Below are 57671 nucleotides of genomic sequence, written 5' to 3'. Positions count from 1 at the left end.
CGACCAGGTGCGCCGCCTGTCCCGCGACCGATGCCGATCGTTCGGCACTTTGAGCCACTTCGACAATCGATTGGTTCATCTCATTGACTGCAATCGACACCGTTTGAACGTTCCCCGAAACCTCTTCGGTGGACCGCGCCATGTTGCTCATGTTGACCGACAGTTCTTCCGCAGCGGCGGCTACGGTGCTCGATTGCGATGTGGCTTTGCTGGCCCCTTCGGACAACCGAGTCGACGTGTTCGCTAGTTCAGCGGAAGCTTGATTTAGGGTCGTGGCGTTCTGTGTCACGCTGCGAATGATCGACTGCAATTTGGCGGCGAAGACGTTAAACCATTTCGCCATCTCCCCTAATTCGTCATTGCGGCTGGCGTCCAAACGTTTCGTCAGATCGCCTTCCCCTTCGGCGATGTCTCGCAGCATCGCGACCGAGCGATTGATCGGTGCCACCAAGCGTTGGGAAAGGACAACTGCGATCACGGTGACGCACAGCGCGGCAAGTCCCGCCAACGCGAGGCTCCACGAAAACATCTGTAGTTTCGAGGCTGCGGAAAGGGCGGCCATCCCGTCGGCTGCGGCGAACGCTTCATCGCGACTGACCTCCGCCACGATCGCCCAACGCATGCCCAGTACGTCGACGGGGCTGTACGCCGACAGCACGTGATCGCTTAAATAGCCAACGATCTCATCGGCTCCTGTTTCTCCCGCCAGGGCCGCGGCAATCGCCTTGGTCCTGACCGAACCTTTGTCCGGGTACCGGAAGCTCGACACGATGTTGTGATGTTCCGGATCGCGGCGGGTATCGCTGCGGAGGATATTGCCGGGGCCCACGATGTAGGTTTCGCATGTGTTTTCCATGCCGGTCCCCATCGTCATGACCTGGTTGATGCGGTCGATCGGCATTTGGAAAATCGCAACTCCCAACCGTTGCTGGCCATCGAAAATGGGCGACGCGATAAAACTGGCGGGGGCTTCGTACGAAGGCGTGTACTGTTCAAAGTCGACAATCACAAACTCATTTGCCGATGGCAAGGCATTGGCCGCTTGAAACGCTTTGCCAATGTTAGCCTTGGCGTACGGTCCATCGATCAGCGATGTGGAGAAATCGAGTTCCTTGTAGGCTGAGTAGACGATGTCGCCGGTTTCGGAATCGCACAGGAAAACATCGTAGTAACCAAATTTCTCCAAGTACCCGCGGACGATCGGGTGAATCTTGGCGTGTTGTTCGGAATAGACCGTGCCGTCGTTCGCTGCGTTCAACAAATGTTTGGTGCCCAGCGGATTTTCGTTCTCCTGGATGTACGCATATTGCAACGCGATCGAAGCAGGATCCAATTGCCCTAAAATTCGGGCCGCGTTGGGATCTTGGCCATCGTTTTGTTTGCGATACTCCTTGCCGAATTCACGAGTATAATAGGTCGTCAATTCGTCTCGCAGTTCATCGATTTTCTCGAGATCGTATCCACAGTCCGCGGCGTAACGGCGAAACGGCTCGCGGAAGTTTCGCATCGCGTCGACGATCATGCCGTCTTCGGAAAACTTGATGACTTGATCGCGGATCGAATGGAAGTATTCGACGATCTGTTGTTTCTTGATCTCTCGAAGCGAGATCACTTTCTCCGATGACTTTTGTTTCAGATCGGCGATTGCGATCTGCTCCATCTGAGCGAGGTTCTTGCTCGAGAGGTTGTAGATGACGCCGCAGGCGGCCAGCATGGGGACCATGCCGCAGCACAAGATGATAGTGGTCAGACGAGTTCGAATACGCATTGGAGTGCCCCAGGTGGTGTTGCTTGATCCAACCGTGATGCAGTTTCTCGTGCAGCGATACCGGTTGGGAAGCCAAGTTAAGGAAAGTATGGGTTGCCAATCTGCCATGGCAACGCTAGGTGTCTACAGATTATTGAGAATTTGCCAGAGCTTGATCGATATCCAGTAAAATCACGACATCGTCGGGAAGCGTGTGGATGCCCTGGATCATGCGTCCATCGACCGCGTTGACGTTCGCCGGCGGCGATGACATCGACTCGTGTGAAACCGCTAGGATGTCGGAGACGCGATCCACGACCAGCCCCAATAATTGGCCATCGGCTTGAACAATCATGTTCTTCGAGTCGCTGCCAACTTGGGTGCTTGGCAAGCCCAGCAGAATTCCCAAGTCCAACAGCGGAACGACTTCACCACGCAGATTCACAACCCCTAGGACATGCCGCGGGGCATGCGGAACGCACGTGATCTCCGAAAGTCGATTGATTTCTCGAACACGGTCGATGGCGATCCCCAACAACACATCGCCAACATAAAACGTGGCGAACTGTTGATCCTCAACCACACTCTTGGGTTCTAACGTCTTGCTCATACCAACACCTCTTTCAATGGTTCTGCTGCTTTTTGGGACATTGCTTTTTCACTGAGTTCACGAATCGCGCGGATCAGGTTCTCGCGATCAAGCTTGACCTGGTAATCGTCGATCCCCGCGCGGCGGCCGTTGCTGACATCCGATTCGGATGCCAAGGACGTCAACGCGATCACTGGCAGTCGGCACAGTTGGGGATCGGCTTTGATCCGGCGACAGAATTCGAGTCCGTTCATGCGTGGCATCTCGATGTCGGTGACCACGAGATCGAAAGCTGTTTTGTCTTGAATCAACGTTTCCCAGGCTTCTTGGCCGTCTTCAAAATCGGAGACGTTGAAGCCCGCATCGCGGAGGAAATTGGAGACCTGTTTACGGAAGAATGCCGAATCTTCGGCCAAACACAGATGCAGGTCCGGCTTGACATGTTTTTTCGGTTCGCCCTTCAGGTCGGGCAATGCGGTGTGCGTGATGTCGTGTAAATTCAACACGCGAACCGTGCGGTTTTCCATCGCGAGCGATCCTGCGATTCCACGTTCGTTGTGAACGTCGGTATCGACGTCCAGCGGAATCGCACGGATGTCTTCGATATGGGAGGCCAGCAATCCGACCTCTCGGCCCGACACGCTGTAGACGATGACAAACAGTTGCCCCGATCGGTCGGCCGGGGCCGCCGTGACGCACATGTCCAATTGGATCAATGGCATCGCGACGCCACGCGAGTGCAGCATCTCGCGGTGCCCGACGCTTTCGATTTCGCTGGCGGCAATCGATTCGATTCGCGAGATCATTCCCATCGGAATCGCGAAGCTTTCCTGTTCGCGGTTGTTGAACAACAGTACCGATTGCACCTCGCTGGACGATCGCGACGCGTTCTGTTTTTCGCCAGCCTCCGCGTTGGCGCGTTCGGTTATGGCGCGGAGGTTGGTGTAGTTGGCGATCCCGGAGACATCGACGATCAAGGCCACGCGGCCGTCGCCTAAAATGGTCGCTCCCGATAAACAAGGGCAATCATTCAATTGGGCGCCGACCGGTTTAACCACGATTTCTTCAGAATCGCATAAGCCATCGACCAAGATTCCGTAACGCTGTTGTCCGGTTTCGACAACGATCACGTTTTGTGCCGCAGCACCCTCTTGAGCTAGGTCCTGGACGATGGTCCGTCCGCTGGTCTGGCCACCGAAGACTTCGTTCAACCGGACCACTGGCAGCAAGGAATTGCGAAGCCGCAAGACGTCGGCTCCTTTGACCCGTGCAAAACGGTTTTTCGCATCCTCGGGACGCACCCGTACCAATTCATTGATGTTCACCTGCGGGATCGCCAATCGGTCGGCTCCCGAACGAACAATCAACGAAGGAATGATCGCCAGAGTTAGTGGCAGCGTGATTTGAATGCACGTTCCCGTTCCCAGCGTCGTGAAAATTTCAACGCTGCCTCCCAGTTTTTCGATGTTCGTGCGGACGACGTCCATACCGACTCCGCGGCCGCTGACATCGCTAATCTGTTCGGCGGTCGAAAATCCTGGCAGGAAGATCAACCGGGCCGCTTCGCGATCGCTCATCTGTTGGGCTTGGTCGGCGGTGATCAAGCCTTTATCCAAAGCTTTGTTTCGCACCACGTCGGCGTTGATCCCGCGGCCGTCATCTTGGATCTCGATCACGACCTTCCCTGATTGTGGCTGTGCTCGAAGGTAGACGTTGCCATATTCGGCCTTACCGGCGGTCAAGCGTTGGGCTGGCGTTTCCATTCCGTGGTCGACCGCGTTGCGAATCAGATGGGTCAACGGATCGCTGATCGCTTCAATAATCGTTTTGTCGACTTCGACTTCGCTGCCTTCAATCGATAGATTGATCCGTTTGTCCAGCTTGGCCGTTAGATCGCGAACGACCCGTGAAAACTTATTGAAGACGTTACCGATCGGCTGCATCCGCGTCTTCATGATCGCGTCTTGCATTTCCGTGGTCACTTGGTTGATCCGTGCCGCTACCGATTCGAAGCCATTGTTTTCGCGAGCCGCAAGCGCCTGCAGCAATTGATTCCGGCTGAGCACCAATTCGCCCGCCAGGTTCATCAAATGATCGACGGTTTCGACCGAAACGCGAATGCTCGATTCTCCACCCGCGGCAGACTTGGGGCCCGCTGCCTTTCGCCCTTCTCCGGGTTCCAAGCTGGCCGACGAAGAGTCGATGACGGGAGCGGGGACGCTCGTGGGTTGCTTCAGCTTTGCAGCCTCTGCCGCTTCGGCTGCTGCCTGTTCGCGGGCCCGCTTGGCATCGGCGACCGCCTGATCCAGGGCTTCGGCCAACGGCAGGTCCTCGCGGATCTGCACTTCGATGGCATCGGCCTCCGGCGGCGAGGGTGGCGAGGGTGGGGCCGGCGGCGGCGTTTCCGCAATTGCTGTGGGCTGCGTTGTCACCCCTCCGGCAACACCGGAGGCGATGCAGTTTTCCAAGGCGACGAGGTGGTCGGAGATGTCGACTTCATTGGAGGATCCGACATCCGCGACCATCGCCTGAAGGGTGTCCGAAGCGGATAACAAGCCATCGACGATCGACGAGGTGGGGACAAGCTTTTCCTCACGCATCAGATTCAATACGTTTTCCAGGCAGTGTGCCAGTTCGTTGATTCGCGGTAATCCCAGGAACCCCGCAGCGCCTTTGATGGAATGGACGCCGCGAAAGACGGTGTTCACCAGATCGACGTCGACATCCGCACCGGCAGCTTCGATCGTTAGCAATTGGCTTTCGATATCGGCCAGGTGTTCGAGTGATTCAACAACAAATTCATCGAGTATTTCTTGGTCTTCGTTAGACACGACGTTGCCTCCGAGGAGATTAAATAAGTTCCCCGCGAGCGCAGCGGGCTAACCTGATTCATGGCTCTCGAAACATAAGCCGTGAATTTGACGTCGGAGGCGCGCGATGCCGAAGAACCGGCAAAGATTCCATGCGCGAAAGAGTCCGGCAAGTGAGAATTGCCGGAAATAACGATTGTGGTGGGTAACGACCAACCATCGACACGCCAACGCTTCCTTTAATAGAAACGCGGGTGGAGGATGTCGTGGTGAATCAGATCCATGCTGATCTTTGGGGGGCGTAAATTTCTACTCTTTTCCCGCAGTTCTCACTTTTGCATGCTAAGGTAATCTAGGGTGAAGCGTGGTTAGGGCCACGCGAACTCGAAATTGAATTGAGTTGCTACCTAAAATATAGGTCACGCTATCGGTTCGCGCCGAATCAATATCGAAACACATCAGTGAAAAGGAACGAGACGATGGACCAAAAGGTTCTCTTGGCGGATGACTCGGGCGTCATGCGCAAGATCATACTGCGGGCACTCAATGCAGCCGGCGTTACCGACGTCGTCGAAGCTGCCGACGGAGCCCAAGCGTGGACCGCCTTTCAAACAACCCAGTTCGACATGGTGTTGACCGATTGGAACATGCCGATGATGACCGGTTTGGATCTCTTGAAAAACATTCGCCAGGCGGGTTCGACCATCCCGGTGATTATGATCACCACCGAATCCGAACGCGGTCGGGTGATCGAAGCGATCCAGGCGGGCGTTTCCGATTTTCTTCCCAAGCCGTTTGAAAACGAGCTGCTGCAAGAGAAACTTGTTAAGCATCTCAGCGCGCTGGCTTCCTGACCACGCAGCGGCTTGCCAGTGACTGTCGCGAGCTCCATCCGGACCCATGACCACGTTCCAACCAAAACAAATTAAAGGGGCATGTAAGATGCTGACTACCGAAAACGAAGCTTTCCAGCGAGCTGTCGAAGAAATTTTTAACAGTTGCCTTGGCTGTGATGCCAAGTTGAAAGAGGTCGGGGAATCGACGACCGCCGATCGCATCAATGAGATCAAAGGTATTATCGGCATCTCCGGAGCGCTCTGCGGAACGGCCGCGCTCAGCGTATCCCGCGACTTTGCCTACAAGGCGACCGGAGCCTTGTTGGGCGATACCCCCCACGAACTGAACTCGGATGTCGTCGACGCGGTGGGCGAAATTGTCAACATGATTGCCGGTCGGGCTCGCGTATTGTTAGGCAATGAAGCGACGAACATGTCCTTGCCGTCGGTGATTTTAGGTCAATGCGAGATCGCTTTTGGGTCGGAGAACCACGGCACCTGCCTTCGGTTTGACACCGCATGGGGATCCGTATCGATGGAGTTGGTGCTGAAACAGCATTCGAAATCGCCAATCCCAAGCGTCACGCCGGTCGCCATACTTGCCTAGGATGCCGTTATTTCGTAGGTTGAGTCGTTGGGGATTGACAGTCCCGGCCGCACGTTCCCTGCAATTCCGGCGCACTGCGATCGCAAACTTCGCACTTGTACGAACCCTGGTGACGGCAGCTGTGAGACCTTGCCACAGAACTCTCGACCCATTCGTCGGGAGGGGCGATAAGCATCGACGGTCGCCGTGGCTGGTGGGGACACGTCAGTTGCTCCAACGCTCGCCGACTCGGTTTTTCCATGGTATCCCAACGATCCATCCAACGGAGTGTATGAACAGCATCATGGACGTCTCGAAATTGAAACGCGGCGATTGGGTGATCTATCGCAAACAGAAGAGCAGTACGTCACCCGGTGCACGCGCGACGGATGTCCATCCGACCCCTGGAGGGGATACCTACCATTACCTGGTCGACAAGTTTTGGATCGTCGAAGAAGTGCTCGACAACCAACAGGTGCGTCTGCGGACGCGACGCGGAAAACAGAATACCATCTCCGCGGACGACCCACGATTGCGATGCCCCCGTTGGTGGGAGCGATGGATGTACCGCAGTCGCTTCAAGACCATTGAGATCTAATCGAATCGCCGATCGTTGAATACTTCGTTCGACAATCGCGAGCGACAAGCGTTGGGTCGGTTTAATCCAACCAGTCCCCTTCGGCCAAACGCTCTGGGACGTACGTCTCGGTGACGTAGCTGATGCCAAGGTTGATTAACGATTCCACTTCCAACTTGAAATCGTTCTGCAGCATCTTTTCGATTTCTTTTTGCCAACGCTTTTTACCCTCGAACCAAGGGTACTTCATGATCTGCTTGGCCCGCTTGCGGTCGGTGTCGTTCATCTTGATCGTTACGTTCATGTCCAATCCGCAGCGTTCGAGGTCGATGCTGCGAAGTCCCACGAACTTGGCGTCGGGGATCGTCATCCGTTGCGATTCAAACGCCAGGTTGATCGATCCTTGCTTGATCACGCTGTAGATGTAATAACCCCAGGGGTCGTTATCGAGCACGCAGTAGACCGGCAGTTCCAATTCGTTGTGCATCCGATGCAGTAACCGACGCACGCCGCGTGGCGGCTGCCCGGCACCATGGGTTAGTAAGCAGTTGTGCTTTTTCCAGAACTTGTCTTCGTTGAACCGTTGCCAAACCGTACCTTTTTCTACATGCAGGATGAAGTCGGCGGTGCAGCGTTTGAATTTGATCCGATCGGGTTCCACGATCGATGGGATCCCGTATCCACCGCTGCCCATCCGCGCGCAATCGATCTCGTCTCCCATGTCTTCCAAGACGATCGGGCCGACCATCTCGCCTCGTTTGTCGGCATAGAGATGCAATTCCTCACGCAGCGAATTGGCAAGCACTTCCAAATCTTCGATCACCGCGTCGGATTCACCCTGATTGTTGAAGGTCTCCTCTTTGGCACCTTCGATCGTATGCTTCATGCGGTAATAAAGACCACGAATGCTTGTCGTTTTACCTTCGTCGATCAAACCCTTGCATCCGCTGCCGGCCAACAACGTCTGCATGTAGGACCGCGCTTGGTTCAAATTGAACAGTTCGCGACGGTTCGTGTTCTTCCCCATCTCGATATAGCGTTTCGTCTTATTGAAACGCACGTTCGAAAGCGCTCGCGTGGGGATATCCAAAAACGGGTCGCGGCCCCGCATCGCGGCGTTGACGACTTTGTCCGCCAGTCCCTCGAGTTTGGTGAGTGTCGATTTGTCGATCGGCGTCAGCTTGACTGGCTTCGGTTTTTCGGCAACGAACTTCTTGGGAGCGTGTTTTTTCTTAGCCATGATTCTTGAAATCCATCGTTTTCGCTACCTCCGCACCGACCGGTGACGAAGGCCAAACTTGATACCGGTCGTTCCCCACCGCGACCTTCTCGCGGTCCTTGTTGGGGACAACCCTCGAACGTTGTCCAGTGTTAACCCGCTGCTTAGGCGTCGAACAGGTCACCCTGTTCCACCGCTTCGTCTTCCTCGGCGGTCTCCTCTTCCGCGGCAGCCGGTTTGACCGCGGCATCGACGGCTGGCACCGTCTTGGCCGCGTTGTCGACAATCAACACGCCCTCTCCGAGGTCGAGTTCCGATTCGTCCTGAATCACTTTTCCGCGCTCGTCGAGAACCACATCGGCCTCGGCTGTCTTCTTCTTGGCAACCTCCAGCAAATTGTCGTAGACCTCTTGGGTGTTGCAGCCGTTCATGCCGTGAACCGCTTGAGCGACCTCGCCCAGATACCGCAGGAAAACGCTCCGCCGCTCCCCCTCTTGCTTCACGCGTTGCCGACGCCGCAAAAACATTCCCAGCTTCCGTCCAACAAACTGCAACGACAGCCGCAGTTCCTTTTCGATCTCCGGATAATTCGCAACCGCTTCTTTCGATTCGCTGGTAAACGGCACCCACACGCTGGCCACATGAACCATCACTGAAACCGGACCGTTGGGCAGATTGCCGCGAGATTGCGTCAAGCCATAGCTGCGCCAGTTCATGCTCATCACCGCTTGGGTGATCGCACACGCACCCGCTTGAAATTGCAGCGGAACACGATTGGCGAACCGCATCACCTGCATCGATTGCCCTTCGCTGATGCTGACGTTTTGCAGCGCGTCGTGCAGCGCCAACCGCTCCTTGGTCGTGAGGTTCGCGGGGCTCTTCCGGGTCTTCAGCCCGGCTTGCTTCATGATCTTGTCCGCACCGTCGGAGCCGACGCCGTTGAACGTATCCATCAGGAACCTGCGCAGCGTCCGCGCGTCGGTCTGCCCGATCAATTCGTTCATTTCGTCACGCGTGATCGCATGCGTTTGGGGGCCGCCACCGTACGCCAACGCGACTTCGATGATGAACGGGTTGCCGCGATAAACCGCCGGCGGTCGGCTCGATGCCGCGTAGAACTCGCCCGGCACGACGGTGCTGATTCCCTTCAGCAACAGACCCTGGCCGATCGGCACAACACAATCGGTTGCCGGGGGGCGAATATTCGCCTCCTGCATCGCGTGGAAGACTTTGTCCGCTTCATCGCGGCCGATCTTCTTGGTCGTTACCCGGCTGCTGATTCCCGCGGCTTCGCAGATCCGCCGCGCGACTGCGGGGGTTACACAAGAGAACGAACTCTGCAAGAACTGGCCGACCGTGTTGACACTATCGGCCGACATCATCGCCATCAGATGTCCCAGTTCAACGCCGTAGGGATGCGGTTTAATCTCTTTGGCTTCGGCGGGCAATTCGGTCGTGCTCCGCCAGTACGATCGCTTGGCTCCATCGGGGTCGATGTAGTGCACGGTGATATGCGGGTTGGCAATTGCGGTCTGTTCGATGTATTCATCGACGCTCCCCCGGCCCTTTTTGTAAATGGCCGCCAGTTCGATCGTGACCCGTGTGCCGTGAGTCACGTCTTCGCTGGTTCCATCTTCCTGCGGGATCACTGTCTCCCAAGCGATCCCCGCCTTCTCGATGTACTGGCGTCCCTTTTCCCCCGCAGGAATGTCGATTCCATCCCCTTTGCCGTTAATGATCTCCGGCTGATTTTTTTTGGTGTCGATCTGCAGTTCAAAGTAGTGCGCAGGTTTGCGGACCGAGACCTTGCTAACGATCTTGACCGGTTGCCCGCTGGTCAACATCCCGTTCATTCCGGCGGCGCTGATCCCGATCCCCTGCTGGCCACGGCTCATCCGCAGTCGGTGGAACTTGCTGCCGTAGAGCAGTTTACCGAAGATCAACGGGATCTGTTTCTTGACGATCCCCGGCCCGTTGTCTTGGATCGAGACTCGGTAACGCCCCGATTGGGTCGGTTCCAATTGGACCCAGATCACCGGCAGAATGCCCGCTTCCTCGCAAGCGTCGAGCGAGTTGTCGACAGCCTCTTTGACGGTTGTTAACAGCGATTTTCGCGGATTGTCGAAGCCCAGCAGATGCTTGTTTTTTGCAAAGAACTCGCTGACCGAAATATCGCGTTGGCCCTTGGCCATCGCTTCGGCAGTGCTTCGACGTGTCTTGGGGGTGCTTGTTCCGGCCGCCATCTTTTCCTTCTCGGTCGACTGTCAGAATCCGTGTCATCGTTACTTCGGTTATCGGCAACGGCGCGCTCGACTTCAGCTTATTTGCCGTCGGGCGGGCCCGACAATTCGCAACATTCGCTCTTGTGGGGAGCCGTGTTGCGGTAATCGGTGCCTGTTGCGGGGTCGCTATCGTGGCCGATTGTAGCGATTCCGTAAACTTGGTCCTAGCCGCAGGCTGGGAGGTCTGTGTCGGTTGCGGGTGACACGCAGCCCCGGAGAGAAAACGTTGGCTTGAGAACCTAGATAGAACCGAAAAGATCCCAACAGCCGGACGAACAGACTTCTTCCGGACAAGAGACACAATGCTGTCAAAAGTTCAGACACGAACCACGATCCTACGTCCGGGGCGATCGCCTGCATCGTTCGGGCCCCACTTCTGAGATCCGTCTTCCAGGGAGGAAGAATCATGCGTTTTACAGCGCGATTCATCGCAGCGGTCACCATTGCAGCGTCGGCAACCACCGCGGCAAATGCCCAGCAAGTTGCGGGCGAATATATTGTGGAATCTCGAATTGTCTCGGATGTCGCGGTCGGCGAAGGCGTGGTCGAAGGCTACCAAGCGTCTCCATCGGATGAATACGTCGATGGCGAAGCCGAATACGTCGAAGGGGGCGTCCCCCATCACGGCACCGGCCGGCTTGCGGCGTTGGCCCATGGCGGACAGCAAGGTCCCTACATTCCCAAACAATACGCCCAGCCCGACCTGTTCTACAATTACTACTCCAACGGCCAAAATCAGGTCAACGCGGAGATGTACATTGCCCCGGGCCCCGTTCCCGCGTTCGTCGGCCACACCTGGGTTCCCTATCAACCGTTCATGCCACACAACTATTTGTATCAACACAAAGATCGTTATCACAATCATTATGATTACGGTCGTGGCACCAATCGAACCAAGGCGACTTATCGGGTGGCTCCCAAGCAGTACGCCCAAACGATGTACAACTTTTTCCGAATCGCACGCTAGATGAAGGTATCGTGGTACAGCAGGTCGTTTTGTCTTTGATCTGAATCTCGCCACCCCCGCGGCGTCGCTCACGGCGTTGCACCCTGGAGCATCCATTGCCATGAACAAACACATCACCATCGCCTTGACGATGCTTGCCGGCATCACGCTGGGCACATCCGCCGCGGAAGCTGTCGATATTTACGGTCGCACCAACGTGCAGGCCATGAACTTTGCCGCTACCCGACCTTGGCACAGCCATTACCAGTACTCGAACTGGGGCGCTCCAGTCGCCATGGTCGTACCACCGACGGCGCACATGCAGACCAATTATTCATGGGGCGTTAGCCAGAATCTGATGTATCCGATCCATCATCAATTCAATCGCAACATGCCTCAACCGATGGGCGTTCCGTATGGTCAGTTCCGGCCGACACCACATTGGCCCAGCCACACCGATCAATTTGGCGTCCACTATATTCGTGGCCCTTGGTAACCTGTCTTGAAAAACGGCAACCGTGTTTCACGATTGCTTTCGCTTGCGATACGGCTCGAGGAATGGCAACATCCTTGAGCCGTTTTGCGTTGGCTCTCGCCGTTGCGAAGGGAACGCTTTTGGGTGCGTGAACTTGAGTGCTGTTCGACCGCACGCGGACACCGCCGGCTATTCGTCTTCGGAAGATGTAGGTTTCGGATCGGTGTCGGACTCGGAATTCGCCGGAGCCCCGTCCTCTTTGGCGTCCTTTTTGGACGCGTCGCCATCGGCCAACTTGGGGTCGAACGGTTTATGGTCTTGGTACAGCGCGAGCACCTTCTCGGCGTACGGCTTGCGATCTTCGGCCGCCATCTCGAGCACTTTTTCTTGCCAGCCGATCGCTTCTTCGAATTGCTCGTCGGCTGCAAGCGCTGCCGCCATGGCTGCCAAGTCGCTGATGATGGCGAAATTGTTCAGCTCTCCTGCCTTCGTGGCGGCTTCGATCGCGACACTTGCATTCCCCAGTTGCGGGTCGTTGGCGGTGACCAATAACCAGGCTTTGTTTTGGTAGGCCAATGCGTAATCGGGAGCCAGCTCAATGGCTTTGTTGTAGTCGGCCAAGGCTTCGACGGTTTTACCTAGCTTCTGAAGATTGAAGCCACGATTGTTGTAAGCCGCTGCGGCGCGGGGTTCGATCGCAATCACGGCCGCAAAATCTTCGACTGCCCGTGCGTGATCGGATTGTTGGAAGTGGACGAATCCACGGCTCATGAGCGCCGACACGTTTTTGGGGCTCAGTTCGATTGCTTGATCAAAATCGGAGACGGCTTTCTCGAGGTCACCATTTAATTTGTGCGCTACGGCGCGCTGTTGGTACGCGCTCGCCAGATCGGGTTTGCGAAGGATCACTTCGTCGTAATCGGTGATCGCAGCGGGGAAGTTTTGCAAGGTCATGTAGACCGCCGCGCGGTTCAGCAGCGGTGAGAAGTCTTCCTTCTCGGTATCTCGCTCCAACGCGGTCGTATAGTCTTTGATCGCTTCATCAAAATCTCCCATCGCCGCGTGGAACATCCCGCGGCTCGAGTACGCGTGGGGGGCGTCGTAGCCCAGGTTGATCGCGCGATCGAAGTCATCCAACGCTTTTTGATGCTGTTTGAGCGCCCACCAAGCGGACGCACGCAACGTGTACAGTCGTCCGTCGGTAGGGTTCTTTTGAATCAATTCGGTATAAATGTCGGCCGATTCGATGATCTTGACCGCATTGACTTTCGCGACCACGCCACGGTGACCGTTGTACGTGACGATCAGATAGTTCTCGCCACGGTCCTCCAGCACCGTCAAGAGATCTCCCTTCTCGATGGTGTCGACCAGTTTGTCGCCCACTTGCAATTGCATCTGTGCCCGAGCCACGACCGGTTCGGAAGCTTCTTGCGCGAACACGAGGCTGGCAAAAAGACTTCCCAAGACAAAGCTGGTCACGAGCAGGGCGAGAGTGCGGACCATGCGGTACTTCGGGTTCGACATCGGGATGGGTAGCTCCAGGAATCACTGCGATTTTGCGTTTTCTTTCGACGCGCGCCGGTGGCGCGAGCGCCTCCGCAGAAAGATTAGGTCACGAAATCGATTCCTTTTGGTGCAAAGCAGGCTGCCGGCAGTCCGCTGCCCCCAAAAAGGAAGTGCCGGTGCCGAACGCCTCGCAAAGCAATACGTCACCAAGCGTTCAGTGGCGTTTTTCAGTCGCAGGGGGGAAAGCGGGAAACTTCGCCACTTATTCCTATCTTTCCTGTTTTAACGGTCTTTTGGGTTAAATATACTGACTGCCGGTATTACACGAACATTCAATGCACGAGCTATGATCGTGCCCGCCAGAGCCCTTAAATCGCATTGAACGCACTGGCGTTCGCAAGTCTTTTGGAGACAAGAAGAATGAACTCTCGAATCTCGTTCGCAGCCGCGACGTGGATGCTCTTAAGCCTCGTCACGACAGTCACCGCGGGGCAGCCTTGCATCCCTTGTGGCGGGTGCACCGATCCCTGCGCCGGCGGCGGTTGTGCTGTTTCACCCGGTTGTGGATCCAGCGTCAGCTACGCCACCCAGCCCAGCATCGGGTATTCGGCGCCGCAGCCGAGTGCCGGGTGCGCTGTCACCAGCTACGCTTCGGCTCCCGTCCGGCAACCGTTGTGCGGTCCAATGACGATTGCCAAAGTCGTGATGGTACCCACGTACGTGACCGAAACACGCACGCAACCGACAACGGAATATCGCGACGAGGTTCGGTACCGCACCAAGACGACCTACCGCACGGTGCCGGTTACCGAAACCAAGTACCGCACGCGGACCGTGATGCAATCCAAGACCGAAAGCAAAACGCTCAACTACACCGAACTTGTCGCTCAAACCGACATGAAAACGATCGAGCAGAAGCATACGGTTCCGGTTTGGAATGAAGTTCCCGAAACCTATACCGTTCGCGTACCGCAAATCGTCGAGCGTGAAGAGAGTTACACCGTCAGCGTTCCTCAGCTGACCGACGAAGAATTCACTTACACCGTGAACGTTCCCGTCCCGCAAACCGAAACCAAGATCCAAACCGTCACCAACGCCGTGCCTGTCGTCAAGCGACGGTTGATCAACATCGACGTTCCCGTCACCCGCACTACGACCGTTACGAAGGATTACGGTCACTGGGAAACTCAGGTCGACGAAGTGATCGCCGCGCCGGCTCCCGTTGCTGTCCACTCGGCCGCGCCGGGATGCTACAACGGCTCCGGCACCGTGTCGAACATGGGCGGTTGCGGTTCGTATGGCGGTTGCGGATCCAACGGCTACGCCAGTTCATGCGGCTCGCGCCAATGCGGCAGCTGCAGTGCTTGCCAAGCCCGCAGCTGCGGTTGCCAATCGGCGACCAGCGCACCCTGCACTTCGTCCGTCGCCAGCACCGGCTGCAGTGGATGTGGTCAGCAAGCGGTTGTTGGGCACAGTGTTGCCGTCGCGCCCACAACGCAAACGGTCACCCGCCGCGTCTGGGTTCCCAACGTTCAAACCGAAGAAGTCCCGGTTGTCGAAATGCAATCGCAGCAACATGAGGTCAGCTACACGGTTTACGAAGAACAACAACAACAGGTTCCTTACGAATACACCTATCTGGTCTACCAACCCGAACTACGCACCGGAGTGCGTAAGGTTGTCCAGTACGTCGACGAAACTCGCACGCGTCCTCGCAAGGTCGTTGAATACACCGAAGAGACACGTCAACGCACGCGTCGTGAATTGTCGTTCAAAGAAGAGACACGTACCGAAAGCTATCCTGTCGTTTCGTATCACCCCGTGCAAAAGACCAAAGAGGTCTCTTACACCGTGAACGTTCCCGAGGTGGTTAGCGAAGCGTATGAAACAACCCGCTACGATCGTGTTGCCGAAGAATCGGTGGAAGAATACACGGTCAAGGTTCCTTTCACCGGCGTCCGTGAAGTGACCGTTCAGGTCTGCAAAATGGTGCCCAAGGTTGTCGAAGAAACGATCTACCCATGCGGTCAAGTTTCGCAAGCCGGTGCGGCCAGCTATGGCTGCCAAGGCAATGGCGTCGGCGGCGGATGTGCACCTGCGGGTGGTTGCATTGGTGGTTGTGGAACCGCGGGCTGCAGTGGCGGATGCGGCGCGGCCGGCTGCAACTAATTCAGCGGGTTCTTAAATCGAAACTTCACGACGGGAATGCATCCAACGCGACGCATTCCCGTCTTCGTTGAATCGCCTCCACTTGGGCGCCCCGGTGAGAGTGGATCACGCGGCTTGCGTCTTACGCCGCTGCGCGGTTCGATTCGCCGTCGGACGATTCGTCTGCCGCATCGATCCGGATCGAAACCGCGTGGTCTTCGATTCGGTCCGTTTGCGAAGCCAGTAGATCCTGCGCTTGGCCGACCCAGTTTTCGCGTTCGATCCGCCCTTTGAACGTTAACAAGGCGTTGAACGCCCAGACGTTGTATTCGTTCCAGTCGGCGATCTGTCGCAGACGATAGACGCCCGCCTTTCGCAGCAGACGTTGGTTGACCTGCCCAATTCCGCGTACCGCCGTCAAGTCGTCGACATAGCTAGGCCGCCGAGTGAACACGACACCCAACGTTTCGTCGACGGTGACCGAGACATTCCCGTATGCGCGGAGCGCACGTAGATAAGACGTCGCCTTGGGCTTCTCCGGTTCGATCGTTGGTTCCGCCGAATCGTCCATCGCGGCCAGCAGTTCTTTCGCCTGGTCGCACCATTTTTCGTCACGGACACGGCCGGGCAGCCCCAGTTGCCGTTCGATCTGACATTTCTGCCGGTTCGTCCACTGGGCCATCTGTTCAAAACGGAAGACACCCGCAGCGTTCAATTGTTCTTCCAAGCGGCGACTGACACCGAAGATTTCTGTCAGCTCATTGGCGTCTTCGGGGCGTTGGACAACCGTCTCCAGCCGCGCCTCGGCTTCGGCCAACTGATCGCGAAGGGCTGCGATCTGCGATTGATCGTCGGCGCGAGCGGCCTCGGCTTCCGCGGCGGCGAGATTCCTTTGTTGGCCAATCTGCGCCCGCTTCTGTTCCGCGGCGCGTTCGCGTTGCCGCGACGCTTCGAGTTCCGACTCCGCCGACCGCAGGCTCTCCTGCAACCGCTGATGTTCGGTTTGCAGTTCGGTCAAGGCTTCATCGGTCTTCCGGGCGTCGTTCAATTTGGTGACCGTGGCGGTCTGCAACTCGCGGAGATCTTTCAGCAGCATCCCTCGCAGTTCCAAATCCTCTTGTGCCAACTGCAGCTCTTCGGTCAAGCGTTCGCATTGAAGGTCACGATCGGCCAAGCTCGTCTGTGTCGCTTCAAGCTGCTGTCGAAGCGTCCCCAGATGCTCCCGCAAACGGTTGTACTCTTGGTCCACCTGGTCCATCGAGACCTGTTCGTTTTCCGCGTCGGCCAATTGCTGGGTGAGGACGGCAAATTTCGTTCGCAGCGCGCTCAGTTCACGCGCACTCTGCGCGTGGCGCGTTTGAGCCTCTTTCGCATCGCTGGCGGTCAACTGAAGCGCCGCGTCCAATTTGGCGAGCTGTTGGCTCCACGAGGCGGCCATGCATTGATGCCCCGCATCCTGTTTGTCGGCGGCCAGCTGTTGTTCGGCTATCGTCGCTTCGGCCGCCCGCAGTTGTTCTTGCATCTGCTGCAACTGGAGTGCCTTTTCCGCGGCTGCGGCGCGATCCACTTCCCTCGCCGCCTCCCATTCGGCGGACGCCGATCGGGCCCGCGCCAGTTGGTTCTCCTGCGCGTCGACTTGGTTCTTGCGGGCGACCAATTGTGCTCGCACGTCGGCCAGTTGAGCGTCACGCTGCAGCAGGCTGGTTTCATGGATCTCGCAAGCTTCCAACAGCTCCGTCTGGTTTTCGAGTGCCCGTTGGTGCAGGTCGCGATATTCGGAAAAGATCTCGCTGCGATCCTGCCAGACGGCCGCCTTGCTTCGCCGCCACAACAATTGCGCCAGCCACAGCCCGATCCCCGCGAAATAGATCGCCGTTAGGAAGCCCAGCCACCCCAGGTGAGTCATCGCGTAATCAAGGCGGGCAATAAACATGGGAACTCAATCGTTGGGGGCTATCGGAAACAAACTTTTCTTTTATCTCAACGGGTGGCCAACGGAACCGAAGAGAGAGCCTGGAACGCGTGGTGCACGTTCAGCTCAGCAGCGACGATTCGCGTTCCAGCTGGGTTTGCCGGAAGCAATCGGCTTCCAGCTGCTTCGCGATCGCATCGTTTTCATCATCCAGATTGCGCACCTGGCGTCGGTTTCCCGACCAGATCACCCAGCCGATCGCCAACCCCAACACAAAGAAAAATGCGGCAATGTGCAACGCTGCCAAGTCGGGGTTCTTGCTGAAGTAATAAATGGGATCCATCGCGCAAACTTCTCCGAATCTTGGACTGCACGGTCGCTTGGCTTAAACCGAAAACAAACGACCGTCTCAATCCACTTAATCGGAATCTGAACGCCGGTGATAACAGTCTTGATCCGGTGAATTGGACGATAAATTGAAAAAAACGCTCAATATTTGGCGAGCTCCCCCCAGCTGATCGGCTTTGCGTCCACCAGGGCCTCGCTAGCAATTCAGCCGGCGCTGCTGCGAGTCTTTCGCGACTGAGCCGTACATCGCTTCCATGGGCCGGTCCGGTCGATCGCTCTCCCCCGCGAATTGTCCGACGTGCAGAGATCCTTGGTGTGCGTTACCGCTTGGTACCGCTTCGGGGATTCCGCTAAATCGACTACAATTCCCGCATCCCCTTCCCTCCTTTGAGCAAGGGGCATCGCCCGCAACCCTTCCCTCAGTTCAAGAGCTCGATTTCGACCCATGCAAGCGATCATCCTCGGTGCCGGAACGGTGGGAACTTGGATTGCCGATCTATTATGTCGCGCCCGGCATAGCGTCACGGTGATCGACACCAATCCTGAAGAAGTTCGCCGCATCAATGCGGAACTGGATGTCAGAGCGATCCACGGCAGCGGATCGCAAAGTACCGTCTTATTCCAAGCCGACATCTGCGGGGCCGATATCTGCCTGGCGGTGACCGGCGACGATGAAGTCAACATTGTGGCCGCCAGCATGGCCAAGGCGCTTGGCGCGCGGCGGGCGATCGCGCGAGTCTACGCTCCCGCATTTCGCGACATGAGCACTTTCGATTACCAACAGCACTTCAACATCGATCGGCTGTTGAGTCTCGAACAACTCTCGGCGACCGAACTGGCTCGCAGTATCCGCAACCCCGGATCGATCCCGTTGGAGCACTTTGCTCGCGGGCAATTGGAGGTCTACGAATTGACGGTGGCGATCAAAGCGCCCGCCGTGGGCAAGCCGCTGCGAGAATTGACGCTCAGCCACGGCGTGCGGATCGGTTCGATCTCGCGTCAAGGGCGACGTTGGATCGCCGGTGGTGAAGATGAGATTCACGCGGGCGATTCGATCAGCCTGATTGGATTTCCCAAAGATGTCGCCGAAGCCCGAGCGCAGTTTGCTCCCGAATCGACTCGCGTTCCCCGTCGCAACGTGATCATCGCTGGCGGTGGCGAGACCGGATACCACTTGGCTCAATCGCTCAACAAGGCAGAGTACCGGATCTTGATTCTGGATGAAGATCCCAAACGCTGCGAACACCTTGCCACGCTGCTCCCATCGGCGACCATCGTGACCGCCAACGCGAATCGCCGTTCGGTTTTGGAAGACGAAGGAGTCGGCAAGGCGGACTATTTTGTCGCCTGCACCGGCAACGATGAGAACAACATCATGGCCGGCGTCGAAGCGCGCGAACTCGGGGCGCACAAGGTGATGGCGGTCGTTGGCCGTCCCGACTATGCCAACGTCGTCGCCAAACTGGGCATCGATGTGGCGGTCAGCGAACGCGACGCGGTCGCTCGTCAAGTGATGGGCTTCATGAACGATGGCCCGATCATTTCGCAGAGTCAGTTGCCCGAGGGATCGATCGGCGTCTACGAGATCGAAATCGACGAAGACGTTCCGGTCACCAAAGCGCCGCTGATGCAATTGCCGCTGTCGGGGCGCTGTCTGATCGCCGCGATCATGCGGGATGGCTTTGTTCGCGTGCCAACGGCGAAGGACCATTTGCGGATCGGCGATGTCATCGTTGCCCTGATCGACCAGAATACGCTCGATTCCACGATCTCGCTGTTTAAAGTGGGATGATTCGTTTTTGTGTCCTCACGACGGACGCATGCCTCGCCCCCAACCGCTTGCTTGCGCCGCAAACCTCAATAAGGCACCAACATCCAATGAACATCGCCCGCCCTCTATCGACCACCATCACGCTGCTGTTGCTTGCCAGCATCGCCGCCGCGCAACCGAAGACTCGCCAAACGGAAAGCTATCCGCAGCATCCCGACGCTCTGGTCAAGGAAGGGGTTCCCGCCGGTACGATCACCCAAGGCGTGTTCGATGCTTCGCAGGTCTATCCCGGCACCGTCCGCGATTATTGGGTCTACGTCCCCAAGCAATACGACGGATCCAAACCGGCAGCATTGATGGTCTTCCAAGATGGTGGCGGATACGCGCGTCGCGAGGGTGGTTATCGCGTCCCCAATATCTTCGACAATCTGATCGCTGCGGGCGAGATGCCGGTCACGATCGCCGTCTTCATCAATCCCGGTGTCGTTCCCGCCCCCAACGACAACGCGCAATCGCGATTCAATCGGTCGTATGAATACGACAGCGTCGACGATCGCTACGCCAACTTTCTGATCGACGAGATGCTGCCGTTTGTCGAAAAGGAACACAATGTTCAACTGACCGACGATCCCAATCTTCGCGCGATCTGCGGCAGCAGCTCCGGCGGCATCTGCGCCTACAACGTCGCTTGGCAGCGCCCCGATCATTTCCGCCGCGTCTTCACGACCGTCGGAACCTATGTCGGACTCCGCGGCGGTCACGAATTGGCGACCTTGGTCCGCAAGACCGAACCGAAGCCGTTGCGAATCTATCTGCAGGATGGATCGAACGATCTGAATATCTACGGCGGCGATTGGTGGATGGCCAACCAGACGTTGCTGCGAGCGTTGCAGTGGGCCGGATATGAAGTCGAGCACACCTGGGGCGAAGGTTTCCACAGCAGCAAGCATGGCACAGCGATCATGCCCGACGTGATGCGTTGGTTGTGGAAAGACTTTGATACCCAACCGGTTAGCACGCATCTGGACCGATCCAACAGCGAAGCCAACAAATTCCTGGTCGATGGCGAAGGCTGGGAACTGGTTAGCGAAGGGCACAAGTGGGCCGAGGGCTTGGCGGTGACCGACGACGGCACGCTCTACTTCACCGACGTCCCGGCGAGCGAACTTTATAAGGTCACGCCCGATGGCGAGGTCAGCCTGATCGTCTCCGATACCGGAAAGACGAACGGGATCTCCTTGGGCCCCGACGGTCGACTGTATGGTGCCGCCAGCGGTGCCCGCCAGATCCGCGCCTGGGATTTGAAGACTCTTGAGATGGAGGTCATCGCCGAGGGGACGACCAGCAACGACATCGTCGTCCGCCACGACGGCACGATCTATTACACCGATCCGCCAGCCGGCAAGGTCTGGTCGCTCGACGCGAAGACGCACGAGCGGAAGGCTGTCGACAATTTTAAAGACTGCAATGGGATTGGACTCAGCGCCGATCAGACTCAGTTGTTCGTCGCCCACTTCCCCGGCCGGTTCATCAATGCTTTCCAGATCGCCGATGATGGATCGCTGAAATACAAGCAGCCCTATTTTCACCTGGAGATCCCGGCCGCCGATCCGCGCGGATTGTTGGATGGGATGTGCGTCTCCCAAGATGGTTGGCTGATTTCCACAACGGCGATGGGCGTTCAGATCTGCGACCAACCGGGGCGCTCGCATCTGATTTTGCCAATGCCTCCCGGTTCGCGACGCCCCAGCTATGTCACGTTTGGCGGCCCCGATCGCAAGACGTTGTACGTGGCCAATGTGGACAAGATCTATCGTCGCAAAACGCAATTGGTCGGTGCCGACAACTGGAAACAACCCGTCAAACCACCCAAGCCACGACTGTAGGCGGAGAGCAACGATTCGGTGACCCATTCGCCTCACATGGACGAACATGGCAGTGTGCCGGCGGCACGCGTGTTAGTGGCTGTCTGCACGTATAACGAACTCGACAGCTTGCCCGAATTGGTCGCTGGCATCCGCGCCGCCCTGCCGTCGGCCGACGTGCTGGTCGTCGATGATGGATCGCCCGATGGGACCGGCGACTGGGCTGCCGACAAGGCCGTTCGCGATCCTTGGTTTACATTGATCCAACGCGGCCGCAAGCTCGGCCTCGGCAGCGCGATCGTCGCTGCGATGCGTCACGCCAGCGACTCAGGGTACGACTTCCTGGTCAATCTCGATGGCGACATGAGTCACGACCCGGTCGAAATTCCCAAGCTTGTCGACGTCGCCTGTCGCGAACAGGCCGACGTCGTGATCGGTTCACGCTACGTTCCCGGTGGAGCGATCGAAGGCTGGCCCATGTCGCGATTGGTGATCAGCGGTCTGCTGAATCGTGTCGCTCGGATCGCCTTGGGGCTGCAAGCCCACGACTGCAGCGGAGCGTATCGATGTTATCGCGTCGACACGCTCGATAAAGTCGATCTCAACCGGATCCGTGCTAGCGGGTACGCGATGCTCGAAGAGATCTTGTGGCTGCTGACCCATCGCGATGCAAAGATCGTCGAAATTCCGATTCGCTTCGTCAACCGCGTTCAGGGCTCGTCGAAGCTGAGTCTCGGCGAGGCGGTGAAATCGATCGCCATGCTGGCTCGCATCGCCTGTTCGCCGCGACGCTAAGCAGCAAGCAGGGAGTTTTCTCGTTTAACCACAATGCCGTTCAACGAACGGAGCCTCCGACCGTCGAAAGAGTTAGCGGCGGGATGTAGTGGACGAGGTTACGAGTCTCTGCGATTTGGTCTGATGCAAAAGGACTCGTAACCTCGCCGACTACGCTTCGTTAAACGAAAAAAACAATACGACCTGCTTAGCTGGCCGATAGCTGCAGGCCGGCCTCATCGATCTCGAACAACCGCACGTTGTCATCACACTGGCTGCCGCGATGCTTGGCGATGTAGAGACCTCGCCGCATCTGCAGTCCATCGCGAATCTTGCCCATGTAGATCAATGTGTTTGCCAACGCGCCCAGGTCGCCATTGGCCAGCGGGCGATCGATCAATTGATCGAGCATCGATTCGGGCGTTGTACACAACAGCAGACAGGCGGCTTCGGAGTTGCTGTAAGCGTGAGCGGCCACTTGATCGGCGTAGTGGCGGAAGTCCTGTCGCAGCAGATCGCGAGCGACCCAGTCGTGTTCCTGTCGCATCACGCGATGGTAAGCGTATTCGAACAACTCCATCTGCAGCGAATCCTCCGGACGATCCGACGGTTCGATCCCATCGATCACAAACCGCCGCGTGCCGCGAACCAGGTGACCGTACAGAAATCCAATCATCTTGTTCAGGCTGCGGTTCAATTGCCGCTGCCACTCGTTCCATTGATCGGGATCCATTTGATCGCGGACCACGCGGCGTCCGGAATACCCCAGCATGTTCAGCGCGTTGGGCATCCGCACTTCCGAATCAAACACCCACTCGTTGCCCGATCCCGACGGCATCGAGTCGGGGGCGACGCTACGCCAATCGGCATCGAACAGACTTTGGGCATAACCGGCGTGGTTTTGCGAATCGCCTCGCGCACTCAGATCGAGCATCGCGCCTTGCGGTTCGTTTTGCGAGCGGCCTGCAAACAGATAGCTGATTCCGAGCTGCGTCTTGCCGATCCCGGTCGCCCCCGCGACAACCGTCAGTGTTCCTGGCAGCAAGCCGCCGCCGAGCATTTGATCGAGTGTTGGATTTCCGGTTGAGAGGCGTTCGGGCATAGGTGGGCTCTGGCTATTTTTTCTTCTTCGCCATGCTTTTCAGCGACGAAAAATCGGGCATCGGGGGAGCGGAAGAGGCTGATTCGGGAGTCGATTTTACAGCATCCTGCGTCGCGATCGCAGCTTCTTGGGGTGGGGCCGCCTTGGGCTTCTTGCCAGCATGCTTGGCATCGGTTCGCACGGCAAACCCCGTTGCTTGATCGTCCCTCGAATCATCTGGACTGTCCAGGCCCCTCGAAGGTTCACTCTTTTGCGACGGCGCGAGGGAATCGACCAAACTGTCGGGCATCCCGTCGGCGATTCGCTGCCGCCAATAATCGAAGGTGTCGGGCGTCAGGCCCGCATCGCGATTCAGAGTCAAGCGAACCTGGCGATCGATATCGGGCATCGTCGCCGTCACCCGCAAGCGTCCATCGCCGCTGTAGCGAAACTGAACATCGACCGAAGTTCCCTGCGGCAGCGAATCGGGCAGTTCGTCGATCACGCAACTGCCGATCTGCGTGGCGTCGTTGCCGCTATCGTCTCCCCCTTCGACGACCTGGATCTTGACGCTGCTTTGGTCGGGCTGGTGCGTGCGAAAGCGAACCGTTCGTTTGGCGGGCAGCCCGTTGTTGCGAGGGATCATGATCTGCCGCCGTGGCCGTCCGGTCGCATTTTCGATCGCCAAAACGCCCAGGTCGTGCGAGTTGACGTTGCTGACCGACATCCCCGCGATCTTGCTCCCTCCGCTGCGCAGCAACAACCCCGCGTACAATGCCGCTCCTTGGCCGATCGCTTCGTCGGGGGACAACGTGCGATCGACCTGCTGTCCGGTCGCCGCTTCGACCGCCGCTTGGATCATCGGCATCCGAGTCGATCCGCCGACAAGGATGATCCGCGACAATTCCCCCATCGACAGCCGGGCATCGCGGACCGCCATCTGCATCGTCAGAATCGTGCGGTCGACAAGGTCCGATGTCAAAAACTCAAACTTCTCCCGCGACAGCGGCAGCTTGAACCGATGCCCTTCGTGAGTGAACACGATCGGGAACTCATCGCGCTGACACAACGCGTGTTTTGCCAACGTTGCCTTCTTGGTCAACTCTTGAGCCAACGCGGGATCGTCGCGCGGATCGCAATCGTGATGAAGCATGAACTGTTCACAGGCGTAGTCGACGATCCGTGCATCCCAATCGATCCCGCCCAGATAGACATCCCCCGCAGTTGCCAGCGCCCGGTACCGCATCCCATCGATCTCCATCACCGTCACGTCAAACGTTCCGCCGCCGAGATCGTAGACCAACACGCGGCGGCGATGTTCGCTGGTCCCATCGCTGGCCAGGAATCCCGACTGCACGCCATACGCGATCGCCGCGGCCGTCGGTTCGTTGATGATGTCCAGGATTTCCAAACCGATCAAGCGGCCGGCATCCTGCGTCGCCTTGCGGCACGGTTCGTTAAAGAAGGCGGGAACGGTCACCACGGCTTTGGTGATCTGCCCCAGTCGCGGCTGTGCGTCGTCGATCAACTTCTTCAAGACCAACGCCTGAACAACTTCGGGCGGAAGCGATTCGCCGCGAATCTGTTTTTCATAAGCCTGCTCTCCAACATCCCGTTTGGCAAACAAGGCCAACCGCTCCGGTTCGATCGTCCCCGCCTCGATCGCTTCGCACCCAACCACCGGTCGCGATCGGTCGAAGAAGACGGCACTGGGGGTTGTCAGATCACCCTCGGCATTGGGAACGGTCTGCGGTCGCCCATCGCTGTCCAGGTAGGCGAGCGATGAAAACGTAGTCCCCAGATCGATCCCAACGGCAAGATGTTTTGGAGTCGCCATAATAGTTCGCCTCTGGACGCGGAAGAGTAGCCGTCGACGCGAATCGTATCTTATCGTGATCCTAGGGGACGATCAAACGTTTTGTTGTGGCGATGGTCTGGCATGCAGTTGAGTCGAAACGTGACGTAGGTTCTAACGCAGTGGGAGTCTGCGTTCGAGGGCTGCCTCTTTCGGTGTAAACCAGTGGACATCGCGCGAGGGCGATAATCTACGCCAGCGGATGTCGTCTGGTCGGCCGGATCGATCTAGAGCGGGAAGGGGCGTGCAAGGCAGGAAATCGGGGAGCAAAAAACAGCTTTGTGGCATGTTCTTAGCAAAAACGGCGCCTCCGATCTCTCAACAAGAAGCCTTTAACGCGGGTGGGCGGATTTCCTATAATGGAAACACGATGCGTTGCCACTGGCGGATTAATGGAAGCGAGACTCTGATGTTCGGGAATATCGTTCGCAGCCTCGGGCTGATCTTACTGTTTGGAGCTTCGCCGCTGAGCGGCTGGGCTCAGGAACCGGAAGCGAAACCGCCAGCAGCCGAAAAGCCGGCGGCGGCGACCGCTGTCGTGATTCCGTTGCATGGTGAGATCACGCCGCTGACCGGTGCGTTCCTGGATCGCAAGCTGGAAGAGGCTCGCGAGATGGGAGTCGATGTGGTGATCATCGACATCGACAGCCCCGGCGGGTTTGCCGACGTCAGCTTCGATATCGCCCGGCGGCTGCGCGATCTGAAGTGGGCCAAGACGGTCGCCTATGTCGAAAACCAAGCGATCAGCGGAGCGGCGATCGCAGCGCTCGGATGCGACGAGATCATCATGCGCCCCGGCGCGATGTTGGGAGACGCCGGCGTGATCGCTCAAGAGATCTTGGGGGGCCCGTTCAAATACGCTCCCGAAAAAATCCTCAGCAAGATGGTCGCCGACATTCGCGAAGTCGCCGATGCCGGTGGCCGACCGCCAGCGCTTGCCGAAGCGATGATGCATAAGGATGTCCAGGTCTTCCAAGCGACGCACAAACAGGATGGACGCGTTTGGTATTACACCAAAGCCGAATGGGATTCGTTGCCCGACGCGGAGGCTTGGCAGCAGGGCAAGCCGGTGATGGAGGCTCGCGAAAATACGTTTTTAACCGTCACCGGCAAGCGAGCCGTCGAACTGCAGATCGCCAATGGCCTGGCCGATTCCAAAACCGAACTCTACGAACAGTTGGGCATCGCTAAAGAGCCCACGGTGCTCGCCCAAACCGGCATCGATACCTTGGTCTGGGTGCTGAACCTGCCGCTGATTACGTTCCTGTTATTCGTGATCGGTCTGTTGGCGATCTTCATCGAATTCAGTGCCCCCGGTTTGGGAATGGGCGGGCTGGTCTCGACGCTCTGTTTTGGCCTCTTCTTCTGGAGTCGCTTCCTGGGAGGCACATCGGGCTGGTTAGAGGTGACGCTGTTTGCCGTTGGGCTGATCTTCATCGCGTGTGAGATTTTCGTGATTCCAGGCTTTGGTGTTCCCGGGATCTCCGGCTTCCTCCTGGTTCTGGGATCGCTGGTGATGGCGTCCCGAAACGTCGTCTGGCCCGAAAGCACACGCGATCTGATGCAGCTGAACAAGACGCTGGCGACCGTCGGTGCGTCGATGATCGCCTTTGTTGTGTTGGCGATGGTCGGCAGCCGCTATCTGCTGGACTTTCCGCTCTTCCGCCGGATCGCCCTGTTGCCGCCGGAGGTCGACGACCAAGCGGCTGCCGTCGCCGTGGGGACTGCCTACTCCGCTTCGAATCGGCCGGCAGCTTGGGAACAGGTCGACGTCGGCGATGCGGGAATCGCCACCTCACCACTGCGTCCGGCGGGGAAAGCCGCCTTTGGCGACGAACTGGTCGACGTGATCACCGAAGGAGAATTTGTCGAAGCGGGCAAAGGGGTGAAGATCGTTCAGAAGCATGGCACCCGCGTGGTCGTCCGTTCGACCAGCTGATTAGAAAACGCTGGGTGAGTTGTCGGGCTTCGCTTCGATCGAAGCGAAGCCGACTGTCCCAGCGACGCGTCCCGCAACGATTATTCGTGCGGTTCGGTCATGCTCATCGGATCCAACGCTTCGGTCAGCGTCTCTTCGGGAAGGATCCCCTTTTCGCGGCACAGTTCGCGAATCGTCTTGCCGGTCGCAAACGCCTCTTTGGCCAACTTGGCCGCCATGTCGTAACCGATCAATGGGTTCAGGCTGGTGCACATCGAAAGGCTCTGTTCGACGGCAGCTTCGCACGCTTCGGGATTGGCTTCCAATTCCGCGACGCAGAAATCGACAAACGCTTCGGTTCCGGCGGACAGCAGATGGATCGACTCGAGCGTCGTTTGAGCCATTACGGGCATCATGATGTTCAGCTGGAAATTGCCGCCGGTCGCTCCCGACATCGTGATGCAGGCGTCGTTGCCGACGACGCGGGCGTTCAACTGCATCATGCTTTCGCACATCACGGGATTGACTTTGCCAGGCATGATCGAGCTGCCCGGCTGGCGGCTGGGCAGCTTCAATTCAAAGAAGCCGCAGCGAGGGCCGCTGCCCAACCATCGGATGTTGTTCGAAACGTTGAACAGCGTCTGGGCGATGCACTTCAGTTGTCCGTGGCATTCGACTAAACCATCGCGTTGGGCGTTGGCTTCGAAGTGGTTTTCGGCTTCTACGAAATCGATGTTCGTTTCGCTGGCCAGGATCTCCGACACGCGGCGGCCAAATTCGGGATGGGTGTTGATCCCGGTGCCGACAGCCGTCCCGCCGACTGGCAGTTCGCAAACCGCAGCGATCGCGGATTGGGCGCGGCCGATCGAGAGGTCGATCTGGCGGACAAAGCCACCGATCTCTTGTCCCAGTCGCAGTGGCGTGGCGTCCATCAAGTGGGTTCGTCCGATCTTGATCAACTGGTCCCAAGCTGTCGCCTTTTCTTGCAAGCTGTCGCGCAGCCGCTGCAACGCCGGAATCAAACGCTCTTTGATCTCGATCCCCACGGCGACGTGGATCGCGGTCGGGAAGGTGTCGTTGGTGCTCTGCCCCATGTTGACGTGATCGTTCGGATGGATCGTCTTCTTTTCGGCGAACCGATCGCCACCGGCCAATTCGATCGCTCGGTTGGAGATGACTTCGTTGACGTTCATGTTGCTGCTGGTTCCCGATCCGGTCTGGAAGACGTCGATCGGAAACTGGTCGGCCAACCCGCCATCGGCAATTTCGCGGCAAGCCTTCGACAGACATTCGACATCGTGTTCGGTCAGCGGATTCATTCCCGAACCGGTCAGTTTGCCGAGGTCGTAGTTGGCGCGGGCGGCCGCGAATTTAACCAAGCCCATCGCTTGAATCATCGGACCGGGCAGACGCCAGCCGCTGATCGGAAAGTTCTCCACGGCGCGTTGGGTTTGAGCGCCGTAGTAGGCCTCTGCAGGAACCTGAACTTCGCCCATGGAATCGCGTTCGACTCGATATTCACTCATAATTAATCCGCTGCCTGGTGTGGAATGACTTGATTTGGGGAGGGAATGTTCACTGACCTACTGCCGCCGTCAATGCTCCAGCCAGATCGCATGCGATGCGCCATGGTTGTAAGAGCTGCCAGCTGGCCAAGATACGCGATTTTACCGAGATCGATTCAAACCGACCAGCGGCAGCCCGGCGGGGGATGTACGATAAAGAACGCCCAAACGGCAATTTTTTGCGCCTCCGATCGATCGCAAACCGAGCCTATCCAATCACCCGATCGATCCCACTTCGCCAGAACGCCTCTACGCAGAATACGTATGTCCGAACGAACCGATGCCGATTTGCAGGCCTTTCTCGATGAATCGCTCCCCGCAGCGCAGATGGCTGAAATCGAAGCCGAACTGCGAGACGACACCGATTTGCACCAACGCCTAGCCACACTCCGCGGCCAACAGGACGCGGGGATGCACGGCTTGGGAGCGATCTGGCGGCGGCACCGCGTCTCCTGTCTCAGCCGCGAGGAACTGGGGCAATTCCTGCTGGGAGTGATGGACGACCAGGCGGCGGAATATGTCCGCTTCCACGTCCAACGGATCGGTTGCCGGTATTGCGAAGCGAATCTAGAAGACCTGCAAGGGCAGCAGCGCGAAGCCGCCACGCAAACCGCCACCCGCCGCCGCAAATACTTTCAGACCAGCGTCGGCCATCTGAAAAAGTAGCGGAATGCGAAAGCCCTTGGCGTCGGTAGCTTGTGCTCATGCTCCAGACTCTCCCCGTAAGGTCGTCCAGTAGCCACCGAGTTCTCCGAGCACACAGAGGTAATCACTGGCAAGCTCAAGTCTCTGTGAACTCCTGCTCTCTGTGGCTGTAACACGACCGCTCCGGGTGCCACTGGCAGAGCCAGTGGCACTCACGTGGGGTGCATTCTTCAACAGCCACAGAGTCCACCGAGAACACAGAGGAAATCACTGTCAAGCTCAAGCCTCTGTGAACTCCATGCTCTGTGTGGCAGTAATGCGACCGCTCCGGGTGCCACTGGCTCTTGCCAGTGCTTCTCAATCGAAGTCCCAGGGTTGGCACGACCAAAGGTATTGCCAGTGTCATGCAACCATACGCGAGCGGAGCCACCCTGAGCGGCAAACGTTTCCAGTATTGGATTACGGTTCGATCTGTATAGTCTGGGGACTTCGGCATGAAAGCACTGGCAGAAGCCAGTGGCACCCCGTTCCGTCCCTTCTCTTCGCACAACCTAATCAACCAGCACAATCGATCGGCGAGTTGCGGGCGCGACGTTCCGCTCGCTCCATCCCAAGCGTGTGACAGGTATTATGGAGAAGACCTGTTTGTTTCATTCATCGGAGCGTTGCTGTGAGTGCAGGTTTCTGGATCTTCCCCAATTTCGATCGGGCTTGAAAAATCGTGTTCTCTCCGTTGGCTCAGCCGTTGATCGCGCTCGACCGCAGCGAAGTGCAGCGCCAGTTGAGTCGAGCGGATGAGGCGATTCGGGCGGAGTTGGGATTTGGTTTGCGAGCCAACCAGTTCCAGGTCAGCGAAAAACTGCTGACCCGCACGATCACCGAACTTGCGACCGGCGAAGGGAAGACGGTGGCAGCGGTTCCGGCGATCTCGCTGTTGGCAAGACACAGCGATGGCGTGCTGGTCTGCACGGCGAACGACTATCTGGCCCAGCGCGATGCGAATCTGTTGAGTCCCGTTTTTCAGCGGCTAGGCCTTTCCTGCGGCGTCGTCGCCGCGGGCGTCAGCGGCGACGAACGTAGTGCCGCCTACCGCTGCGACATCACCTACGGCACGATCCGCGAATTCGGCTTCGACTACCTTCGCGACTGCCTGACCCAACGTCAGCAACCGGAGGCCGATCTGTTGCAGCGGCCTCCGCAAACGCTGTTGGTCGATGAAGCGGACAACTTGTTGATCGATGAAGCGACGTCGCCGTTGATCATCAGCGGATCGCAAGCCGGCGCGGGACCTGCCACGGAAGCTGCCTACCGCTGGGCCGCCGATGCATCTCCCGCCCTCGAAGCGACTCGCGATTTCTGCGTCATGCCCGACACTGGATTGGTTGCGTTGACAGCGGCAGGCCGCGCTCGAGTCTATCGGCAAGCGATGCCGCCGGCGATGAATCCGCTGGCGATGACCGACGTCTTGCATGCGATCGAACGTGCGATTTATGTAAACGTTCACTTCCACCGCGACAAGCACTACCTGGTTCGCGATGGAAAGATCGTGATCGTCGATGAATACACCGGTCGTACGGCGGACGGGCGTTCTTGGAGCGGCGGGGTGCAGCAGGCGATCGAAGCCCGCGAGCAGTTGACGCTGACCAATGAGACTCGGCCGATCGCCCAGGTGACGGTTCAGGACTTTGTCCAGCGGTTCCCCAAACTGAGTGGCATGACGGGAACGGCGATCGAATCGCGTCGCGAGTTCCAGACAGTCTATGGATTGCAGGTCGCACAAGTTGCCTCGCACTCTCCTTCGCAACGCCAGACACTGCCGGAGATCGTTTGCCGCAACCAAATGGAAAAGTGGGACGCCGTTGCCGACGAGACGCAGCAGATGTTGCGAGCCGGCCGAGCGGTGCTGGTTGGAACGCGAACGGTCGAGCAGTCGCAGCGATTGGCCGATCGGCTGCGACGCGATGGCATCGAATCGGAAGTACTCAATGCGACGAATCCCGAACGCGAAGCCGAGATCATCGCCGCGGCGGGGCAAGCCGGACGCGTGACCGTGGCGACTAACATGGCGGGGCGCGGAACCGACATCCGGCTGGCCGATTCGGTTTGCGACGCGGGTGGACTGCACGTGATCGGTACCGAATTGCACTCTGCCGCGCGGATCGATCGCCAATTGGCGGGTCGCAGCGGGCGCTGTGGCGATCCAGGATCGTACCGGCAGTTCATGGCGGCCGACGACGAAATTTTGCACGCTGCGTTCGGAGCGGCCCGGGCTGCGGCGATCGCCGATCAGGCGGCGTCTGCCAATATGAACGCAAACCTCTTTCGCAAAGCTCAGAAATTAGTCCAAGCTCGCGGCGTGGAAGATCGCAGCGCGTTGGCCGCTCGCAATCAACACCTGGCGACGATGTACCGATCGCTGGGACTCGATCCGGTCTTGGATCGGTTCGCCGACACTTCACCCGAATTGGAAAACGCGTGATAGCGAAGGCCCGCAAGGCGAAGGTCGCTGAAGAGCTTGGCAACCGATGCAAATAGGAAAACGAATGACAGAGAAAAAGATCGCGATCGTGACGGGAGCCGGTTCGGGGATCGGACGCCACGTCGCCATCGCTTTGATGGAAAACGGATACCACGTCGTTCTGGCGGGACGCAATCGCGAGACGCTCGACGAGACAGCGGGCTTGGGGCCCGAAGGATCTGCGTCGGTCATCCCGTGCGATGTGTCCGACGCCGATTCGGTCGGCAGTCTGTTCGCCGAAACGGTCGAGCGACTGGGGCGATTAGATCTGTTGTTCAACAACGCCGGCATCAACGCTCCGAGTGTGCCGATGGATGAATTGACGATCGATCAATGGCAGCAGGTGGTCGACGTGAATCTGACAGGCGTGTTCTTGTGCACTCGGGAAGCGTTTCGCGTGATGAAAAAACAGACGCCTCAAGGAGGCCGGATCATCAACAACGGATCGATCTCGGCTCACGTTCCCCGTCCGCAATCGATCGCTTACACCGCGACAAAACATGCGGTGGCGGGGATCACGAAATCGACGGCCCTCGACGGCCGGCCGCACAACATCGCCTGTGGCCAGATCGATATCGGCAACGCGGCGACGGAGATGACACGCCGGATGGAACAGGGCGTTCCGCAAGCCGACGGAAGCCTGAAGGCCGAACCGACGATGGACGTCCGCGAGATCGGCCGAGCGGTCCTCTATATGGCCAGCCTTCCGCTGGACGCCAACGTCCTGAACATGACCGTCATGGCGTCGGCGATGCCGTACGTCGGCAGGGGCTAGAAAAGCCAAGCGGTCGCGGAACCACACAGCAACGGTTTGTCGCGCATTTTCCCGTGCGACCCGCCGCTGCAGGGGTCCTAAACGAAATGGATCGGCTGCGGTATGCTTAGACCTGCGTGATTGCTGGCGAACCCGACGTGCGTTGGAGCACAAAATGTGACGGGGTTTGGGCCCCGCGATCCGCGCGATATCTACGTTCCCCGATCCTTCTAGCTTGTGGCGTTGCCCCGTGTCCGATAACTCTGAACTTATCGAATTTCTGATCGGCCCTGGCGTCGACCCCGCCGAGTCGGCGCAGTATATCCAATCGCTGCACCAAGCGCCGGTCGAATCGATCGAGATGATCCTCCGATCGTTGATCAACAACCTGGAACCGATCGTCGCCGACAAACCGGGCTTGATCGATGGGCTGCTGCGGTTGTTGCAATCGAATCTGCTGCGCCAGCCGAGCGAAGAGGCGGAGACGCTCGATTCGGATCTGATCGTCGCCCTGTACGAGAACCTGCCCAAGGAATTGGGGACTCGGTTTTTGTTGCTGCACGCGTTGGCGATCGCTCGCGGGCCCGAGCATCTGCAAGCGTTGGCTGAACTGTTGGTCGAGGACGCTCCGCAAAACTGGATTCAAGTGGGGCTGGTCCTCAGCCCGCTGTTCCAACACGCTGGCTGGGATGTCGATTCGATGTTCCCTCGCGTTTTGGATGCGATTCAAAATCTGGCCGTCGCTGGCGGTATCTTGGATCTAGCAAACCATCTGTTTCGGTCGGGGCAAACGAAGCGGCATCGTTGCGTCGATCGCAGCGATGATCTGATCCCGTTGCTCGGAGCGTTGGTCGCTCAGTTGGAACAAGTCGAAAAGAATCCGAAGGCGTTTGGCGACACGCCCGAACAGGTCAATCAGGTTCTCAGCGAAGCGATCGCGCTGATCGTTTCGGTCTGCGACGCGTTGGCGTTGATCGGAGTTGATCGCGCGATTCCGCAATTGAAGCTGGCGATGGAGTTGTCGCATCGGCGAATCCAAACCGAAGCGGCCGGCGCGTTGGCTCGGCTGGAACAAGAAGAAGGGATCGACCGGCTGATCGAATTGGCAGCCGAACCGTCGGCGCGACTCCGCGTGTTGGCTTATGCGGAAGAGTTGGGACTGGAAGATAAGATCGACGATCAGTATCAAACCGCCGCCAGTCGCGCTGAATCGGAACTCGCATTGTGGTTAGCTCAGCCTGGCCAGATGGCGGTCCCCCCGAGTCGCATCGAATTGTTGGATCATCGGTTGCAGTTCTGGCCCGGATTCGACGATCCGATCGACTGTTTCCTGTTCCGATTCGACTATCACTTCGCCCAAGGGGACTTCAGCAACCTAGGGATCGTCGGCCCGATGGTTCACGCTTTTTCGGCTGACATCACGCACTTGCCGGTGGAAGAAGCGTATGCCGCGTTTGCTGGATGGCAAGCCGAACACGAAGACATCTACGTCGTGGGGACCGAGCATTGGAACGCGGCTCAACGGCGGGTCGCCGACGTGTCGGTGAAAGAACTCGAAGAGAAAGGCTACGAAGCGGTCACTCCCGAATTCCTCGGCTTCTTCCTCGGCGAACACGCTGTTGTCGCATTAGCTTCGAAAGACGGGGCGATCGGTGTCTGTGTCTACGATGGTCTTGAGTTGGTGTGGTATCCCACATCGGGGCGGATGCGTCCGCTGACCGCTCAGGATGTCTGGCAGATCTACATGGGCCGAAAGATCTTGCGGACCTTTAATACGTGATCGCCGATCGGATTTAATCGGGCTGTTCTCTGCACGTCTTGATGGACGCCTTTCGCTCCGCGAACGTGCGCCTCGTCCGCACGCACTTTCGCGGAGCGAAAGGCGCCTAACGGGCCGGCTGTGTCCAGGTCGTTGCTCGTCGCGATCTGCGAATTCGCTGCGATACTTCGATCTGACACAATCGGTTTGTCCGGCGCACTCCTTAATTTTTTCTCTCCACAGCTGGGCAATTCCGGCTTGACGCCGAACGCTGACGACCCGGCGTTACAACCGGTTGTAGACTTCGGTTGAGAAATCTTTTCCCTGCGATGCCCCCGCCGACCGTTCGAGATTCCGATTTAAGGCTCTTTTGAGATAAGTCACGCTATGGCCGATTCAGCTCTCGCTTCGCGCACACGTTGCACCGACGATCCGCAATTCGATCCCGATGCGCTCATCAAACAAGTCGAGAGTCTGGAGCAGGAGGTTCAGTCGTTGACCGAACAGGTCACCCGCGATTTTGAAGAATTGGCGTTGCTGCAATCGTTAGCCGTTTCGATGGAGCTGCGAACGTCGACGCCCGAACCGATGGCGCTGATGCTCGACTTCTTGCCCAAGCTGCCACTGTCGACGATGTGCCAAGCCGTTGCTTTGGTCCCGAACATCGAAATGTTTGCCGATCACAAGCCGAACGAAGGCAATGCGTTTACGTTGTGGAGCGGCGATCCGTTGGTCGAAGACGACGTCTGCCGAAAGATCATCGCCACCTACGGCGAAAACGCGAAGGTCGATCCGGTCGTGATCAATGACCTGGCCGCAGATCAGATCGACTCGCGAATCCGCGATATCATCCTTGTCGAAATCCGGCATGCCGATCGCCTGGCCGGTTGGCTGATCGCGTGCAATCACGTGAAACCTGCGGGAACTCTGCCCGGAGTTCGCGACGGCTTTACGACGATCGAAGCGAATCTGATCCTGACCGCCGGATCGATCCTGGCAACTCAATTGCACAACACGCGGTTGTTGCGACAGAAGGAGCAGCTGTTCACCGATGTCGTCCGCGCAATGGTCAACGCGGTCGAAGCACGCGATGATTACACGTGTGGTCACAGCGAACGGGTCGCTCTCTTTGCGAAGGAGTTGGCACGCGAAGCCGGTCTCACCGTGACCGATTGCGATCGCATCTACCTGACCGGTCTGCTGCACGATGTTGGTAAGATCGCCGTTCCCGACGCGGTCCTGCAGAAACCGGGGCTGTTGAACGCCGAAGAGCGGAGCGTGATCGAAACCCATCCCGACGTCGGTTGGCGGATTTTGTATCCGTTGGTCAATCAACTGTCGGAAGTTCTCCCCGGCGTGCTGTTCCATCACGAACGGATCGATGGCAAAGGCTATCCTGACGGGCTTGTCGGCGAAGAGATCCCTTTGGATGGACGGATCTTGGCGATCAGCGACGCCTACGACGCGATGACCAGCGACCGACCTTACCGCGGCGGGATGCCTCAGGAAAAGGCGGAAGAGATCCTTCGCAGCGGCGCCGGATCGCAGTGGGATGCCGACCTGATCGGTCACTTCTTCGATGCCATGCCGCGGATGATCGCGATCCGCGAAAGCTACAACCGCCGCGAACCTCAGGCTCGCCAACACGGTTCGTACATGCCGGTCGAAGGCTAGTGGTTTTTCAAACTTTGATTTTAGGCCTGATGGTAGTTGACGAGGTCACGAGTCCCCATAATCTCTGGCGCGAAAGGACTCGTGACCTCGTCCACTACCCTGAATTCAAATGTGGATGAAGCAATAGTGCGGTGCATCGCGCCGGGAGTTGGAACGACGCGAAGACGGCTTCAGCGAATCAAGCGAGCGTCGATCACTTTCAAGATGCCGCGGGCGACGTCGAGCTTCGAGCCCGAAATCTGCTCGAGCAATTGACCTTCGGCGTCGATCAGGTCGACTTGGTTTTCGGCCGAATCGATCGCTTCGGGGCCATTGCTGACCATCAGGTCGCAGTGCTTCTTTTCTAGTTTCACGATCGCCCGGAAGTGCCGATCCTGCGTCTCTAACGCAAATCCCACGACCCATTGATCGCTCCGCTTGCGTTCGCCGAGGGTGGCGACGACATCGGGAGTCTCGACCAGATTCAGTTGCAGCGGCTTGCCCGTTTTGGAGATCTTCTCCGTTTCCACCTGCTGCGGCTGGTAATCGCAAGGTGCCGCCGCGCCGATCGCACCATCGCACTGCTGGAATTCGCGGTGAGCGACTTCCAACATCTCCTGCGTGGTCAGGACATCGATCACTTCAGCTGCTGCCGGATAGGTGACGCCAACGGGCCCGCTGACGACCACGACCTGGTGGCCTAAATCGAGTGCAGCTTGGGCCAACGCAGCCCCCATCCGTCCGCTCGATGCATTGGTCAGATAGCGGACGGGGTCCAGGTACTGTCGGGTCGGCCCCGACGTGATCAATATTTTGGCCATTCTTTTACGCAAACAACTCGGTCACAACACGGCCCGCGACATCGGTCAAGCGGAAGTCGCGACCGGCATATCGATAGGTGAGCCTTTGATGATCGAGCCCCATTAAATGCAAAATGGTAGCGTGCAAGTCGTGCATGTGAACCCGATCCTGCTGTGAATAATAACCGAATTCGTCGGTCTCGCCATAGCTGGTCCCACCTTTCACGCCGCCGCCGGCCATCCACATCGTGAAGCCTTGCGGATTGTGATCGCGGCCGTTGGCGCCCTGCACGACGGGCGTGCGGCCAAATTCGCCGCCCCAGACGATCAGCGTGTCTTCCAACATTCCCCGCTGCTTGAGATCTTGAATCAAGCCGGCGACCGGTTGGTCGGTCTTTAAAGAGTTCTTCTCGTGTCCGCTCTTTAAGTTGCTGTGTTGATCCCAAACGTTGCCGGTGGAGACTTGAATAAATCGTACGCCCGCTTCGGCTAGGCGTCGCGCGAGCAGACAGCTGCGGCCAAAGTTGTCGGTCGGTTCTTGTCCGACGCCGTAGAGATCCAAGATGTGTTGAGGCTCCTCGTCCAGCGACAGAACCTGCGGCGCGGCCTGCTGCATTCGAAACGCCAGCTCGTACGCTTCGATCGCTCCTTCGATCTGTTGGTCCTGGCCGGCGCGATCCAGGTGGCGACGGTTGAGCGTTTGCAGCAAGTCCATCTGGCGGTTCTGTTCCGCCGGGGGAAGGTCGCCGCGATTCAGGTACTTGACCTGCGCATCGCCCAGCTTGCCGTTGCTGCCGATCGCCGTCGCTTGGTGGATCGCGGGAAGGAACGCGGTTCCGTAGTTCCTTGGGCCGCCGTGACCGGTGCTCGGCGCGAGGGCAACAAACGACGGCAGGTCTTCGTTTTCGGTCCCCAGGCCGTAACTGAGCCACGATCCGACCGAAGGGCGGACCAAGTTGTCGCTGCCGGTGTTCAGCATGCTGACCGCTTGGCCATGCGATTGCCCGCGGCTGTGCAGCGATTTGATGATGCACATCTCATCCAGATGCCGCGCCGTGTGGGGCATCAATTCGCTGCACCACAGTCCGCTCTGACCATGTTGTTTGAATTTCCACGGGCTGCCCAATAGCTTCAACTTGGCGTCGATCGCTGCCGTCGGCAGATCGTACGGCAGGTCCTTGCCATCGTCGGCTTGCAGACGCGGTTTGTAATCAAACGTGTCGACGTGGCTGGGACCGCCATGCATGAACAGGAAGATCACGCGGCGAGCGCGAGGCAGATGATGCGTCGCCGGTTGGGCCAGCGGACCGCTGGGCGTGGCCGCTTGCGCCTGGCGTGTCATGAGATCGGCGAGGGCCAGCGAACCGAAGCCGCATGCCGAAGCCGAGAGCATCTGTCGTCGAGAGGTTACGTTTTTCATGGTCGATCAATCCAGGAATCGGTATTCGGTGCTGGCCATTAGGATCTGAATGAATTGCGCGAGCCGCTGCGGATCGCCGCTGATAAACTCTGCGGCGAGTTCGCGTTCGTCGCTCTGCGGATAACGTTGCAGGCAGCGCAAGTAGGCTGCTTCGATCTGCGCATCCAGAGGTTCGGATATTTCCGCGATTCGGGCGGCGATCTGTTGAGACATGTCGATCACCGTGTCGCTGTTCAACATCACCAACGCTTGGGAGGGGACGTTGGTCGCGGGGCGGCGACCGACAAGGATATCGGGATCGGCAAAGTCGAACGTCGCCAGCATCGGCGGCAACTGGCCGCGGATGATCTGCAGGTACATGCTGCGGCGATTCGATTCGGCCAGTGTGGCCGCTCCCGAACTGGCGGTGTTGTTGTTCACCAACACGCCAAATTTCTGCATCGGTTGTACCGTTGGCACGCGGTCCAAACGCTCGGCGGCAACCAGCATCGTGTCGCGGAGCGCTTCGGCTGGCAGACGCTTGCGATGCCCACGCCACAACAAGCGGTTGTCTGGATCGGCTTGGAAAGCGACTCGATGGTAGTTTGACGACTGACGATAGACGCGGCTGAGCACGATCTTGCGGACCAGCGTTTTGATCGACCAGCCCTCGCGAACGAACTGAATCGCCAGCGTGTCGAGCAGCTCGGGGTGGCTGGGGCGATCGCCCAGTTGGCCAAAGTTGTCGACGGTTCGGACCAGCCCCTGCCCGATCAGATGCATCCAGACGCGGTTGACGATCACGCGAGCGGTCAGCGGATTGTCCGGATCGGTGATCCAATCGGCCAGCTGCAGCCGACCGCTTTGGTCCTCGGGGATCGCGATCGATGAACCGCTGGAGACGACTTGCAGGAAGCCGCGCGGTACGACCGGGCCTTTGTTGTGGGGTTCGCCGCGGATGCACAAGCAGGCGTCTTCGACTTGTTTCTCATCGACCACGGCCATCGCTCGAGGCAGTGGCGGCGGAGCTGTCTTGTCGTGGTCACGGATCGCGGCTTCCAGCGATTTGATCTCGGCGGAGACTGCCGCGATCATCTGTTGCTGCTTCTTGCTGTCCGCCGGTTGCTGAGCTTCTTCCCCCGGCTTGAGGAACTGAACCGCATCGGCGATCACGTACCCTTGTGTCCCGATGTTCCGCATGATCACCGTCGCCGGCTTGTCGGCAGCAAAGTCGTATTCGCCGATCGATTCCCACAAGCCAGCGATCGAACCTGGTTTGGATTGGTTGAGCGTTGCCTGTTGAATCCCCGACGCGGTGTGGATTTCGATCGGTACGTTGGCGGCACGGCTGCCCGACCCGGTGTAGGCGATCCGCACCTCATAACGTCCCGCCGCCAGGTTGGTGGAGAACGCGACCGACGTCTCTCCCTTGTTCTTGTTGTCGTCGTGGATGTAGCCGGCACCATAAAACGGTTGCGTCAGCAGCGACTCTTTCCAGTGCCCGGTTCGCTTGGCTTCGGTATCGTCGACAACCGTTCCACCCCAGTTGCGTGGAGCTGCTTTACGGAGCGAGGCGAGTTGTTTCTTGGTGGCGGCTAGTTGGCTGGTCAGTTCCTTCTTCGCCGCCGCATGCTGTTCGACCGCCGCGCGATGTTCGCTGCGTGTCGGCAGATCGCGTTTGACCCACGTGCTGACGTACCGCTGCGATTCGCCATCCAACACCTTGGTGCTGGAGAAGATTCCCGCCAAGGCGTAATAGTCTTTGGTTGGGATCGGATCGAACTTGTGATCATGGCAACGGGCACATCCCAGTGTCATCCCGAGGAACGCGCGGCCGACGGTGTCGATTTGATCGTCGACGATATCCAACTTCAGCTTCGCCTTGTCGCGTTCGCTGAGCATCTTTGATCCGAGCATCAAGAACCCGGTGGCGACGAGGTTTTCGATCCGATCGGCGTCGGAGTCGCTGGGCATCAGGTCGCCGGCGATCTGTTGGCGGACAAACTCATCAAACGGTTTGTCGGTCGCCATCGCGTCGACGACAAACTGACGGTAACGCCAAGCGTCGTGAAAGGTCGCGTTGAAGTCGGCGCCATTGGAATCGGCGTATCGGGCGACGTCCAACCAATGCCGCCCCCAGTGTTCCGCGAATCCGAACGAGGCGAGTTGGCGATCGACGATCCGACGCCAGTGCTCCGGCGACGGGTCGTCGCTGAATTGTTGAATCAGTTCGGGGGACGGTGGCAGACCGGTCAGGTCGAAGGTCAACCGTCGCAGGCTGACGATCGGATCGGCGTCTCCCGGATAGGGAAGTTCCGCCTGCAGGCGACGCGCTTCGACGAAGCGATCGATGTCCGACCACGCCCAGTCGGAACCGGGGATCATCGGCGGCGAAACCTCTTGAGGATTCTGGAACGACCAGAAGTCGCGTCCCGCATCGAGGTCGATCCCTTTGGAGGCAGGATGCGTGCCGGTTCCTTCGCGCGGATCGAATGCACCTTGATCGATCCAGTGGCGGAAGTGGTCGATCACTTCATCGGGCAAGCGACCACTCGGCGGCATCTCGACCGATTCGAACTCCAACGCTGAGATTAACAGACTCTCGGCAGCGTTGGAAGGAACGATTGCCGGACCGCTATCGCCGCCGGTACGCCAACCATCGGCCGAATCCAACAGCAGGCTGCCGCCGAGTTCTTCGGAGTTTTCCGCGTGGCATTCGTAGCAATGTTTGATCAGCACCGGGCGAATGTGCTGTTCAAAATAGTCCGCCTTGGAGAGCGGATCAGCCTGAGCGGTGGCGGCGATTGAAATCAATCCGATGCATAACAGGCGAGTCTGCATGTGATTTGGCGGGGCAATAGGGAAAGAACGGGCGGTAAGGCGGGGCCCCCTATTGAAGCAGAAATCGCCGCCCCAGCCAAGCTTTTTTGTCGCGTGGCACCTTAAAACGTGGTTTAAGGCGGCTTACGGTTCCCCTCGGGCAAGCTATGCCGGCGACATGCCCATCATTCGTCGCCAGGCGCTCAATTGCCCCATGTGCAGCATGAAGTGACCGCCGGTGTAAAAAGCATGCATTCCGCCGAGCGTTGGGAACAGCTCGCGGAGTCGCCCTTCGCCGGGGTTGGGGACCATAAACTGATCGTCGGTCGCGTTTCGCAGCGTCGTCAGCGCCGCTTGATAAACCGTGGTGAAGCGGTCGACCAGCTGATCTTTCCCGGGATAGATCAGCCCGTTGGGATCGTCTTGGCATTTAGCGGCTGGCGAAAAGAGGGCGTTCTCCGCTTCGGTCGGTTGGTATGCGGTCGCGTCTTGTCCCAGTTGTTCGACGACGCGCGGGGCGTAGATGCTCAAGTGCCCCAGGATGAATGCAGGGTGATTCGAAACGATCGGGCCCTCTTTGCCGGGAGCGAATCGAGCGAATTGATCCGCTGGTAGATCCTTCACCAGGCTGTCGGCGTAGTTGATGCCGCGGCTCAATGAATCGGCGATCATGTTTCCAATGAAGGTGCTCATATCGATAGCGTCCTTTTATTTCGTTAGCTAATTAAGAAGTTCAGTCTCAGCGAAGAGACTTTGATTCACGCGATGGGTTCGCGCAATCGATGGTCGCCTTTCGCTCCGCGAAAGTCCGGCAGTGAACCGACATTCTGCGAACGCACTTTCGCGGAGCGAAAGGCGACACTGGGCGGCCTGCTCGGCTCACCCACACAAATGAAAAATGTCTCATCGCAGCGACGGGCTGTCTATATCCCGCGTCTGTCGGTTTCGCTACTGCAGCACGCGCGTCAGGAAGGCCCACAGATCGGCGTACTGGTCGATATATTTGGTCACCGGAGTTCCCGCACCGTGGCCGGCGCGGGTTTCGATGCGGATCAGCGTTGGGTTGTCGCAGCTTTGTGCAGCTTGCAGCGCCGCGGCAAACTTGAAGCTGTGTCCTGGAACGACTCGGTCATCCCGGTCGGCAGTCGTGATCAACGTCGGCGGATAACAAGTGCCTGGTTTGATCTGATGCAGCGGTGAATAATTCAACAGCGTCTTAAACTGTTCCGGATCGTCGCTGCTGCCAAATTCGGTCACCCACGCCCAACCGATCGTGAACTTGTGGAACCGCAACATGTCCATCACGCCGACCGCAGGCAGGCAGGCACCAAACAGTTCGGGGCGCTGCGTCATCACCGCACCGACCAACAAGCCGCCGTTGCTGCCACCGCGGATCGCCAGCTTGTCGCTGTGCGTGTACTTCTGCTGGATCAGATATTCCGCCGCGGCGATGAAGTCGTCGAAGACGTTTTGCTTCTTCTCCTGCATGCCCGCTTCGTGCCAGGCGCGGCCGTATTCGCCGCCGCCTCGCAGGTTGGGAACCGCATAAATGCCGCCCCGATCCATCCAGACAGCCATCGCGGGGGAGAAGCCGGGAGTCAGCGAGATGTTAAATCCGCCGTAAGCGTACAGCAGCGTCGGGTTGCTGCCGTCGAGCTTCAGGTCGGCGCGGTGCGTGATGATCATCGGCACCCGCGTACCATCTTTGCTCTCGTAAAAGACCTGCTTGGTCACAAAACGAGATGCGTCGAAGTTCAGCTCAGGTGCTCGCCAAAGCGTGCTTTCGCCGGTCTTCAAGTCGTAGCGGAAGATGCTCGGCGGCGTGACGTAATTGGTGAAGGAGTAGAACGTCTCGGTTGCATCGCGATGGCCATGAAATCCGCTCGCCGAACCAAGCCCCGGTAGTGCGATCTGCTTAACCGCTTCGCCTTCCTTGTTGTAGACGTCGACTTGGCTGAGGGCATCTTTCATCGAAGTCGTGAAAAATTCGTCTCCCAGCAGACTGCAGTCCTCGATCACGTTCTCGTTTTGCGGGATCACTTCACGCCACTGGTCGCGGCGGGGATCATCGGCGTCGACCGCGATCACGCGTCGCCGCGGCGCGTCGTTGTCGGTCAGGAAATAGAGGATCGATTCATCGTTGCCGATCAACGAATACTCCGCGTCGAAGCCGCCGATCAATTCGGTGACCGGCAGTTTGGGATCGCCCAGCGGTTGGATGAAGATCTGATTCTGTGGCTCGCTTCCCTTCCAGTTGGTGATGATCAGATAGCGTCCATCTTCGGTCACCTCCGGCGTAAAGCCCCACTCCTTGTTGTCGGGGCGTTCGTAAACCAAGCGGTCCTCGGACTGGTCGGTTCCCAGTTCGTGGAAGTAGAGCTTTTGGTTGTAGTTGGTTCCGGTCAGTTCTTCGCCATCGGAAGGTGCGTCGTAGCGTCCGTAAAAGAAACCGCTGTTGTCGGGCATCCATGCGATCCCGCTGAACTTGACCCAGCGGACGACATCGTCGCGATCTTCGCCGCTGGCGACGTCGCGCACTCGCCACGTTCGCCAATCGCTGCCGCCATCGGCGATGCTGTAGGCCAGCAGGCTGCCGTCGTCGGTCGGCGACCATCCGGCAAGCGCCATCGTGCCATCTTCGCTCAATTTATTAGGGTCGATCAAAACTCGCCGCGGCGCATCGAGACCGTCGGCAACATACAGCAGGCTCTGATTCTGCAGCCCCGAATTGTGCGTGTAGAAGTACTTCGATTCGCGGCTCCGCGGCAGCGTAAAACGCTCGTAGTTCCAGAGTTCGGTCAAGCGATCGCGGATCGCGGTCCGCTGGGGAATCTGGTCCAAGAAGGTGCGAGTGATCTTATTTTCGGCAGCGACCCAAGCGGCCGTTTGTTCGCTCTCGGTATCCTCCAACCAACGATAGGGATCGGCGACGGGGGTGCCGTGATAATCGTCGACGATCGCGTCGCGAGCGGCTTGCGGATATTGGATCGATGGCATTTTAGGCGTGTCGTTTTGAGCGAGAGTGGTGGATGAAAGAAGCGAGAGCAGGCCAACCGCCGCGGCGATCGAAAGCGTTGAGGTGGGATGCATTTTTAATTGCCTAGCGTGAAGCGAGCGGGAGGCGTGACGCAGGGTCGGTTGCGAACGTACCGCAACGGTCGCTGCGCAAAACCGATGGATTCGCATTGCCGATTTCGGGACGCCCCAGAATAGTGCGACCGCCCGCATTTGGCAATCAACGCAAACGGGGCGCTATCCTGCGGGCGACGGCATTCCGCGTTTGAAAAGATGTTGAATCGCTGACGATTGATCGACGGATGAGAGACGGTTTGGATTACGACTTTTCCAACTTGGCACGTAACTTTTCTAACCGTTGCGGTGAGACTTTGCCGGCCGTGCCCAGCGTTTGCGCGAATAGGCTGACTCGAAGCTCTTCGATCATCCAACGGTATTCGTCCAGGACCGCGCGATCGACCGTGTACGATTCGGTACGGCGGAAGTAATCGTCCTGGAACGCGGCGACGATGTTGTGCGCGTCGCGGTCGCGATTGGCGGCAGAGCTGAGTTTTTCCAACCGAACCGCGATCGCTTTGAGGTAACGCGGGTATTGCTTCAGCGTTTCCAATCGGGTCGTCAACCAGAAGTCGTCGCGAAACAGTTCGCTCAATTGACGCTTGATGTCGTCGCGAACGTATGCCAAATGTCCGGCTTTGCAGGCTTCCATCGCCAGTCGCACTCCGTGGTAATTCTCGGCAAGCGGTCCGAGTAGCTTGGCGATGTCCTGCGTCGCCATCGCGATCCGTTCGCCACGGTTCGCGCGGCGGGCTTCGAATTCGGTTTGAGATCGAATCAACGGCTGCCGATCGACAAACGCGATGTTGGCGATCAAGTCGGCCAAGCCCTGCTTGATCGAATCGCCGGGAATGACGCGCGACAATTGGACTGCGGCTTGATCGAATCCCGGCAGCCATCGGACCTGTTTGTTGATCTCGCTACGTTCGGTCAGGGTGAACAGGCGGACGAGGCCACGCCGCATCTGATGTTCCGCCGACGCGGCGTTATCGACAAGTCGGACCGCCACCGAATCGCCTTGGTCCACGAGGGCGGGGAACAGCGTCACGCGAACGCCGCCTCGTTGTCGTTCGACTCGTTCGGGCAGGTGATCGATCGTAAAGCTCTTCAGTCCATCGACTTGCAAGACATCGTCGGGCACGTCGACCACACTCGACATCGAACCCGGTGATATCAGTTCTTCGCCAACCACCTGCTGTCGTAGATCTTGGAGATCGCGGCCTTCGCCCAGCGGCTTGCCATCGTCGTCGACGACGCGAATGTAAAATCCAACCGACTCGGGGAGCTTGTCGGGATCGAAGTCGGACGGGCTGATCGGCATTTCGGCGATCTCCGACAAACGCTTGCAGATGGCGGCCATGAACGCGGTCTGCCCCATCTCATCGTGCAACGATTCGAGTACGTTGCGGGCCGTGTCGGCTGCGGGGACTAGGTTGCGGCGGATCCGTTTGGGAAGCGCTTTGATCATCGCGATCAGTTTCGTTTCGATCAGTCCTGGGACCAGCCAACCCAAGCGATCGTCGGAGATCTGCCCCAGCAAGACCTTGGGAATCGTGACGGTCACGCCGTCGTTGTCAGCCGAGGGATCGAAGTTATATTCCAACGGAAGCGAGGTCGGTCCGACCTGCAAGTGATCGGGGAAGGCGTTCGGATCCAGCGTCTCGACGAGCCCCGGCAACAGGTCGGCGGGACGCAGGTACAACGAATCCGATTCACCCGCATCCAGTGGCTGATCCAACCAGGCGATCAGATCCGATTCGGTCTGGCACAGATCGACCCAATCGGGACGTGGATGCTGATCGGCCAGTTTCTCCAGGCTGGACCGGTCGACCACGTCACTGGGAAGCTTCGCATGGTAGAAGTGTTCGACAAGATAGTCGTCGACGATCAGATCGCGGCGACGTGTCTTGTGAGCCAGCTTGGCGATCACCTCACGCAGTTGTTGGTTGTGGGCGTAGAACTTCGCTCGCGTGACTAATTCCCCGGCGACCAAACCTTGATCGATCAACAGACGCTGTGCGGTTTCAGGATCGATCGGCGCGAGCGCTTTGCGTCGTTTGACGACGATCGGCAAACCAAACAGCGAGACGCGTTCGTAACAGAAAGCCGATTGGTCCTTGCGACTCCAGAACGGATCGGCATAGCTTCGTTTGACCAGATGTTCGGCCAGTGGTTCCAACCAGCCCGGATCGATGCGCGCCACGTTACGGACAAATCGCTTGGACGTTTCGACAAGTTCCCCGGCGACGATCCATTTCGGTTTGCTTTCGAAAACGCCCGACCCTGGCCACAGAAAGAACTCTTGATTCCCGACCCCAATGTACTGATGCTTCTCCCCCGCCATCGCCACGCCCGACAGCAACCCGGTAAGCAGCGACTGATGGATCGATGCATAAAGGTTGTCGTCGACCGTTGCTTGATCCGGTTCGCAGGCATCGGTCACGCGGACGTTTGAGAGGCCGTGTTCGCCATCGGCGCCCGCGCGTGGTCCACGGCGACGTTTGCCCGTTGAGCCGGCCAGTTGGCGTCGCAGTTCAGGAACCATCGCTTTCAGTTGACGATGGACATCGACCCATTCCCGCAATCGGTTCAGGCCCAGGAAGTTTGTTTGACAGGCGCGGGCCAGTCGATTGCGGCTGAGATCTTCTTGCAGACCGCGAAAGAACCGCCAGATCCGCAGATAGCTCAGGAAATCGCTGCGCTGATCGACGAACTTCGCGTGCGCCGCATCGGCAGCTTGCTGTTTTTCGGGCGGGCGAATTCGCGGGTCTTGAACTTCCAAAGCCGCTGCGATGACGAGCATCTCGGCCAGGCAACCGCGCTGTTCGGCTTCGATGATCATCCGTCCGACGCGCGGGTCGACGGGCAGGCTGCCCAGGATACGGCCCAGGGATGTCAGTTCCCGTCGCTCGTCGATCGCTCCGATCTCGTGCAACGTGCGGAACCCTTCGCTGATCGATTCGGGACGGGGCGCGTCGAGGAACGGAAACTCGTCGATCGATCCCAGACGCATCATCTTGGTCTGCAGGATGACCGACGCCAGGTTGGTGCGACGAATCTCCGGAGTCGTAAAGTGTTCGCGCGATTCGTAATCCGATTGGTCGTATAAACGGATACAGATACCCGGTCCGACGCGTCCACAGCGGCCGGCGCGTTGATCGGCGCTGGCGCGGCTGACCGCTTCGACCGGCAGTCGCTGGACCTTACTGCGCGGGCTGTATCGGCTGATCCGGGCCGTTCCGGTGTCGACGACGTAACGGATTCCGGGGACCGTCAGCGACGATTCGGCAACGTTGGTTGCCAGCACGATCCGCGGCTTGTTCGAACCGTGAAAGATCTTCTGCTGCTCGCTGGCGGGCAGCCGAGCGTACAGCGGCAGGATGTCGGTCCGATTTTCGAGCCCTTGGCGGCGCAGGTGTCCGCCCAGATGGCGAGCGACTTCGCGGATGTCCCGTTCGGTGGGCAGGAAGACCAGCGTGTCGCCGACGCCATGCGCCCACGCTTCATCGACTCCGGCCGCCACGTGCGCGGCGATCCCCTGGCCGCGATCGTCGCCGTTTTCGGACGATTGGTAATCGGGAAGGTATTGGATGTCGACCGGATAGCTGCGTCCTTCGACGTTGACGATCGGGGCCGGCCCCTGTTCGTCGCGGAAGTGGTTGGCAAACCGGTCGGCGTCGATCGTCGCACTTGTGATAATCAGCCGCAGGTCGGAACGCTTCTGCAGCAGCCGGCTGAAGATCCCCAGCAGGAAATCGATATTCAGTGACCGCTCGTGTGCTTCGTCCAAGATGATCGCGTCGTATTGGTCCAGGAAGCGATCGCTTTGCGTTTCGGCCAACAGGATTCCGTCGGTCATCAATTTGATCAGCGATGTCGGCGCTGTCTGGTCGGCGAAGCGGATCTTGTAGCCGACCAATTGGCCGACCGAAGTTCCCATCTCCTCTGCGACCCGGCTGGCGATCGAACGGGCGGCGATTCGCCGCGGTTGAGTGTGCCCGATCATTCCGCTGCGGCCGAGTCCGGCATCCAGGCACATCTTCGGCAACTGGGTGCTCTTGCCGCTGCCGGTTTCGCCACACACGATCACGACCGGGCGCGTGCGGATCAGTTCGGTGATCGTCTCGCGCTGGGATGAAACGGGCAGTTCTTCGGGATAGTTGATTTGTGGAATCGATGCGGCCCGCAGATCGGCCAACGCCACCGACTCTTCGAGTTGTTGGCGGAACCGTTCGATGCGTTGAGGATCGTCGCTGGCATGGCTCAATTGCCGCAGTTCACGCTGTAAACGGAAACGGTCGCTGCGCATCGCCTGGGCGATTCGTTGGTCGATGGCGGAGGTGTCGGGTGCTGGCATGAAATGTTAGCGGGAGTGTGCTTCGGTCGCGAAACGGGCTGCGATATGATACGACAACACGGGGTATTCGAAAGTTCACTTGCGACGCAGATCAAAGCATGGAAGCAATTTTTTCTCGACGTTGTCAATCGGAATTCAATCGAGGCGATCGACAGAGGGGCGATGAGTATCAGGCGGACGGTGCGGTGAACATCTTGGATCTGGGGACGCTTGGAGTGCGGGCGGTTGTCAGCGGAACGGAACACGATTACGGGGTTCTGATCGATTTCGAAGACGTCAGTGACAATGTGTTGTTCGCCATGTGCACCTGCCCAAGATTCGCCTCAGGTTACCTGTGCAAGCACCTTTGGGCAACGATCTTGGAACTCGATCGCGTCCAAGACAATCGACTCCGCGGCCACGGACCGATCGAAATTTGCGAATCGGACATGGAGGATTTCGAGGTCGGCGAGCCGTTGGAGGTCGCGGATTACCAACCGACGCTGCCGCCTCCGACGACGCAGCGTGGGAAACCGGCACCGGGTTGGATGAAGCAACTGCAGGTCGCCGCGCAGATCGCATCGGTCAAAGCCCCTGCTGCCGTGGTCCCGCAGCATCCCGTGGTAACCGGGCAACGGATCCGTCACGAATTCCTGATCAGTCTTGCCGACCAAGCGAATGCGTCGAGCATCGATTTGCATTTGATGCGGTCGACGCAAGATCCGCAGGGGCGGTGGAGCGAGCCGCTGCCAGCGCGGATATCGCGAGCGGAGACGGCGCTGCTGCATGACCCGGCGGAGCAACGGATCTTTGCGATGTTGCAATGGGAGAACGACTTCCAATCCGCCGCCGTTCATCGCAGAGGGGGAGCGACACGGTTTCGCATCCATCCCCATCTGCTGAGCGAGACGCTTGCCGAGCTGTGTGAATCGCAGCGACTGGCTTGGACGCACGACATCGCGTCGACGAAAAAAACGCGAACCCCGATCGTTCAGGCAACCGGGACCGCTTGGGATTTTGTCGTCGCACTCGATCCGATCGACTCCCCCGCGGCGAAGCCAAAGGGGAATCGGGGGCGGGAAGCCGCGACATCGATGTTGGCGGTGATGCCCCGTTTAGAACGCGTCGCGGGCGAGGCGACCGAGCGTCGCGAGATCGGTTGCGTTATGGCGGTCTGCGATTCGGGAGCCCTGTTGATGGACGATTGCATCGCCGCGATCGATCCCCAAGTGGCGTCGTGGGTTCGTGGTTGGCAACGGATCGGCGAACTGCAGCTGGCCGCCGATGAGATGGGAACCTTTTTAGAGACCTTCTTTTCGGCACCCGAGCCGCCACGCTTGGAACTTGCCAAATCGCTGGACGTGTCGCAGGTGCAGGGAAAGCCGCAGCCTAAGTTGACGCTTTCGTCCCCCGACGACGAACATGGAGCCTATCAATGGGTGGCTGAGGTTACGATGCTCTATGGAGACCGGGAACTTCAGGCCGATGATCCCATCAAGGTTGTCTGGGATGAAGCGGCTCGGGTGCTGTTGGTTCGCGATGCGGCCGCGGAACTCGCAGCGCTCCAGACATTAAAAGAGTGTGATTTTCGCGAACACTCGCCACGGTTCCGGCACTTCGAGCTGCGGATTTCGCGATGGTCGCTTGTTCCGGCCGTGCTCAAGCTGACCGGACGCGGTTGGTTGGTCGTTGCTGAAGGGCAGCGGATGCGTTCGCCCGGAGGATGCACGATCGAGGTGGCCAGCGGCGAAGACTGGTTCGACCTGAAGGCATGCGTCGATTTCGACGGCATGGAAGTCGCGTTGCCAGCGTTGTTGAAGGCCCTCAAGCGAAAGGAAACGTTTGTTGTCTTGGACGACGGCAGCCACGGCATCCTGCCCGAGCAATGGCTGAATCAATTGCAGCAGCTGTCGCAGGCGGGCCAGATCGAAGGAGAGAGCGTTCGCTACCGTCGCAATCAAGCGCTGCTGTTGGAACTGTTGCTGGCAGAACAGGAAAATGTGAAAACGGACCGGTCGTTCAACGCATGGTGCGAACGGATGCGTTCGTTTTCGGGAATCAAGCCGGCCGTGGAGCCTCGCGGTTTCCAGGGCACATTGCGCGCGTACCAGAAGGACGGTTTGGGGTGGTTTCATTTCTTGCGCGACTTTGAATTCGGCGGTTGCCTGGCCGACGACATGGGCTTGGGGAAGACGATTCAGGTGTTGGCGCTGCTGCAATCGCGAAGGCTAGCGCGTCCCAAGGCTGGGCGAACGAAGAAGCCTTCGCTGGTGGTCGTCCCCAAAAGTTTGATCTTCAATTGGATCGCCGAAGCGGAAAAATTTGCCCCGCGGTTGAAGGTCGTCGACTACACCGGAAACCAACGCGCCGCGCTGGTCGATCGATTGGAATCGGCGGATCTGGTGTTAACGACTTATGGAACGCTGCGTCGCGACATCGAACAGATTAGGTCGCTGCAGTACGATTACGCGATCCTCGACGAGGCCCAAGCGATCAAGAATCCGAACAGCCAGTCGGCCAAGGCGGCGCGGTTGATCGACGCCGAGCATCGTTTGGCGATGACCGGGACGCCGGTGGAGAATCATTTGGGTGACCTATGGTCGCTGTTGGATTTTTTGAATCCGGGCATGTTGGGACAGTTGTCGGTCTCTCAATTTTCCGGTCCCGATGTGAGCAGCGAGCGGCTGGTGGGGTTGAGCAATGCGCTGCAGCCATTCATCTTGCGGCGCACCAAAGAGCAAGTGTTAACGGAGTTGCCCGAGAAGAGCGAGCAGACGTTGTATTGCACGATGACAGGCAAGCAGCGGAAGCTGTATGACGAATTGCGCAACCATTACCGCCAGCAACTCAGCGGCAAGGTGAAGGAACTGGGGATCAAGCGATCCAAGATTCATGTGCTCGAAGCGCTGCTGCGACTTCGACAGACGGCATGCGATCCACGATTGGTCGATGCCAAGCAGGGACCGGCCGGCGCGAAGATCGCTCGACTGATGGAACAGCTGCAAGAAGTCACCGCCGAAGGGCACAAGGCACTTGTCTTCTCTCAGTTCACGAGCCTGCTGTCCTTCGTGCGGAAAGAATTGGATCAGCAGGGAATCGTCTACGAATACCTCGATGGCAAGACGACCAAACGGAACGAACGCGTTGCGCGATTCCAAAGTGATCCGGATTGTCCTGTCTTCCTGATCAGTTTGAAAGCAGGGGGGCACGGATTGAATCTGACGGCTGCCGACTATGTCTACATCCTTGACCCCTGGTGGAATCCAGCGGTCGAAGCGCAAGCGATCGACCGCGCCCATCGGATGGGACAGTCGAAACCGGTGATGGCATATCGCTTGATTTGCCGCGACACCGTCGAAGAAAAGATCGTTCACTTGCAGGAGAGCAAACGTGAATTGGCCGATGCGATTATCTCAGCCGATCGCAGCTTGATCAGCCAGCTGTCGATGGACGACCTGCAAATGTTGTTTAGCTGAATCCCGCCGCGTCCGGTGAAGGACGCGACGGCGCGGATCGATCGACGTCCGCAGCGAGCATGATTTTGCAATCGCTATCGAACCGCCAGCGGCCCCGATTCCGAACGGGGATGCTGTTCGTCGATGAAGACCAATTGATCGCCCGATTCGGCAACCCATAATTCCGTCGTTTCACCCGATTGAACTTGGGGCGTGGCGATTGCCGGTTGGTGGTCGCGGCCTGGCAGCTTCAATTCGACTTGATAGTCGTAGGCTTGTCCAGTCGCGTCGACAGGGATTCGATAGCGTCGCAAGGCGCCGCGGGCGGTCATCTTGGTCCCCAGCAGATAGATTTCCGCGTCGGCGGGGACGTCGCGAAGCACCAAAAAGGCATGCTTGGGGGCTGAAGCAGCAATCCGCGCGTGGGACGGTTGTCCCGTTCGGCTTTGCGTTGTGCTTGGATATGTGTGGTGGTGGCGATGCTCTTGAGGAGAACCTTCGAGAATCGAATCGCCATCGTCCCCAAACTCAGGCACGATCACTTCGCGCGGGAACGAATCTTCGGAAGCCGGGATCGGTTCAGGGGTGACATAGGTCGGTTGATGAATGACTTCGTTGGCCGGCATCACCCATCCGCCGGCAGATCCCGCGCTGGCGTACGATCCGCCGCTGCCGCCGGTGCTGCCAAACGAAGCGCCATGGTTGACCACGCGGGTGCAGGGAGGGGGACAACAGCGAACCACAGGGGTGCCGCAACTGCCATACGATCCACCCCACGAGGCCGATCGGCTGACGCCACATCGTGACATTCGTTTCTTACACAGCCGTCCGCGGGCCGATGCCTCTTCAGCGACCCAAGCAAAGATCACGCATAGTGCGGCGACAAAAATCAGCTGCGATCGAACCGGCATGCGATTCTCCTTCGATAGTCTTGAAATACTACGAACACTCCCCATTTGCCCTGGACACCCCAAAGTGTATAGGGCTTGCCACTCGTCACGCAAGCAAGTGGGGGAGAGAAAAATCGGTAGCTGCCCTGCCACCCATCGCCAGTTCATCCGACCGGCGAACGAATCGAAAACTTCTCGGCGAAGCCTATTGTTTCGCCAGTGCACTGGCGCGCGGGGGCGTCGCACTGCTGCTCGCGTCGGTGGTGTTTTGAACCAGCGTCCAACGCGACCCGGCGAGCAGATCGAGCGATTCCCAACGGAGGTTCTTGGCGAAGAAGATCGAGGCCAGGTTGGCTCCGTTAACTTCCGATTTGCCCCATTTGGTCAGAATCAACAGGCTGCGGATGTCGACCTGGCCAGTCAGCATGTCACCGTTGTTCAAAACGACGGTCGTGACATCCGTGACCGATCGCGACAAACGAATTCCTAGCACTTCGGCCAATGGGATCGAAGCGGGGCCAAAGGCAGTCTGCAGTTTCAGGTCACCAATGTCCAACAGTTCTCCGTTGAGCACACGGTCGTCTTCGATCAATTCGATGACAATATTCAATGCGCTATCGTCTTCGGCCGGCACCGGAATCGGTTCGATGACGGGAGCTTCTACAGGGATCTCCTGTTCCAGGACCGAACTCTCCTGTTTGGGCTCGGGGGTGGGAGCCACAGGCAGTTCCACTTCCGCCGCGCGTGTGGGAGTTCCTTCCAGGCGTTGAATAGGGGCCGCTGCCGGCTCCTCCTGAGCTACCAAGACCGGACAAATCAGAACCAGAGCAATAAAAGCAACGATACGTCGAATGTTCACTGGCAGTGCCTCGAAAGAGAATAGGAGGATGAGGTTCAGTTGCAGACGATAACGTTGCCGAACAGCCGTGTCAAACAGGGGGCTTTGGCGAAAATGTGATGCCAGGCTGCTCTTGGGGGATGCGATCCAAGGGCTCCTTCTGTCGCAATTCCACGGTCTGTCAACCGCCCCAAGATCGCGGATTGGTGGGGGATGCCTAGCGGCCCGATAGTCTGTTTCCTGCGAGACGATTGTTTGAAATGCGGGGGGCCTGCGATTAAGCTGGGAGGTGCGGGCGGATGCCCGAAAATCAACTCTTATTAATGACCTGGAGTCAGTCCTCGCCATGGCCAACCAATTCGTTCCGCTCGAAGAAGCTGCAAAGCTACTTGGGATCTCATCCGAGCAGCTTGTGGCAATGCGTTCCGACGGCGCGATTCGTGCGTTTAAGGATGGGTCGAGTTGGAAGTTCCCGCAGGCGGAGATCGATCGTCTGCTGGCCGATCAGCAACTCGATGCATCCGCCGACGATTCGTCGACTCAACTGTTTGGCAGCGACCTGCAGATCGAGCCGATGTTCGATGCGAACCTTGAACTCGGCAGCGATCTGTCGGCCCTTAGCAATCTGGGAGACTCCAGCGGCAGCGAGATTCAAGAGCTGGGTTCGGTAGGCGATAGCGACGACGAACTCTTCTTGGCGAGTGATACCAGCGGCCCCAAGTCGGAGCAGATCTTTGCCAACGACGATTCCGCGGTGGCTAGCGACGACGACCTTTCGCTTAGCAGCGGTTCGGCGAGCGAGCTGGATGTCTTGCAGATCGCCGACTCCAACGAGGATCTGGGCGGTGGACTGGGCGACAGCGACGTGGATCTGAGCCTGGATTTGGGATTGGCCGAAGACGATCCCTCCGACGCGGCGAACATCGATCTGTCGCTTTCGGAAAAAGCGTTGAGTGATCCGAGTGACATCGATCTGTCGCTCTCGGAAAAGGCGTTGAGCGATCCGAGTGACATCGATCTGTCACTCTCGGAAAAGGCGTTAAGCGATCCGAGTGACATCGATCTGTCGTTGCCCGAACCGACGACCGGGGGAAGTGATTTGGGCTTGGCCGATGAAGCGCTCAGCGATCTCGGCAGCGACCTGAATCTTGCCGATGGGTCGGACGTGTTGGCGGGATCCGATCTCGCATCTCCAGGCTCGGGGCCCGAATCGGTTTTCGCCGAAGACGATGACGATGATGACGACCTGGTGATCAGCGACGACGATGACCTTGTCCTAGACAGCGCGGGGAGCGATATCTCGGTTGTCGGCGGCAGTGGGATCAATCTAATGAAGCCTGCGGACAGCGGGCTGTCGCTGGAAAGCGAACCGTTGGACCTGGCTGGTTCGAGCATCTCCGCGATCGATCTGTCCAGCGAGCTATCGGATGCCGCATCCGGTTCGGGCTCGGGACGCGGCCCTGGCAGCAGTGGATCGCTTGTCGATTTTAAAGCCGACGAAGAGTTCCAGCTTTCGCCCGGAGGTATCGGGCTGGAAGCCGATGACGATAGCGCTTCGCAAGTCATTGAGGTCGAAGACTCGAATTCCTTTGGCGACGCCATGGATTTGGGTGGCGACGGTGGCTGGGACCAGACCGATGCCGTCGAAGTAGCGGAAGAAGCCGATCTGGTCGCTGACGAAGACGACGGGATGGCGGTCGACGAACATGCGATCGTCGCACGCGCACCGACCGCGGAGGCCAGTGGCGTCCCCAGCTACGAAGTGCCGTTCTCGATTTGGAACGTGATGTCGTTGTTCGGGATATTGATCATGTTAACCGCTGGCGGCGTGATCTCCGCCGATCTGATGCGGAATCTGTGGTCCGATGGTGGAAGTGCCGCCGATGTGAGTTCGCTGACCGGAGCGATTCTAAAGGCGATGGGCATGGATAATTGATCGCTGGCGGCAGCGATCGCGTTGCCGCCACCGATCGATATTCGAGCTCGCTGTTTTCTTGACTTCGCACAGCGCCGGTGATACGCTGGCTCGGTTGATTGAGTGTCCGTTGCGCGTTGGGCTATGTGTGTTCCCACGCCGTTTGCTCAATGTCGACGCCCCGCCTGCATGGGCTCCTGCCCCACGCTACCTCACCGGCAACTCACGCGGTGATGGATCGGCCATCGTTCGTCGGGTCTTTTCAAAGGCCCGGTTGATTGTGTTGCTGAATTTCTTGGAGGAGATGCCTGATGCTCGTCGCCCCCCCGCTGCGCCGGATGATTCGACGCATGGTCCTGTCGTTGGCAACGTTTGGTTTGTTGAGTCCCCTGCTGGCGGAACAACCGCCGCAAACATCGATCACTCAAGCCAGCTACGTTCGCGATATCGAACCGATCTTGCGAACGCAGTGCCAAGGCTGCCATCAACCGGCCAAACCGCAAGGCGAATACGAGATGACAGCTTTCGATGCGCTGCTCGCTGGCGGCGAATCGGGTTCCGCGGCGATCGTTCCCGGCAAACCGGAAGAGAGCTACCTGATTGAACTGATCACGCCGGTCGACGGTGTCGCCGAAATGCCTCGTGGTGGCAAGCCGTTGCACGAGGTCGAAATCGAAAAGATCCGGAACTGGATCGCCGCAGGCGCGGTCAACGATTCCCCTCCCGCTTCCGGCCCCATCTACTCTGCCGACAATCCGCCAGTCTACAGCAAACCGCCTGTCGTCCCTTCGATCGACTTCTCTCCCGATGGCAGCCTGCTGGCGATCGCCGGTTTTCATGAAGTCTTGTTATTGGAAACCGCCGACTTCACCCAAGTCGGCCGGCTGGTCGGACTCAGCGAACGGATCGAATCGGTCCGCTTCTCTCCCGATGGAACGCGATTGGCTGTCGCGGGTGGATTGCCCGCGCGGCTGGGAGAGATCCAGGTTTGGGACGTTGAAAAACAATCGCTTCTGTTATCGCGACCCGCCACGTTCGACACGGTCTATGGCGTCAGTTGGTCTCCCGATGGCAAGCTGATCGCGTTTGGAGGTGCCGATACAATCGTCCGCGCGATCGATGCTCAGACGGGCGAACAGCGATTGTTCCAAGGCGCGCACGACGACTGGGTGCGCGCGACAGCGTTCAGCAATGATGGCAAGCATCTGGTCTCGGTCGGTCGCGACATGACCTGTAAGTTGATCGAAGTCGAAACGGAGCGGTTTGTCGACAACATCACATCGATCACGCCGGGGGCGCTCAGCGGTGGAGTCAACAGCGTGGTGATGCATCCATCGCGCGATGAGATCTTCGTCGGCGGAGCGGATGGAATTGCCAAGGTCTACCGAATCTTTCGGCAGACCGCACGGAAGATCGGCGATGACGCCAACCTGCTGAAAAAATTGCCTGCCATGAAGGGGCGAATCTTCAGTGTCGACATCAGCGCTGACGGAACACTGTTGGCTGCCGCGGCGACTCTGGATGGCCACAGCGAGGTGCGGATCTTTAAGTACGTTCCCGAAGCCAAGTTCCCCGCCGACATCAAAGCGATCCAGGCCAAACGCATCACGCAACGTTCCGCTGACGAAAAGAAGAAGCTCGAGGATTTTGTTTCCTCGTCGATCGACCAAGTCGCGCAGGTCGAGATCCCCGAAACGGCGGTCTACGCGATCGACTTCTCCAAGCAGGGGCTGTTGGCCGTCGCGGGAGCCGACGGGCTGATCCGGTTGCTGAATCCCGAAGATGGCTCGATCGCCAAGAGCTTCGCCGCGGTCCCCGTTTCCGAAGCGGAATCTCCCGCAGCGATCGCATCCAAGTCGTCCAATGCTTGGTCCGAATCTCGCAGCAAGAAACTGCCTGCCAGCAAAAAGGAAAAACTTCCCGCCGATGCCACGCTGACAGGCTTGTCGACGTCGCCCGAGAAGGTCGAACTGACCGGCCCCTTCTGCTACGTGCAACTGATGGTGC

Annotated in this window: 37 protein-coding genes (2 of these 37 only partly in view); 18 read left to right on the top strand and 19 right to left on the bottom strand. The window is 58.5% G+C overall.

Annotation, left to right across the window (positions count from 1 at the left end; translation table 11 throughout):
- The 3 genes from Poly24_RS22905 to Poly24_RS22895 all read right to left on the bottom strand — a co-directional run.
- A protein-coding gene (locus Poly24_RS22905) for a methyl-accepting chemotaxis protein (RefSeq protein WP_197452112.1) crosses the window boundary here: on the bottom strand, positions 1-1768 show its 5' portion. Its footprint begins 626 nt before the window's first position; the window shows 1768 of its 2394 coding nt (coding positions 1-1768); the start codon lies at positions 1766-1768; the stop codon falls past the left edge of the window.
- Between the two features lie 130 nt (positions 1769-1898).
- Positions 1899-2357 carry a chemotaxis protein CheW gene (locus Poly24_RS22900; RefSeq protein ID WP_145101225.1) on the bottom strand — a complete coding sequence of 153 codons (459 nt, stop codon included), beginning with the start codon at positions 2355-2357 and terminating at the stop codon, positions 1899-1901.
- Positions 2354-5167 carry a hybrid sensor histidine kinase/response regulator gene (locus Poly24_RS22895; RefSeq protein WP_145101223.1) on the bottom strand — a complete coding sequence of 938 codons (2814 nt, stop codon included), beginning with the start codon at positions 5165-5167 and terminating at the stop codon, positions 2354-2356. The genes Poly24_RS22900 and Poly24_RS22895 overlap by 4 nt, the downstream gene beginning before the upstream one ends.
- A 458-nt stretch (positions 5168-5625) precedes the next feature.
- Here Poly24_RS22895 and Poly24_RS22890 point away from each other — a divergent pair, with 458 nt between their 5' ends.
- From Poly24_RS22890 to Poly24_RS22880, 3 genes are all read left to right on the top strand, one after another.
- The gene (locus tag Poly24_RS22890) at positions 5626-6000 is read left to right on the top strand and encodes a response regulator (RefSeq protein WP_145101221.1); all 375 of its coding nucleotides are present in this window, start codon (positions 5626-5628) and stop codon (positions 5998-6000) included.
- 88 nt (positions 6001-6088) lie between these two features.
- The gene (locus tag Poly24_RS22885) at positions 6089-6589 is read left to right on the top strand and encodes a chemotaxis protein CheX (RefSeq protein WP_197452111.1); all 501 of its coding nucleotides are present in this window, start codon (positions 6089-6091) and stop codon (positions 6587-6589) included.
- A 271-nt stretch (positions 6590-6860) separates the two neighbouring features.
- The gene (locus Poly24_RS22880; RefSeq protein ID WP_231753302.1) at positions 6861-7166 is read left to right on the top strand and encodes a hypothetical protein; all 306 of its coding nucleotides are present in this window, start codon (positions 6861-6863) and stop codon (positions 7164-7166) included.
- Between the two features lie 61 nt (positions 7167-7227).
- Here the strand turns inward: Poly24_RS22880 and Poly24_RS22875 are convergent, their stop codons facing one another.
- Both Poly24_RS22875 and Poly24_RS22870 read right to left on the bottom strand, forming a co-directional pair.
- Positions 7228-8385: a DNA topoisomerase IV subunit A gene (locus tag Poly24_RS22875; RefSeq protein WP_145101216.1), complete on the bottom strand. Its 1158-nt coding sequence runs from the start codon at positions 8383-8385 to the stop codon at positions 7228-7230.
- A 143-nt stretch (positions 8386-8528) separates the two neighbouring features.
- The gene (locus tag Poly24_RS22870) at positions 8529-10607 is read right to left on the bottom strand and encodes a DNA topoisomerase VI subunit B (protein WP_145101214.1); all 2079 of its coding nucleotides are present in this window, start codon (positions 10605-10607) and stop codon (positions 8529-8531) included.
- A gap of 445 nt (positions 10608-11052) precedes the next feature.
- On the opposite strand from Poly24_RS22870, the gene Poly24_RS22865 reads away from it, so the two are divergent.
- Complete coding sequence (locus Poly24_RS22865) at positions 11053-11613, top strand: hypothetical protein (protein WP_145101212.1); 561 nt, start codon at positions 11053-11055, stop codon at positions 11611-11613.
- A 100-nt stretch (positions 11614-11713) separates the two neighbouring features.
- Positions 11714-12088, top strand: coding sequence for a hypothetical protein (locus Poly24_RS22860; RefSeq protein WP_231753301.1), 375 nt, complete (start codon positions 11714-11716; stop codon positions 12086-12088).
- A gap of 168 nt (positions 12089-12256) precedes the next feature.
- On the opposite strand, the gene Poly24_RS22855 is transcribed toward Poly24_RS22860, so the two are convergent.
- On the bottom strand, positions 12257-13591 hold the full coding sequence (locus Poly24_RS22855) for a tetratricopeptide repeat protein (RefSeq protein ID WP_145101210.1): 1335 nt from the start codon (positions 13589-13591) through the stop codon (positions 12257-12259).
- 402 nt (positions 13592-13993) lie between these two features.
- On the opposite strand from Poly24_RS22855, the gene Poly24_RS22850 reads away from it, so the two are divergent.
- Positions 13994-15742, top strand: coding sequence for a ferredoxin (locus tag Poly24_RS22850; RefSeq protein WP_145101208.1), 1749 nt, complete (start codon positions 13994-13996; stop codon positions 15740-15742).
- Positions 15743-15863: 121 nt separating this feature from the next.
- Here Poly24_RS22850 and Poly24_RS22845 read toward each other — a convergent pair whose 3' ends face one another.
- Complete coding sequence (locus tag Poly24_RS22845) at positions 15864-17654, bottom strand: hypothetical protein (protein ID WP_145101206.1); 1791 nt, start codon at positions 17652-17654, stop codon at positions 15864-15866.
- Positions 17655-17754: 100 nt separating this feature from the next.
- Positions 17755-17976 carry a hypothetical protein gene (locus tag Poly24_RS22840; RefSeq protein ID WP_145101203.1) on the bottom strand — a complete coding sequence of 74 codons (222 nt, stop codon included), beginning with the start codon at positions 17974-17976 and terminating at the stop codon, positions 17755-17757.
- A gap of 450 nt (positions 17977-18426) precedes the next feature.
- Here Poly24_RS22840 and trkA point away from each other — a divergent pair, with 450 nt between their 5' ends.
- From trkA to Poly24_RS22825, 3 genes are all read left to right on the top strand, one after another.
- Positions 18427-19773, top strand: coding sequence for a Trk system potassium transporter TrkA (gene trkA, locus Poly24_RS22835; RefSeq protein WP_145101200.1), 1347 nt, complete (start codon positions 18427-18429; stop codon positions 19771-19773).
- A gap of 86 nt (positions 19774-19859) precedes the next feature.
- Positions 19860-21638 (top strand): SMP-30/gluconolactonase/LRE family protein, encoded by a 1779-nt coding sequence (locus tag Poly24_RS22830; RefSeq protein WP_145101197.1) that lies wholly within the window; start codon positions 19860-19862, stop codon positions 21636-21638.
- Positions 21639-21656: 18 nt separating this feature from the next.
- Positions 21657-22412: a polyprenol monophosphomannose synthase gene (locus Poly24_RS22825; RefSeq protein ID WP_231753300.1), complete on the top strand. Its 756-nt coding sequence runs from the start codon at positions 21657-21659 to the stop codon at positions 22410-22412.
- A 187-nt stretch (positions 22413-22599) separates the two neighbouring features.
- Here Poly24_RS22825 and Poly24_RS22820 read toward each other — a convergent pair whose 3' ends face one another.
- Together Poly24_RS22820 and Poly24_RS22815 are read right to left on the bottom strand one after the other, a co-directional pair.
- Complete coding sequence (locus tag Poly24_RS22820; RefSeq protein WP_145101194.1) at positions 22600-23493, bottom strand: RAD55 family ATPase; 894 nt, start codon at positions 23491-23493, stop codon at positions 22600-22602.
- Between the two features lie 13 nt (positions 23494-23506).
- Positions 23507-25309, bottom strand: coding sequence for an Hsp70 family protein (locus tag Poly24_RS22815; RefSeq protein WP_145101191.1), 1803 nt, complete (start codon positions 25307-25309; stop codon positions 23507-23509).
- Positions 25310-25697: 388 nt separating this feature from the next.
- Here Poly24_RS22815 and Poly24_RS22810 point away from each other — a divergent pair, with 388 nt between their 5' ends.
- Entirely contained in the window at positions 25698-27266 is a 1569-nt protein-coding gene (locus Poly24_RS22810; RefSeq protein ID WP_197452110.1) for an NfeD family protein, read from the top strand.
- 80 nt (positions 27267-27346) lie between these two features.
- Here Poly24_RS22810 and Poly24_RS22805 read toward each other — a convergent pair whose 3' ends face one another.
- Positions 27347-28771, bottom strand: a complete 1425-nt coding sequence (locus Poly24_RS22805; protein WP_145101185.1) for a class II fumarate hydratase — start codon at positions 28769-28771, stop codon at positions 27347-27349.
- Between the two features lie 303 nt (positions 28772-29074).
- On the opposite strand from Poly24_RS22805, the gene Poly24_RS22800 reads away from it, so the two are divergent.
- The 5 genes from Poly24_RS22800 (at position 29075) to Poly24_RS22780 (ending at position 36160) form a co-directional block, all read left to right on the top strand.
- Positions 29075-29476 carry an anti-sigma factor gene (locus Poly24_RS22800; protein WP_145101182.1) on the top strand — a complete coding sequence of 134 codons (402 nt, stop codon included), beginning with the start codon at positions 29075-29077 and terminating at the stop codon, positions 29474-29476.
- Positions 29477-30176: 700 nt separating this feature from the next.
- A complete protein-coding gene (locus tag Poly24_RS22795; RefSeq protein WP_145101179.1) occupies positions 30177-31934 on the top strand; it encodes a preprotein translocase subunit SecA in 1758 nt (585 codons plus the stop codon).
- Positions 31935-31998: 64 nt separating this feature from the next.
- Positions 31999-32748, top strand: a complete 750-nt coding sequence (locus tag Poly24_RS22790; RefSeq protein WP_145101176.1) for an SDR family oxidoreductase — start codon at positions 31999-32001, stop codon at positions 32746-32748.
- 229 nt (positions 32749-32977) lie between these two features.
- On the top strand, positions 32978-34507 hold the full coding sequence (locus tag Poly24_RS22785) for a HEAT repeat domain-containing protein (RefSeq protein ID WP_145101173.1): 1530 nt from the start codon (positions 32978-32980) through the stop codon (positions 34505-34507).
- Positions 34508-34873: 366 nt separating this feature from the next.
- Positions 34874-36160, top strand: a complete 1287-nt coding sequence (locus tag Poly24_RS22780) for an HD-GYP domain-containing protein (RefSeq protein ID WP_145101168.1) — start codon at positions 34874-34876, stop codon at positions 36158-36160.
- Positions 36161-36330: 170 nt separating this feature from the next.
- Here Poly24_RS22780 and Poly24_RS22775 read toward each other — a convergent pair whose 3' ends face one another.
- From Poly24_RS22775 to hrpA, 6 genes are all read right to left on the bottom strand, one after another.
- Positions 36331-36960: a phosphopantothenoylcysteine decarboxylase domain-containing protein gene (locus tag Poly24_RS22775; RefSeq protein WP_145101165.1), complete on the bottom strand. Its 630-nt coding sequence runs from the start codon at positions 36958-36960 to the stop codon at positions 36331-36333.
- 4 nt (positions 36961-36964) lie between these two features.
- Complete coding sequence (locus tag Poly24_RS22770) at positions 36965-38359, bottom strand: DUF1501 domain-containing protein (RefSeq protein ID WP_197452109.1); 1395 nt, start codon at positions 38357-38359, stop codon at positions 36965-36967.
- A gap of 6 nt (positions 38360-38365) precedes the next feature.
- Positions 38366-41179, bottom strand: coding sequence for a DUF1553 domain-containing protein (locus Poly24_RS22765; protein ID WP_145101162.1), 2814 nt, complete (start codon positions 41177-41179; stop codon positions 38366-38368).
- Positions 41180-41323: 144 nt separating this feature from the next.
- A complete protein-coding gene (locus Poly24_RS22760) occupies positions 41324-41851 on the bottom strand; it encodes a DinB family protein (RefSeq protein WP_145101159.1) in 528 nt (175 codons plus the stop codon).
- Positions 41852-42106: 255 nt separating this feature from the next.
- A complete protein-coding gene (locus Poly24_RS22755; RefSeq protein ID WP_145101156.1) occupies positions 42107-44248 on the bottom strand; it encodes a prolyl oligopeptidase family serine peptidase in 2142 nt (713 codons plus the stop codon).
- Between the two features lie 244 nt (positions 44249-44492).
- Positions 44493-48587: an ATP-dependent RNA helicase HrpA gene (gene hrpA, locus Poly24_RS22750; RefSeq protein ID WP_145101153.1), complete on the bottom strand. Its 4095-nt coding sequence runs from the start codon at positions 48585-48587 to the stop codon at positions 44493-44495.
- 185 nt (positions 48588-48772) lie between these two features.
- On the opposite strand from hrpA, the gene Poly24_RS22745 reads away from it, so the two are divergent.
- Complete coding sequence (locus tag Poly24_RS22745; RefSeq protein WP_197452108.1) at positions 48773-52042, top strand: SNF2-related protein; 3270 nt, start codon at positions 48773-48775, stop codon at positions 52040-52042.
- A 74-nt stretch (positions 52043-52116) separates the two neighbouring features.
- Here Poly24_RS22745 and Poly24_RS22740 read toward each other — a convergent pair whose 3' ends face one another.
- Together Poly24_RS22740 and Poly24_RS22735 are read right to left on the bottom strand one after the other, a co-directional pair.
- Positions 52117-52932 (bottom strand): hypothetical protein, encoded by an 816-nt coding sequence (locus tag Poly24_RS22740; RefSeq protein ID WP_145101147.1) that lies wholly within the window; start codon positions 52930-52932, stop codon positions 52117-52119.
- A 184-nt stretch (positions 52933-53116) separates the two neighbouring features.
- A complete protein-coding gene (locus tag Poly24_RS22735) occupies positions 53117-53770 on the bottom strand; it encodes a hypothetical protein (protein ID WP_145101144.1) in 654 nt (217 codons plus the stop codon).
- Positions 53771-54095: 325 nt separating this feature from the next.
- On the opposite strand from Poly24_RS22735, the gene Poly24_RS22730 reads away from it, so the two are divergent.
- Positions 54096-55685, top strand: a complete 1590-nt coding sequence (locus Poly24_RS22730; protein WP_145101141.1) for a helix-turn-helix domain-containing protein — start codon at positions 54096-54098, stop codon at positions 55683-55685.
- Positions 55686-55975: 290 nt separating this feature from the next.
- Positions 55976-57671, top strand: partial view of a DUF1549 domain-containing protein gene (locus Poly24_RS22725; protein WP_145101138.1) — the beginning only. The gene runs 3434 nt beyond the window's last position; only the first 1696 of its 5130 coding nucleotides appear in the window; it begins with the start codon at positions 55976-55978; the stop codon falls past the right edge of the window.

The sequence above is a fragment of the Rosistilla carotiformis genome, from assembly GCF_007753095.1.
Lineage (GTDB): Bacteria > Planctomycetota > Planctomycetia > Pirellulales > Pirellulaceae > Rosistilla > Rosistilla carotiformis.
This window is presented reverse-complemented; position numbering and strand designations above follow the sequence as displayed.

Coding starts and splice junctions, on each gene's coding strand:
- Poly24_RS22900 (WP_145101225.1), bottom strand. CDS start 2,357: ATGAGCAAGACGTTAGAACCCAAGAGTGTGGTTGAGGATCAACAGTTC.
- Poly24_RS22890 (WP_145101221.1), top strand. CDS start 5,626: ATGGACCAAAAGGTTCTCTTGGCGGATGACTCGGGCGTCATGCGCAAG.
- Poly24_RS22885 (WP_197452111.1), top strand. CDS start 6,089: ATGCTGACTACCGAAAACGAAGCTTTCCAGCGAGCTGTCGAAGAAATT.
- Poly24_RS22880 (WP_231753302.1), top strand. CDS start 6,861: ATGAACAGCATCATGGACGTCTCGAAATTGAAACGCGGCGATTGGGTG.
- Poly24_RS22875 (WP_145101216.1), bottom strand. CDS start 8,385: ATGGCTAAGAAAAAACACGCTCCCAAGAAGTTCGTTGCCGAAAAACCG.
- Poly24_RS22870 (WP_145101214.1), bottom strand. CDS start 10,607: ATGGCGGCCGGAACAAGCACCCCCAAGACACGTCGAAGCACTGCCGAA.
- Poly24_RS22865 (WP_145101212.1), top strand. CDS start 11,053: ATGCGTTTTACAGCGCGATTCATCGCAGCGGTCACCATTGCAGCGTCG.
- Poly24_RS22860 (WP_231753301.1), top strand. CDS start 11,714: ATGAACAAACACATCACCATCGCCTTGACGATGCTTGCCGGCATCACG.
- Poly24_RS22855 (WP_145101210.1), bottom strand. CDS start 13,591: ATGTCGAACCCGAAGTACCGCATGGTCCGCACTCTCGCCCTGCTCGTG.
- Poly24_RS22850 (WP_145101208.1), top strand. CDS start 13,994: ATGAACTCTCGAATCTCGTTCGCAGCCGCGACGTGGATGCTCTTAAGC.
- Poly24_RS22845 (WP_145101206.1), bottom strand. CDS start 17,654: ATGTTTATTGCCCGCCTTGATTACGCGATGACTCACCTGGGGTGGCTG.
- Poly24_RS22840 (WP_145101203.1), bottom strand. CDS start 17,976: ATGGATCCCATTTATTACTTCAGCAAGAACCCCGACTTGGCAGCGTTG.
- trkA (WP_145101200.1), top strand. CDS start 18,427: ATGCAAGCGATCATCCTCGGTGCCGGAACGGTGGGAACTTGGATTGCC.
- Poly24_RS22830 (WP_145101197.1), top strand. CDS start 19,860: ATGAACATCGCCCGCCCTCTATCGACCACCATCACGCTGCTGTTGCTT.
- Poly24_RS22820 (WP_145101194.1), bottom strand. CDS start 23,493: ATGCCCGAACGCCTCTCAACCGGAAATCCAACACTCGATCAAATGCTC.
- Poly24_RS22815 (WP_145101191.1), bottom strand. CDS start 25,309: ATGGCGACTCCAAAACATCTTGCCGTTGGGATCGATCTGGGGACTACG.
- Poly24_RS22810 (WP_197452110.1), top strand. CDS start 25,698: ATGCGTTGCCACTGGCGGATTAATGGAAGCGAGACTCTGATGTTCGGG.
- Poly24_RS22805 (WP_145101185.1), bottom strand. CDS start 28,771: ATGAGTGAATATCGAGTCGAACGCGATTCCATGGGCGAAGTTCAGGTT.
- Poly24_RS22800 (WP_145101182.1), top strand. CDS start 29,075: ATGTCCGAACGAACCGATGCCGATTTGCAGGCCTTTCTCGATGAATCG.
- Poly24_RS22790 (WP_145101176.1), top strand. CDS start 31,999: ATGACAGAGAAAAAGATCGCGATCGTGACGGGAGCCGGTTCGGGGATC.
- Poly24_RS22780 (WP_145101168.1), top strand. CDS start 34,874: ATGGCCGATTCAGCTCTCGCTTCGCGCACACGTTGCACCGACGATCCG.
- Poly24_RS22775 (WP_145101165.1), bottom strand. CDS start 36,960: ATGGCCAAAATATTGATCACGTCGGGGCCGACCCGACAGTACCTGGAC.
- Poly24_RS22770 (WP_197452109.1), bottom strand. CDS start 38,359: ATGAAAAACGTAACCTCTCGACGACAGATGCTCTCGGCTTCGGCATGC.
- Poly24_RS22765 (WP_145101162.1), bottom strand. CDS start 41,179: ATGCAGACTCGCCTGTTATGCATCGGATTGATTTCAATCGCCGCCACC.
- Poly24_RS22760 (WP_145101159.1), bottom strand. CDS start 41,851: ATGAGCACCTTCATTGGAAACATGATCGCCGATTCATTGAGCCGCGGC.
- Poly24_RS22755 (WP_145101156.1), bottom strand. CDS start 44,248: ATGCATCCCACCTCAACGCTTTCGATCGCCGCGGCGGTTGGCCTGCTC.
- hrpA (WP_145101153.1), bottom strand. CDS start 48,587: ATGCCAGCACCCGACACCTCCGCCATCGACCAACGAATCGCCCAGGCG.
- Poly24_RS22740 (WP_145101147.1), bottom strand. CDS start 52,932: ATGCCGGTTCGATCGCAGCTGATTTTTGTCGCCGCACTATGCGTGATC.
- Poly24_RS22730 (WP_145101141.1), top strand. CDS start 54,096: ATGGCCAACCAATTCGTTCCGCTCGAAGAAGCTGCAAAGCTACTTGGG.